The organism is uncultured Methylovirgula sp. (assembly GCF_947646745.1).
In the GTDB taxonomy this organism is placed as follows: Bacteria; Pseudomonadota; Alphaproteobacteria; order Rhizobiales; family Beijerinckiaceae; genus Methylovirgula.
On record NZ_CANSHK010000027.1, the window covers coordinates 1 to 46,816 of the forward strand.

Consider the following 46,816-nt stretch of genomic DNA (forward strand, 5'->3'; position numbering starts at 1 on the left):
TGACGACGAACGTATAAGGCCGCTGCAGCGCGATCCTGACAATGCCGATCATGCGACAGAATATTCCTACTTTGTCTTCCGCCGACTGAGCGGAGACATCTGAATGATAAGAGCTTTGACTGAGTCCGCGCTCTGGCTGGACCGGCTGGCGTATAACGCGCGAGAATATACGAGGTAATTAAAAAAAAATTCGAACGTGACACGAAAACGAGAGGTAGGCGCGAGTGACTATTTTCCTCACGCGCATCATGACTGTTGCGCGATCTTTGAGACGCCAATTGATAGTTTTTAATTAGGGGATTCGCATCGACGAATTTCGTAAAGAAATCGATCCAAAACCAAGCTCATAAATCATCTGCCGTGTGAAACAGAGATTATATTGCGCTTTTTAATTTGGAGATTCGAAATAGAGAGTAAGCTTTCGCTGCGCCTCACCCCCACCCATTTTGTGAGGCGCGTCAGTAGACGGCCCTTCTCCCGCAGAAGGGCCGTTTTGCCGTACTGGTATTTTTTCCGCTCTCGCGGCCGGTGCCGGACGATCACGTTTCCGTGTAAAGCAGTGGTCCGTAAAAACTAGAAAATCGTTCGGTGCAACGTGCCTCTATGTGGGAGGCTTTCGTTTCTCGAAGAATGTAGGAATGCGGCCATCGAACGCGATACGCTGGGCGCACCACGGTTGGTTTCAGGCCCTTTGCTCGTTTCCGTCTCGCAAGAGAATGTAAATCGCCGGAATAACCAAAACCGTCAGAAGCGTCGACGAGGCAAGCCCAAACAAGAGCGAAATGGCGAGCCCTTGAAAGATCGGGTCGAGCAAGATCGTCGCCGCGCCGATCATAGCCGAGATCGCGGTGAGGAGGATGGGCTTGAAGCGCACCGCGCCGGCATGGAGCAAAATCTCACGCAAAGTCCTGCCCTCCCCTGCGCCATGGCGAATGAAATCGACAAGCAGAATTGAATTGCGGACGATGATTCCCGCGAGTGCGATGAAGCCGATCATCGACGTTGCGGTAAACGGTGCATGAAATAGCCAGTGGCCGAGCACGATGCCGATCAACGTCAAGGGAATCGGCGTCAGGATCACGAGCGGAAGTTTGAAACTGCCGAATTGTGCGACGACCAGAAAGTAAATGCCGAGGATCGCGACGCCGAAAGCCGCACCCATGTCGCGGAAGGTCACATAGGTGATCTCCCACTCGCCATCCCAGAGCAGCGTCGGCTTGCTTTCATCTTTGGGCTGGCCATGCAGGGCGATCGCCGGCCGCGGCAGCTTGCCCCAATCGTGATGCGCGATGGCATCATCCACCGAGAGCATGCCGTAGATCGGCGCTTCGAAGGCACCGGCGAGCTCGCCCGTGACCATATCGGCGAAATGGCCGTCGCGGCGGAAGATGACCGGCGTGCCCTGCTCCATCGCGGTGTGCACGACCTCGCCCAACTCGACGATGCGATTGCTGCCCGGCAGCACGTTGGCGGGAACTGGCGTCGAAGCCAGCCGTTCGGTCCAGGCAAGATCGCTCTTGGGCAGGCCGATGACGATGCCGATCGGCGTGCGCTCGGCGCCGCGGTAGGAATAGCCGACCGAGACGCCGCCAAGCAGCATGCGGATCGTGTCATAGACATCGCTTTGCTCGACGCCGAAGAATTCGAGCCGGTCTTGGTCGATCGAAATGCGCAGGCGCGGGCGCGGATGTCCGTAGGAATCGTCGACATCGACGATGTAGGGAATGGACTTGAAGATCTTTTTGACTTCTTCCGCTTCGGCGCGTCGCGTCGCCGCATCGGGGCCGTAAATCTCCGCCAGCAATGTCGCAAGGACAGGCGGCCCGGGCGGCACTTCGACGACTTTCATCACCGATCCCGTCGGCAAAGAGAGCCCCGCAAGCTTGTGGCGCAGATCAAGCGCGATGGCGTGGCTCGTGCGGGCGCGCTCCGCTTTGGGTGAAAGGTTGATCTGCAGCTCGCCGAGTTCCGGCGATTCGCGCCCGTAGTAGTGGCGGACGAGGCCGTTGAAGTTGAAGGGCGCCGCGGTGCCGGCATAGGCCTGCATCGAAATGACCTCGGGCATGGATTGCGCGATTCCCGCCGCGGCGAAGAGCTTGCGCTCGGTGTCTTCGAGGCTCGCGCCCTCCGGCAAGTTGAGCACGACATCGAGTTCGGATTTGTTGTCGAACGGCAGCAGCTTGACGGTTACGGTCTTCGTCGCAAAGAGCAGGCAAACGAGAACCGTGGCCACCCCGACCGCACCGAGGAAGATGGCGGCAGCGCGGCGCGAACGCACGATCGGCTGCGCCATGCGCCGATAGAGCGCGCCTAATTTTCCGCCGTCTCCGCTTTCATGCTCGTGGCTTGCGGCCGCGGGGCGCGCGGGCGTCAGCCTCAGCATCAGCCAGGGCGCGACAACGACCGCCACAAAAAACGAAAACAGCATTGCGGCCGAGGCATTCGCCGGGATCGGCGCCATATAGGGGCCCATCAGACCGGAGACGAACAGCATGGGCAGCAATGCCGCGATGACGGTCAGCGTCGCGACGACGGTCGGGTTGCCGACCTCAGCGACGGCTTCGATGGCCGCCTGCGTCCGGTCGCGACCATCGTGCATCGCCCAATGGCGGGCGATGTTCTCGACGATGACGATCGCGTCGTCGACCAAGATACCGATCGAAAAAATAAGCGCGAAAAGGCTGACGCGATTGATCGTATAGCCCATCAATTCGGCAGCGAAGAGCGTCAGCAGGATGGTCGTCGGGATCACCACCAAAGTCACGAGCGCTTCGCGGCGCCCGATGGCGAAAGCGATCAGCACGACGATGGAGACGGTGGCAAGCGCCAGATGAAACAAGAGCTCGTTGGCTTTTTCGTTGGCCGTCGCGCCATAGTCGCGTGTCACCTCGACATTGATGTCGTTTGGGATCAGGCTCCCCTTCAAGCTGTCGACGCGGGCGATGATGTCGCGCGCGACGACGACCGCATTGGCGCCGGCGCGCTTGGCGAAGGCGACCGTGACGGCGGGCGCACGGGTCCATGGCCCCGCCCCGCCTGGCCTGTAGGTCCACACGCGATGCTCGACAGGCGCGCCGCCGACGACAACCTTTGCCACGTCGCGGACATAGACCGGACGTCCGTCGCGTGTCGTGATGAGCAAAAGGCCGATATCCGGCACGCCGGAAAGCGTCTGTCCTGCCGCGACGTTCGGCTCGGTGCCGGCATCGCGCACCGTTCCGGCAAGAAAAGAACGGTTCGCGCCTTGCACTTTGCCGACGAGCTGCTCGAGCGTGACGCCGAAGAGCGCGAGCTTTTCCGGGTCGGGCTCGACCCTGATCTGCTCGGCGGTGCCGCCGGCAATATAGCTCAAGCCGATATTGTCCACCTTGATAAGCTCGGTGCGCAGCCGGTCGGCGAGCTCGTAGAGATCCTTGTCGGTCCAGCGCGCCGCCGCGTCTGGCTTCGGCGACAGGGTCAGCGTTGCGATCGCCACGTCATTAATGCCGCGGCCGACGATCAATGGCTCCGGAATGCCGGTCGGGATACGGTCGTAATTGGCGCGAATTTTCGCCTGAACGCGCAGGATTGCATCATCTTCGCTGGTACCGACGAAGAAACGCGCCGTCACCATGACGCGATCGTCCTGCGTCTGACTATAGACATGCTCGACGCCGTTGATGCCTTTGACGATCGCTTCGAGCGGCTTGGTCACGAGTTCGACGGCGTCGGGGGCCTTCAGCCCGTCCGCATTGACCACGATGTCGACCATCGGCACGCTGATCTGCGGTTCTTCCTCGCGCGGGATGGTCGTCACCGCGATCAAGCCGGCAATCACGGCTGCCATCAGAAACAGGGGCGTGAGCGGCGAGCGGATTGTGGCTTGCGTGAGCCTGCCGGAAATGCCGAGCTTCATGGCTGCACCAGGACGTCGCCTGCCTGCAATCCGGAGAGGATTTCGAGCGCATCCGGCATGTCCGGGCGCGGCTGCTCGCGCCCGCGCTGGATCGGCACCTCGATCGTCGTGCCATTCGCTTGACGAAGACGGGCATAATCAAGCCCGAAGCGGGTCACGATGAAATGCGCCGGCACGATGAAAGCGCGGCGCTCGCCGCCGGAAATCCAGACCTCGATCCGCTCTCCCAAAAAATAATCGCCGAGACCCGCCACTTGCGCGTCGGCGACGACCCGGCCGTTTTCGATCTGCGGATAGACCAGCGCGATCTTACCGAACGTCACGCCTTGCTTGCCGATGTCGCGGCCGTCGATGCGAACCTCGTCGCCGGCCTTCAGAAAACGCGCGTGACGCTCGGGTACGCGCAGCCGCAGCACAAAATCGGCGCGCGCGATGTCCGCAATCGTCTCGCCGCTCATGACGACGGTGTCGGCGGTCACCGGAACTTTGAGGACCCGCCCCGCCGTGGGCGCAAGCACCTGGCCTTCGGTCAGTTGCTGTTCGAGTACCGAGCGCTCGGCAATGCGCGCCTTCAGCGCGTTGGCCGCCACATCGGCTGCGGTTGTCGCCGCATCGAATTGCGCCTTGCTCACGATGCCGCGCGCGACCAATGCCGCGGCGCGCGCGAGATCCGTCTGCGCCTGCTCGAGCTGCGCCTTGAGCCCCGCGATTTGCGCGTCGAGCGCCGATTTTTGCAGCGTCAGCTTCTCATCGCCGATGGTGGCGACGATCTGCCCCGCTTGGACCCAATCGCCTTCCCGCACCGAAAGGCTCGCAATGGTGCCGCCGGTGCGCACCCGCGCCGGCACGACTTCGCGGCTTTCGACAGTGGCGAAGACCGCCTTTTCGTCGGCTATCGTGGCCGGCTCGACGGTGAATGTCTGTGCGGCCCTCGCCGGAACAGCCGGAAGGGCGAGCGACATCGCGAGGAAAATAAATGCCGTACGCATCGCGCTTACTTTCGCCGGTTTGGCTAGCGTCGGCCAAATAGGCCGGACACGAACGAAGACGAGGGCGGTATCGTCGGCAGTCGCGCCGCTTTCCAGGCATCGATCCCGCCGGCAAGATGCGTGGTGTGAGCAACGCCTCTCGCTAAGCATTTTTCGACGGCTTTTGCCGAACGTGAGCCGGCCTTGCAGTGGAAAACGACGTCGCGAACGTCGGGCGAGGGTAGCACCGATGGATCAAATGTCGAGAGCGGCATGAGCACAGCCCCCGGGATGCGCTGCGCCGCATATTCGTTCGGTTCACGCACATCGACGAGAAGGATACGATTGGCCTCAAGCGCCTCATGAACGGCGGCCGGCGTGAGCTCTTGCAGACGGTTGCGGGCGGTCATTGCTCTTAGTCCCTTTTTTCTTCCGGGGCGCCGATTTGGGTTCGGCCGCGTCCGGCTCGCACATCGGTTGCGGGCCGCAATAGATGCGGTAAAGCGTTTTGAGGACCTCTTGCGCCGGGCCGCTCGCGATCGAATACCAGATCGTCTGTCCCTCGCGCCGCGCCATCACGATCCCATCCTTGCGCAGCAAGGCTAGATGCTGCGAGACGGTCGAATCGCGAATGCCAAGAAAATCGGCCATCTCACCGACCGAGCGCTCGCCATCGATGAGCTGGCAGACGATGAGAAGGCGGTGCCGGTTGGCAAGCGATTTCAAGAGCTCGCTCGCTTGTCCTGCCGCCGCGTCCATTGCTAGGGGAGATACCTTCATAGATACGAAAATACGTCGATGTTGCGGGGTGTCAAGGTTCTGCGCGCCGCGAGATCATATTTTTTTGTACATAGTTGCGTATATTCGAGACAGCGTATATTTAAGGGATGAACAATACGACGCGAGGAGACAGCGATGGCTGAGATCGTGGTAATCGGTGCGGGCTTGAGTGGAACCTTGATGGCTTATGAGCTTGTGCCGCAGTTGCGCAAAGGCGACCATTTGACCCTCATCGGCGAGGATCCGAGCTTCCATTTCGTCCCGTCGAACCCGTGGGTTGCGATTGGCTGGCGCAAGCCGGCCGATATCAAGATCGACCTAACGCAGATCGTCCAGCGCAAGAAGATCAGTTTCATCACCAGCGGCGCGAAGCGCATTCATCCCAGTGAGAAGCGCATCGAGATCGAGGGCGGTGGCGAGCTCCACTATGATTATCTGGTGATCGCGACCGGGCCTGAACTCGCCTTCGACGAAATTCCGGGCTTCGGTCCCGGCCATTTTACGCAGTCGGTCTGCCATGTCGATCATGCCACAAAAGCCTACGATGCTTTCGAGAAATTTTGTGCCGCGCCCGGCCCTATCGTCGTCGGCGCCGTCCAGGGCGCTTCATGCTTCGGGCCGGCTTATGAATTTGCCCTGATCCTCGATACCGAGTTGAAACGTCGTGGCCTGCGCGACCGCGTTCCTATGACGTTTGTGACGCCAGAACCTTATATCGGTCATCTCGGACTCGATGGCGTGGGCGACACGAAGACCGTCCTCGAAAGCGAATTGCGCGAGCGGCATATCAAATGGATCACCAACGCGCGGGTGAAGGCAGTCACGGACGGCGCCGTTGAAATCGAGGAGATCGCCGAGGCTGGCACGGTCGCGAAGACCCACCAGCTTCCCTTCGCCTATGCGATGATGATTCCGGGCTTCCGCGGCGTCGGCGCCGTGCGCGGCATCGACAAGCTCACCAATCCGCGCGGCTTCATCGTCGTCGATCAATACCAGCGTAATCCGGCCTATCCGGAGATTTTCGCAGTCGGTGTCTGCGTCGCCATCGCGCCGGTCGGAGCGACCCCGGTACCGGTCGGCGTACCGAAGACCGGCTTCATGATCGAATCGATGGTCACCGCCACCGCGGAAAATATCGGTGCTGTACTCAGGGGCAAGAATGTTTCGCACCAGCCGACATGGAATGCCGTCTGTCTTGCCGATTTCGGCGACGGCGGCGTTGCCTTCGTCGCGCAGCCGCAAATCCCGCCGCGCAACGTCAATTGGTCTGCCAAAGGTGCATGGGTGCATCTGGCGAAAGTGGCTTTCGAGAAATATTTTCTGCGCAAGGTCCGGCGCGGCGAAAGCGAACCTTTCTACGAGCGCTTTCTGATGAACAAGCTTAACATCAAGAAGCTCAAGCAGTCGGCTTGAGGCATCGGCGCATGCACGGAGAAAAGATGAACGAAAACGGAGATGTGACATGAACCTCGATCGGGCGGTGATTTCATTCGCTGGCGTCATGGTCCTGGTCAGCCTCGCCCTGACTTATTTTCTCAGCCCTTATTGGCTACTTTTGACGCTCTTCATCGGCGTGAACCTTTTACAAGCCGGATTCACGGGCTTCTGCCCTGCCGCTTGGGCGTTCAAGAAGATCGGTATCCGCGCCGGCCATGCGTTCCGCTAATTGCCGGCTATTGCGAAGACGGAGGAGACCATAATGCACATGGATTGGCCGCGGCTTGCTGCCGAGTTTTCCCAACCGCTGAAAGAATTGCGGGCCGGAACTCCGGAGACCATGCGCGCCTTTTCGAGCCTCGCCCGTGCGGCATTGGAGGCCAAGGCGCTCGATACCAAGACCAAGGAACTCATCGCGCTCGGCATCGCCGTCGCGGTCCGTTGCGACGCCTGCATCGCCTTCCATGCCGAGGCGGCGGTCAAGCAGGGCGCAAGCCGCGATGAGCTGATGGAAACGATGGGTATGGCGATTTATATGGGCGCTGGCCCAAGCGTCATGTACGCGGCGCAGGCTGTGGAAGCTTTTGACCAGTTTGCGGCACCCACAAGGGCCGCAGAAGCGGTGGTCAAATAGCGTCCGCCGCCACGTCCCGCCCACTATAGACCAAATGGATAAGTCTCCGGCTCGCCATGCGGACGCCCACTTGCCAGCGGCGTGACCGCTCGCGTCTCGGCGAACCAGACGAAGGCGTCGAACTGGTCGGCGAGAATGGCCTGGAAATAATGACTCAGAAACTCCGTCTCCGGCCGGTAGATGACGCCGATCGCGCGTTCGAGCCGCGGTTTCGACAGCACGGCCCTTAGTTCTGCTCGGTCGCTCCGCCGCCAATCTGTCAGGCCGCGTGCGATGCCAGTCTGCAGAAACAGATGTTCATGACTGTCGCGCCGCGCCGGTAACACCTTTTTCACTTCCATCGGTCCGTCCCATTCGCTGGCCGCGGCGACAGTTCCGCGGTCCGTTCCGAAGCCGATGAGGACCGCCTCGTCGCCGAAGGCTGCACGGCAAGACTCGCCGATATTGAATTCGCCCTGCCAGCCCATCGCGGTCGCGGCAGCATTACCGATATGCGAATTGTGCGCCCAAACGACGGCCTTGGCGGCTTTTCCGCGCGCCGCGAGCAGTCGCGCGAGCGTGTCGAACATGTGACGGTCGCGCAGGTTCCAGGACTCGCGCGAGCTGCGATACATCAGCCGATAATAATGCTCGGCCGCTTGCACGACGCGCGCGTTCTGCGCTGCATCGAAAAAGGCCTCGCCATCATGGCGAATATAATCGAGCCGCTTGTCGAGCAAACTGCGCAATTCCGCAACGACGACGTCCTCGCAGGGCGATTCACGCAGATGCAGCGCGGCCTCGCCGTAGCCGGCAGGATCATCCTGCCACGGGGTCAGACAAGCATAACGCCGGCGGGCTGCTTTGGCACCGTCGGGATCGACGCGGTCGAGATAAGCAAGAACAGCGGCGATCGACCGGCCTAGGCTGTAGATGTCGAGTCCCCGAAACTCGACACGCGCATCAGGCGCTGCCCTCTCATTATGCGCGCGCAGCCAGGTCACGAAATCGTGCATTTCGACATTGCGCCACATCCAAGTCGGAAACCGGCCGAAGGCCGCTTCCGCCGACGGCTGGTGGGCATGAAAGCGCACATAGCGGTCAATCCACGCCGCGTCCGGCCAGTCTGCCTCTACAGCGACAATGTTAAACCCATGGACCTCGATCAGCCGACGCGTGATGGCAGCCCGCGCGCGATAAAATTCCGATGTGCCATGGCTGCCCTCCCCGAGAAGGACGACAGTGGCGTCTCCGAAGCTATCGAAGAACGGTCCGAACTCATCCCACCGTTCCGGCGGCGGCAACGGCGCACAAAAGCGGCGCAGGATCGAAACATCTTTCTCGTTCTCCTCGATCGGAAAACGATCCGTAGTAAGGATATTGGCCATCATCCCGTCTCCGCGCCCGTCATGCCGCCAGAGATACGGTGGTGGCCTGGGGGCCTTTGTTGCCGTCTTCTTCGACGAAACGAACCTCAGCTCCGACCTTCAACCGGTCGAAGGCGCCATCAAGGACGCTATTGCGGTGAAAATAGATTTCGCGCCCGTCTCCGGTCTCGATGAAACCATAGTCCTCGCCGGCAATGAGTCTCGCTACGCGGCCGCGTTCGGGCGCGATATCCTGTTTGACGTCACCGCGCATCTCCCGAACAGAATCTTCGATCTGGCGTCGCGCCGCCGCGAAGGCATCCTTGATCGCGACGGAAATATGCTCGTGCTGATGGATATCGCCATGCGTCTTATTGACGATGACATCCTTATGCTGCGGCAGCGCGATGCGAATGTCGATCTTGAACAGCGCACCCTTGCGATGATGCAACAAACTCGGTGCCGTCACGACCACGGTGCAAGCGGTGATCCTGTCAAAGAATTTTTCAAGCCGCCTCGCCTCCCTCTCTATTTCGGCGCGAATTTGCTCGGAAGGCTCGCAATTGCGGAAGCTGATCTCTAAGGGTACTTGCATCGGAGCACCTGTTTTTGGATTAACGGCCTACGGCGCTCGTCGAATCCGCCGGCTGAAGCGCGGCGAGAATTTCGCGGACTTCCGTATCGGAAACTTGGCGGAAATCGGAATAATAAAATCCCACCGCTCCGAATTCTTCGTAGGACTCGAGGCATACGATGGTGTCGGCTTCACCCTGAAGCTGCCGCAGCGTCTCGCTTGGCGCGACGGGCACCGCCAAAATCAGCATTTCAGGCCCTTGCTTTCGCACGGAGCGCAGAGCCGCGCGGGTTGACGCCCCCGTGGCTATGCCGTCGTCGATCAGAATAGCGACCCGGCCTTTTAATTGGGGATGCGGCCGTTCGCCGACATAAAGCCGCCGGCGCCGTTGGATTTCGGCCAGTTCGCGCGTGCAGACGGATGCGAAGTCCGCCTCAGAAATGCGTGCCGCCTCGATAACGTCCTCGTTGCGCACGATCAAAGGCGCGGCGCCATCGACAACTGCACCCATCGCCAATTCTGGATGAAACGGAACGCCGATTTTGCGGACGAGCACAAGGTCAAGCGGTGCATCGAGCGCATGTGCCACTTCGGCCGCGACCGGAACGCCGCCGCGCGGCAATGCGAGAACGATAGGCGCCTTATTCTTATAAGAGAGCAGCGCCTTGGCGAGGCGTCGCCCCGCATCTGCACGATCGTGAAAAGGCATGTCGTTTCCCTTAATGCATCGCAGCCGCGGTCCCGGATCGAGATGTCAGATTGAGAATAAACCACTCCTCGGCGTATTCGCTGACCTTTTCCAGCGCGCCGGCTTCTTCGAATAGATGCGTTGCGCCCGGTATGATGCGTAAAGCCTTGCGCGCCCGTAACTGCGCTAAAGCGCGTTCGTTCATTTCGACGACAGGTTCATCGTTGCCGCCAACGATAAGCAAGGTCGGTGCGCTGACCGAAGCAAGCGCCGGCCCGGCAAGATCCGGCCGGCCGCCGCGTGAGACAATTGCGCCGACGCGATCGCGCAGTCGGGCTGCCGCCACGAGCGCGGCACCCGCGCCGGTGCTTGCGCCAAAGAATCCGAGCGGCAGGTAAGAGAGTTCAGGCTGCCGGTCGATCCATTCCACCGCGAAAGCGAGGCGATCAGCCAGCAGCGGAATATCAAACACGTTGCGTCTGTCTGCTTCCTCCGACGGCGTCAAAAGATCGAGCAAGAGGGTGGCGAAATGCGCCTGGTTGAGCTTGCCAGCTACGGCTGAATTTCGCGGGCTGAAGCGGCTTGAGCCGCTGCCATGCGCAAAGACGATGATGCCGCGCGGCGATGCAGGCAGACGCAAAGTGGCGCCGAGCCCCAAGCCCGGCAATTGAAGATCACGTGCCTTAACTGCGACTTGCTCTGCCGTCATCGCTGAGCACCCCTGCGCACCTCGCGACCAATGGCAATAACTTCCGCGGATCGACACGCCTGGCATTGACAAAAATCAAATGAATGCCGCGCCGTGCTTCGGTTTGCTCAGCAACTTGACGCGCGACGCGCGGAGACCGGCGGCGTCGATCAGATGACGGGCGCCACACCGCCGCAGGCTAATCGATCGCCCAGCGTGCCAGGAGTTGGGTTTTGATCTGGTCGAGGGCAAAGGCGAACACAACGGTTGCGCCGGACAGAGCCAAAATGACCGCGGGCGGCAATTTCTGCATCAGAACGCCAGCCAGTGCGAATCCGGTTACGACGGCAATGTCGGCCAGCGTGCAGAAAAGCATGGTCCGCGTTGGCCGCGAGCACCAGAAATGACCGCGTTCGCGCAGGACATAGACGACCGCCTGCCCGGCGAAGACGAGCATGACAAAGGTCAGGGTCTGCATTTGGCCGATGCTCAAATGATATCGAAACCATGCGATGGCGAGAATGCCGATGCAAAAGGCGAATTTGAACAAAGCGAGCGGAACGGCAGCGAACATGAGATTGCCGACGCGCCAAGCGTTCGGCTTCGGCGATGGCGTCGCTCGGTCCGCCGTCCGCGCCATGCTGACGAAGTCATTGGTCAGCATGGACAGCGCCTGCAGGAGAGGCGTAAGCACGAGATGGCCGGTCAGCACCAGGCCGGCGCCGAGCACGACCAGCGCCACGCATTTGTTGACGAGGATGCTCAACGTATAGGTCAACACGCGACGGAAGACGATGCGCCCCTCGCGGATTGCCGCGACAATCCCGCCAAGACCCGGATCGGTCAATACGATGCCGGCGGCGGCCTTGGCGACGTCGGTGGCGGTCGAAACGGCTATGCCCATCTGCGCTTGCCGCAAAGCCGGGGCGTCGTTGGCGCCGTCGCCGCACATGCCGACAGCATGGCCGCCGTTTTGCAGGGCTTTGACGAGGCGAAATTTTTGCTCTGGGAACACACCGGCATAGACGGCGAAATCGTCAGGATTCGCGCGGTCTGGAATTTGTCCGGGCGGGCAGATGCGGCCGTCGAGTCCGATTTCGTGGGCGACTGTTGCCGCGGTCGCGGCGGCATCGCCCGTGACCATGACAGGCTGCACGCCCAGGGCACGAAGCTCTTGCAGCAGAGCGGCTGAGTCGGCACGCGGCGGATCGCTCAGCGCGATCAGCCCGACCAACGCTATCGCACCCTGCGGCCCTGCCGCGACCGCAAGGGTGCGGTATCCGACGCGCGAGAGACGCTGCAATGCGGCCTCGGCCTCGGCGTCGAGCGGTGCGACGTCGGACGGTGCACCCTTGCAGATGTAAACGGTTCGTCCGTCCGCATCGCGTGCGAGGGTTTCGGCTTTTTTGCGCGCCGGGTCGAAGGGGATGAAGCGTTCCGCAGTTGGCACGGGTCGCGTCGCGGTCTGTGCCCGTGCCGCCTTGCGGATCGCCGCATCGACCGGATCCTGACCCTCGGCCGAACTGGCAAGGGCGGCGAAGGCAAGGACGTCGCCAGCCGTCCACCCGTCCGCAAGCGGCCGCACCTCAGCGACCTCGAGCCGGTTGTTGGTCAGCGTCCCGGTCTTGTCGGCGCAAAGGACGTCGATCGTCGCCGCCTCGTGGAGTGCGCTGAGCCGGGTGAGCAAGACGCCCTTGAGAGTGAGCGATTGTGCACCCAAAGCCGCGCCCAAGGTGAAAGTCGCCGGCAACGCAACCGGCACGGCGGAGAGAAGCGCGGTCAGGACGAGCTGTAAGATTTGATCGCTGGGCAGTGACAGCGCGTGCCCATAAGCGACGAGACCGATGGTGATCGCAATATTGACGATCGTCAGATTGCGAACGAGGCCGAGCACGGCTTTTTCTTCGGCGCTCGTGACGTGAGCGATGCGCACCAGTTCGGCAGTGCGACCGAAGTAGGTGCGCCCGCCCGTCGCGGTGACGCGTGCAATGGCCTCGCCGCGCCGCACCAAGGCGCCGGCGTAAGCTTGCGACCCAACGCCGGCTTCGACCGGCAGGGATTCGCCGGTCAGCGTCGATTGATCGAGCAAGACGGAGCCCTCGAGGATCAGCGTGTCGGCGGGCACCACCACGCCGAGCGAGAGCTGAACGACATCGTCCGGCACAAGGTCGGCCGCCGGCAACGCGAGCCACGCGCCGTCGCGTTTCACTCTCGCTTTGAGCGCCAGCTTTTGTTTCAGCAGCGCCAAGGCCGCATCGGCGCGATTTTCCTGAATGAGGCCGATCGCGACATTGAGGATCAAAAGCCCTGCGATCATCGTCGCTTCGACGCGCTCACCCACCGCGAGTTGGAGGATGACAGTCGCCTCGAGCATCCAGGGTACCGGAGCCCAAAAATGCCGCAAGAACCGTTCTGTGCCGCTTGAGCGCGGTTCGGCCGTCTCATTAGGCCCGACCTTAGCGCGGCGCTCTGCCGCTTCGCTCGAGGTCAAGCCGGTATCGTTCGTCGCGCGAGACGGACCGGCGGCTGCGTCTTGCATAGGCACGACACCGGAAGGTGAATCGCGCGTAGCCGAGGAAGAATGCAACGAAACGCCCGGAGCCAATGCACCATATCCCGTGGATGAGATTAAGAAATAAGGTGGGATGACGTTGGCGCCTTGCGGCATATCAATCCCCCGGCCATCCTGTGCGCTACTGTCGAGCGTCGTGGTGGAAGGTCTATGCCAGTTGATCTCGCGCAAGGATACGTCCCGGCGTGGCAGCTATGAAACTGTAACCCGCGTTGTGAAACGAGGCCGCGAGCCGCATTGGGAGATATTCATGCGCAGATTTTCTTTGCTGGCCGCCGTCGCTGCGATTTTGGCGATGGCGGTGGTGTTGCCGGCGGAGGCCGGCTGTTACCGGGTCGGCGAGACCGGTTACCACTGGTACCGCTATTGCGTCGGCCCTCACTTCTTATACCCGCACCATCGCGTCTGCCGACACGGGCACTGTTGGTACCATTAGAAGCATCAGGTGCCGTGCTTCTTTCGAGTGGCCGCCGCCTTCTGCGCTGAACGATGACGATCCTCCGCGCTCCGGCCGGTCGAGGGCGTTTTTCCCAATTCGTGCCAATCGGTCTCGGTCATGTCGACGCCGTAGTGGCCTGCCGCTTTCTTGATATTGGCGAAGGCCAACTCTCGGTCGTGGTCAGATACGCCAACGACCTGATCGAAACGCGCGATGGCGTTGCGGACATGTTTGGCATCTGTCAGCGGTTCTTTCCGCTGGTTGGGAAAGGCGTATACGCTGCCCGGCAGGTCACTCTGTTTGGTCAGCTCGCCATGTTTTTCGTGGGGTGTCCAGGTCGCCTTCATCGTCGCCTCCGCGATCAGGCTTATTCAGCATCGCCTTGCGGCAACGCCAGCCGCATCTCAAAGTTGCAAAGACTGCCGCGCCCCGCGCGGCCATAACGTGATCACGGCTTTAGGCGTGGCCGCGGGCCAGAAAGATCTGCAGCAGCATGACCAAAGTCTCGAGGAGTATGAGCGCGACGATAATCACTTCGAGCCGGGCTGAGCGATCGACGTCCAAAATATCGGTGAGTGCCTCGCCGGTCTCGACGATCACATTCAGTTTTTGCGTTACGGCCTTGGCGCGTTCGTTCAGCTCATATTCGTCCTCGAGTCGTGCATAGAGCCGCTCGAGGCTCGGATGGTCCCAAAGAATGTCGGGCTTTTCCTCGACCGCGATGCGACCGGAAATGCGGTGCTGCGCGATGAGGGCTTGACCGATGAGCTTGAGCATCGAGCGGCGATTGCCGGGCGGTCGGCCGGTCCGTGCCAGCTCCCCGGCAAAGGGCTCGATCGCGTCGAAAACGCCGCCGAGCTTATTCTCTGCCCGCGCCAGCGACACGGATTTCGCGAGAACGTCGGCAACGACGAGAAAGCGCGCCGGCGAAAGATCGGGAATTTCGACGGGCCCGCCGGGTTTGACACGATCATCGTAATCGGACCGGATCTCAAGCGCCGCCGTTTCCTCGTTTCTGCCGTCCGGCCGGCCGGAAATTCGCCCTGCGATCTTTTCGAGATAAGCGGTCTCCTCGGCCGGGCTCAAGCCCGCGAAAACGACGACCCCGAAGCGGTAGAGGGCGATGAACTTGGTCGGCGTCAGCCGCGTCGCGAGCGGCACGGTCGCGATCATGTCGCCGCGCTCGAACCCGGAGGCGTCGATCCGATCGCCGACGTGGATGGCATGCGCGAGGACGCTCGTGGTGGGCTGGGCAATGCCCGGAGCGACCGGTGGCGGGCCAACATGATCAATCGCGGCGTTCTGCCCACTATCCGGCATTTCGCGGATATCCCAATTTCGCTGGGCGTCGGTGGCCCGGTTGCCTAATCCCGAACCATCTTACGACGTTTTCCGCGAAATCGGACAGATTCAGCGCGCGCCGAGCGGGCGTGGCGCTCCGGGAGCGGCGGGATCCTGGGACGGGTCGAAGGCGTCATGAACGTGCTCCGCATGCCTGCGGGCCAATTGCCTCCGCGCCGCCAAAGCGGCGGCATGCGACGCCGACATTTGCTGCTCGATGCTGGCGAGCCGTTGGTTGACTTGGGAAAGACTCGTCGTCAGGTCGGTCTCCAGCTTGTCGATCCGGCCGGCGAGATCGGCCGCCGCGGCGCCCGTGGCATGCTGCGCCGGGTCCGGCGCGTTCTTCTTGAGGCTCGCCAAGTCCGCGTCTTGTGCCGCGTCGTGGCCATCGACACTGGTCTTAAGCGCGCGAATTTCGTCCGCCATTTGCTGCATCGCGCTGGCGACCTCGTCGTGCACCGGGCTCTGCTGCACCTGCGCAGTCTGACTGGCTCTCGTGAGATCGACCGACGAATGGCCGCGGGAATAATACGCGCCCATGGCCCAGGCCAAGGCACAGAGAAAAGCGACGACCGCCGTGCGCGCGGCAAATCGCAGGAAACGCACGAACAGCGGAACGATCCTCGGCGTCGATGTCTTCTCTGTCTCTTCGGGAGGGATAGACCCCAAATCCTTCGGAGGCAGAGAGCCGAAGATGGCATCGGCCGGCTCCACCTTTATCTCAAGGGGAGCTGCGTCTGATGGCGGCGGAGCCGTATCGGCGCTGAGGAGCGGAACGGCGCTGTGAACGGGTTTGTCGAGAGCGTCAAGCATATGCGTGCTCAAGCGAGAGGAGTCGAAGTAAGGACTTCCGCAGGCGTTGGAGCCAACGCCTTAAGCCACACCCTGCAATCCCCAAGTGGCAATGTTGCAGCCAAAATGTGGCATCAGAAACGCCCAGCCAAAGCTTGGATCGCGGCGGCGCACAATGGTTCCTGGGCCGGCCGTGCGAGAGCGGCTTACGGTTTGGTTGATCCGATCGCCGATGCGACAGCAAACGTTCGCCGCTATGCCGGTCGCCTTAAGCCTCATTGTGATAGCTGTGCCACGCGCGGTCAAAAACGTCACAACTTGTTGCGGATTCACTATTCTTTGCTGGTCAGCTGAGCTGTTTCCGACGAAGATTTTTGAGTGCATGGATTGCAACGACGCGGGGAAAGCCGTGCCGCATCTATATTGCAAAACCAAGGCAAGCACCGTCGAACGATGTTATTTTGACGGAGATCGCGTTTTTTCTTTTCTAAATGTGTTGATTGCGGCGATTGCTGCTTTGGCTATTTCATCGAGTTTTGCGCGCGCTGACGAAACCGGCGTCAGCCTTTGGCTTCCAGGCTTCTTCGGCAGTCTCGCCGCGGTGCCGCAATCGCCGGGCTTTGCCTATGCCAATATCTTCTACGTACCCTCCGTCGGCGCCGGTGGCAGCGTCGCCTTCGCGCGTCAGGTCACGCGCGGCGACCTGACGGTCAATTTCAACGGAAATCTCAATGCCCGTTTAGACGGCCGCGCCGACCTCTATCTTGGGCTGCCAAGTTATACATTTGCATCGCCAGTTTTCGGCGGTCAGGCGACCGTCGCAATGATCATTCCCTACGGTGGGGCTGAGGCCGGCGTCAACGCCACGTTGAACGGGTCGGTCGGGCCGCAAGGCTTTACCGTCTCGAGGGGAACCAGCGGCGACGTCCTCGGCTTCGGCGATCTCGCGCCCGTCGCGACCTTGCGCTGGAACGCCGGGGTCAGCAATTTTATGACTTACGCGCTGACCGACATTCCGATCGGCGTCTACCATCCCAATAATCTCGTCAACCTCGGAATTGGCCACGGCGGCGCAGATGTCGGCGGCGGCTACACCTATTTCAATCCGGAGACGGGCAATGAGATTTCAGGTGTGCTTGGTTTCACCTACAATTTCGAAAATCCGTATACGCGATACCAAAATGGCATCGATATGCACTTCGACTGGGGCGCGTCGCGTTTTTTCACGAAGCAATTACAGCTCGGCGCTGTCGGCTATGCCTACGAGCAACTGACCTGCGACAGCGGCGCGGGCGATAGAGTCGGCTGCTTCGAATCACGCGTGATCAGTCTCGGCGCTCAAGTCGGCTACATCATCCCTATGGGGAAATTGCAGGGTTATGTGAATGTGAAGGCCTATAAGGAGTTTGCAGCGGAAAATCGCCCCTATGGCTGGAATGCGTGGCTGACCTTCGCGGTATCGCAAGCGCCAGCGCCGCCCGACAAACACTAGGAGGCGCGGACGAAGCTGGCTGGAAAGGATATTGCGGCAAGCCTCATCTTGGGGCTTCTTCCCTGCTTTTCGCTCAGCACATCCGCCGGCGCGCAATCATTCTCGCTCGATTCCGCAATGGCGACGCAGAGCGGGTCCGCGCTCGACTCAAGTTATAACAATGGCGATTTCACGCGCCCTGAGACGAGCGCGACTTTACGCCTCGAGTTTAGAAAGTCGTCCTCGCCGACGAGCGCCACCGAGCGCGAGATCGAAATCCTACAATATAATTCGAAGCTCGATCTCGGCGAAAACTGGAAGGTTGGGACGCAGATCCAGGCACCGTTTGTCGAGAAGACCACGACGACGTTCGATCCGCCCGGCGCCCAAAATGCGGCCGGCCTCGGTGACGCTATTTTTCAGGCCGCTCTTATCCATTCGGCCGGCGAGCGCTGGGCCTACGGCTTTGGCGCACGGCTCGTGGCGCCGACGGCGACGGATTCCGTCAGCTTGGACCGCTGGCAGATCATGCCCGCGGCCGGCGTCCGCTATTCGTTTCTGGAAGCCGGATCCGATACTTACTTCGTCCCAGTGGTGCGCTACGCCATCAGCTTTGGAGGCAATCCCGCGGCGCGGGTCATTCGTGAGCCTCAGATCGCACCAACGCTGAATATCGGTCTGCCGAACGATTGGTTCGTGACGCTCTATCCGAGCAACGATATCCGCATCAATTTCGGCACGCCCGTTCCCGGCCAGACCGGACGCCTCTTTCTTCCGCTCGATGCCGCGATCGGAAAAAAATTCATGAGCAGTCTGATCGTATCGATCGAAGTCAGCGTGCCGATTGTCAGGGACTATCCGGTTTATGATTTTAAGAGCGAGCTGAAGCTGACTTGGCAGTTCTGACGATCGTCTGCCGAGCCTCAATCGGAGGCAATATAGGGCTTGACCATCTGGGCCGGGTCGACGATGCGATCAAATTCCTCGGCGCTGACGAAGCCGAGTTGCAGGGCGGCCTCTCGCAGCGTGAGATCGTGGTCGAGCGCGTGATGGGCAATCTGCGCGGCTTTGTCGTAGCCGATCACCGGCGCGAGCGCGGTAACGAGCATAAGAGAATTGCTAACGTCCTGCGCGATCTTCTTGCGGTTCGGCTGCGTGCCCTCGACGAGATACATACGGAAATTGGTGCAGCCGCCGCTCAGGATCCCGATCGACTGCATAATATTATGAATCATTAGCGGCTTATAGACATTCATCTCAAGTTCGCCGCCGGCGCCGCCGAAACCGACGGCGACATCGTTCGCCATGACCTGCACGGCGATCATCGTCAGGGCCTCGGCCTGGGTCGGGTTGACCTTGCCCGGCATGATCGACGATCCGGGCTCGTTTTGCGGGATCAATAATTCGGCGAAGCCGGCGCGTGGCCCGCACGACATCAGCCTGATGTCGTTGCCTATTTTATAAAGCGAGACCGCGAGCGTCCGGAAAGCGCCGGAAAGATGCACCAGCGCATCGTGAGCGCCCTGCACCGCAAATTTGTTCGGCGCACTGATAAACGGCAAGCCCGTGAGCTTGGCGATCTCGGCGGCAACGGCTTCAGCGAAATCGGGTGCCGCATTGATGCCGGTCCCGACCGCAGTGCCGCCAAGCGCCAACCGATAGACGCCTTTCAACGCATCTTCGATGCGCGCGATATTGTCGCTGAGCATGGCGCCATAGCCCGACCATTCCTGGCCGAGGGTGAGCGGCGTCGCGTCCTGCATATGGGTGCGGCCTATCTTGACGATATCGTCCCATTCGGCAGCCTTGGCGGCAATCGCATCGCGTAGCGCCTTGAGCGCCGGAACCAGGCGCTGCACGACGCCGAGCGCGGCGGCGATGTTCATCGCCGATGGAAAGGAATCGTTCGACGATTGCGACAAGTTCACGTGATCGTTCGGATGAACCGGCGTCTTGCTGCCGAGATCCGTGCCGGCGAGCTGGCAGCATCGATTGGCGATCACCTCGTTGACGTTCATGTTGAACTGCGTGCCGCTGCCGGTCATCCAGACATGCAGCGGAAACATTTGCCGGTGCTGCCCAGCCAGAATCTCGTTGCAGACCGTGGTGATCAATTCATGCTGCAATTGGCCGAGCCGATGCCCGGCGCGATTGGCGTCGGCCGCCGCATGCTTGAGGATCGCATAAGCCGCGATCATCTCGCGCGGCATCAGATCGCTGCCGATGCTGAAATATTTCAGCGAACGCTGGGTTTGTGCGCCCCAAAGCTTGTCGGCGGGAACATCGACCTCGCCGAGGCTGTCGGTCTCAATGCGAAATTCGGTCATGCTCAACTCCGAAGTAATCGTCCCTCGGCGCTAGCGTCCCTTTTTCTCATAGGGATTTTCGCTCGTGCGGGTCGAGAGCCGGATCGGCACGCCTTTCAGGTCGAATGTCTCGCGGATTCCGTTCGTGAGAAAGCGCTTATAGCTTTCGGGCAGATGTTCGAGCTGATTGCCGAAGATGACAAAATAGGGCGGCCGCGCCCGCAGCTGGGTGATATAGCGGATTTTGATGCGGCGGCCGGCAACGGCCGGCGGCGGATTGGCCGCCAGCGCCGCGGCCAGCCAGCGGTTGAGCCGCCCCGTTGCAATGCGCCGGTTCCAGGTTTCGTGCACGGCGAAAACCGCCGCCATCAGCGCGTCGATTCCTTCGCCCGTCGCGCTTGAGACGGGCACCACCGGCATGCCCTTCACTTGCGGCAGCAGCCGTGCGGCTTCCTCGCGCAGCTCTTTGAGTTTGGCGCCGCGATCCTGCACGAGATCCCATTTGCTGACGCCGATGACGAGCGCCCTGCCCTCGCGGGCGATGAGATCGGCGAGCGTCAGATCCTGCTTTTCGAACGGCGCTGTTGCGTCAACGAGCAGGACCACCACTTCGGCGAATTTCGCCGCCCGCAAGGCGTCGGCGCCGGCAAGCTTTTCGAGCTTTTCATCGACGCGGGCACGCTTGCGCAAGCCCGCGGTGTCGAACATTTTGAGCTGGCGATCGCGCCATACGAGATCGACGCCGATGGCATCGCGGGTAATGCCCGCTTCCGGGCCCGTCAGCAGCCGGTCTTCGCCCAAAATGCGATTGAGCAGGGTGGATTTGCCGGCATTCGGCCGGCCGATAATGGCGACGCGCAGCGGCTTTGTCGGATCGAGTTCGGAGCCGTCTTCCTCATCGCCGAGCGGTTCGGCTGCGGCGGCTTCTTCGATCTCGTCCTCGCCCGGCTCCGTTGCTTCCGGCAGGGCTTCGCGCAAGGCATCATAAAGCGCGCCGAGACCTTCGCCATGTTCGGCGGAGAGCGCGATCGGCTCGCCGAAGCCGAGATCAAAGGCCTCTTGCGCCCCCGCCGCGCCGGCGCGCCCCTCGGCTTTGTTCGCGGCGAGGATCAGCGGCTTATCGGCCCGGCGCAGCAGCGCGGCAAAGGCGCGGTCGTCGGGCATGACGCCGGCGCGCGCGTCGATCATGAAGAGGATCGCATCCGCATCGGCAACGGCGGCTTCGGTCTGCGCCCGCATTCGCCCGGCGAGCGTCGCCGGGGCGCCGGTCTCAAGCCCTGCCGTATCGATGATCGTGAAGGTCAGGTCGCCGAGATGCGCGGTGCCTTCGCGCCGGTCGCGCGTCACGCCCGGAAGATCATCGACGAGGGCGAGCTTCTTGCCGACGAGGCGATTGAACAGGGTCGATTTGCCGACGTTCGGACGCCCGACGATGGCGAGCTTGAACATGGCTATTTAGTCGGCACGGCGCCGGCCTGAACAATCGTCAGAAAGGCGTCGGCGCGGGCCCGCAAAGCCGGCGGCGAAGTGGGATCGGCGGCGGCAAGCTCGAGCCAATGCGCCGCGCCGGTGAAATCGCCGCGCTTGGCGTCGGCGAGCGCCAGAAGCTCGCGATAAGCGTTACGATAAGGTGAATCGGGGCTCGCATAGCCGGCGTAGCGCTGCTCGAAGGCCTTCGGGTCGTCGAAGTCGACGCGCAGATAGGCGCCGCGCAGCCGCGCGACCTGCTGGTAGGCCGGATCAATCGCGGCATTGGCGGCGATCGCGTCATAGGCGGCGGCCGCGGTTTTCGGGTCCTTGGCGGCAATCGCATTGGCATTGGCGAGCTGTGCCAGCGTCGCATAGCCCTTGGCGCCGTCTTTGGCGATGGCGTCGAATGCGGCGGCCGCTTCTGCGGCCTTGCCATCGCTCGCCAATTGCTGCGCAGCCGCATAGCGCGCGCCGGCGGCTTCGACGTTCTTCAACCGGTAATAATCGTAAACCCGCCAGCCTGCCGTGCCGAGCACGATCAGCAACGCCGCGCCGATGATCCAGTTCTGATATTGCTTCCAAATATTGATGAGCTGGTCGCGGCGGACGTCTTCATCTACTTCACGGAAAAAATCGGCCATTTACGTCTCTTAGGGGCTTTTCTGCCCCGTGAGCTAGCACGGCTACGCCGGAAAGGCGACCCTTACCCGCGCGGCACGGCGCTGGCCCGAGCCAGGCCGAACCGCGGTCATGCACGCGTCTCGGCTCGGCTGGCAGTTGCCGGCCGTTGCGTGATCAAGACCTTGCCCTATCTTGAAGACGCGTCGCCGCGGCATTTGCGGACGCAAGGAGGCGGCATGCCGGCGAAATCCCACATCTTCATTGGCGTCGGCGGCTGGACCTATGAGCCCTGGCGCGGCAGCTTCTACCCAGCCGACCTGCCGCAGAAGCGCGAACTCGAATATATGAGCCGCGCCCTGACCTCGATCGAAATCAACGGCACCTATTACGGATCGCAGAAGCCCGAGAGCTTCATTAAATGGCGCGAAGAGACGCCGGATGGTTTCGTCTTCTCGGTCAAGGGCCCGCGCTTTGCCACCAACCGCCGCGTGCTGGCGGACTCGGCGGAGTCCGTCGAGCGCTTCTTTTCCAGCGGCGTGCTGGAGCTGAAAGAAAAGCTCGGGCCGGTCAATTGGCAATTCATGGCGACGAAAAAATTCGATGTCGAAGATTTTGCCAAGTTTCTCGCCCTGCTCCCGAAAGAAAGCGGCGGGCGGAAAATCCGCCATGCGGTCGAAGTCCGGCATGCGAGCTTTGCGACCGCCGAATTCGTCGCCTTGGCGCGCGAGCACGGCGTCGCCATCATTACCGCCGGGGATTCGGAATTCCCGCAGATCGCCGATGTCACCGCCGACTTCGTCTATGTGCGGATCATGGGGACGCAGGAAAAGCCGAAGGCAGGCTATGCCGGCAAGGCACTCGATCAATGGGCGGACCGCGCCGGGACTTGGGCCGAAGGCGGAGTCCCGGCCGATCTCAGAAGCCTCGCGGCGCCCGTGGCGAAAGCGCCGCGCGACGTCTTTCTCTACGTGATCAGCGGCTTCAAGGAGAACAATCCCCGCGCCGCCGAAGCGCTGATCGAACGCGTCGGCAAAATGCTTTGAAAGCAAGAACCGGAGTGTGCAGCATCCGCGCGCAGGCTATTGATCCCGACATGGATGCAACCAACCAGACTTTAGCGCAGGAAGAGAGCCGCTGGGCGGCGATCGACAGGCGTGACCGTACCGCCGACGGCACCTTCGTTTTTGCGGTGAGGACGACGGGCATCTATTGCCGGCCGAGCTGCCCGGCGCGGCATGCGCTGCGGCGCAATGTGGTCTTTTTTTCGAGCTGCGAGGCAGCCGAACGTGCCGGTTTCCGCGCCTGTCTGCGGTGCCGGCCGAAAGAGGCCACCGATGACAAACGCTTGGCCGACATGATCGCCGCCGCCTGCCGCGCACTCGAAAGTGACGAACCGCCGGCCTTGGAGGGTCTCGCGGCCGGGGCGGGGTTCAGCCGCTTCCACTTCCACCGCCTCTTCAAAGCGGCGACCGGCGTCACGCCCAAGGCCTATGCCAAGGCGCATCGGGCTGGACGGGTGCGCGATGCGCTCGCTGCCAACGCGTCAAGCGTGACGGAAGCGATCTATGCCGCCGGCTACAATTCCAATTCCCGGTTTTATGAAAGTGCCCCGACGATGCTCGGCATGAGGCCAAAATCCTTCCGCGACCAGGGCCGCGGCGCCGAGATCGTCTATGGCATCGGCCGCTGTTCGCTCGGCAAAATCCTCGTCGCGCGAAGCGGCAAAGGCATCTGCGCCTTGATGCTGGGCGACGACGCGGCTGCGCTCGAAGCGGAAATCAAGGGGCGCTTCGCCAAAGCCAAGTCGATCGAGGGCGATGCAGAATTTTCTGACTTGCTCGCGCAGGTGATCGCCTTCGTCGATCAGCCGGCAAAAAACTTCGACCTGCCGCTCGATATCCGCGGCACGCTGTTCCAGCAAAAAGTCTGGGCGGCGCTGCGCGCCATTCCGCCGGGCGAGACGGCGAGCTATGCCGAGATCGCCAAGCGCATCGGCACACCAGCGGCGACGCGCGCCGTGGCGCAGGCATGCGCCGCCAACAAGATCGCCGTTGTCATCCCCTGCCATCGCGTCGTGCGCAGCGACGGCGCTCTGTCCGGCTATCGCTGGGGCCCGGAGCGCAAGCGCGCGCTGCTCGACAAGGAGCAGCGGCGCAAAGGCTGATTACATCGGGTTCGCCGCCAGCGCGCCGACAACGAAGTCGAGAAAGGCGCGCACTTTGGCCGGCGGCAAATGCCGCGACAGATAATACGCATAAAGCGGATAGCGCTCCTCGGCCCAGTCGGGCAGCACCTGCACAAGCTCGCCGCGCGCGACAAAATCCTCCAAGCCGAATTCGACCGCCTGGGTAATCCCAAGACCGGCGATACAGGCGACGAGCTTGGTCGGCAGATCGTTGAAGACCAGCCGGCCCTCGGTCTTCACTTCGACGATCTCGCGGCCTTTATGAAATTCCCAATCGAACGGCCTTCCCGTCGCCGGATCGCGGAACATCAGACATTCGTGATTTTCGAGATCGCGCGGATGACGCGGCGTGCCGCGGCGCGCAAGATAGGCCGGCGCCGCGCAGGCAACGATCCGCGTTTCGAGGAGCTTGCGCGCGATGAGGCGCGACGGCTCCGGCTCGCCGAAGCGCACGGCGACATCGAACCCCTCGGCCACGAGATCGCCGAGCCGGTCGCGGACAATGATTTCGAGCGACAGCGCCGGATATCGGGCGAGAAAGTCCGGCAAACGCGGCGCCAAAATCAGGCGCGCGAACGACGGGTCGGCATTGAGCCTCAACCGGCCGCGCACCGCGGCCGTGGTGCCGGCGGCTTCCGCCGCGGCCTCGTCGAGACCGGCGAGGAGCGGCGTGACTTGCGTATAGAAGCGGCGGCCTTCGTCGGTCAGGGTCACGGCGCGTGGCGTCCGGTCGAAAAGCCGGACGCCGATCTGCGTTTCGAGGCGCGCAATGGCACGGCTGACGCCCGAGGGCGTCAGGCCGAGCATGTCGCCGGCGCGCGCGAAATTGCCGGCCTCGACGACTGCCGTAAACGTCCCGACGCCGCTCAGCAATCTGCCATCGAATCCCATGATGACCTCCGCTCATCATCAAAACGACAAAGATGCGCTGGCGGCAAGCCTTCTGGCGCTGCAAATGTCTGGCGTCACCAAAAAGGAGATCCCCATGTCGTTCGAAGGAAAGAAGATTGTGGTGCTTGGCGGCAGCTCGGGCATCGGGCTTGCAATCGCGAAGGCAGCGGGACGCGAAGGCGCCAAACTCGTGGTCGCGTCCAGCAATCAGGCCCGCGTCAACGAGGCGCTCAAGCGCCTGCCGCCCGGGGCGGAAGGCCAGGCCGTCGATCTCGGCAATGAAGCGGCGATCGCGGCGCTCTTCGCCCAGATCGGACCGTTTGATCACCTTGCCTATACCGCGGCCGACAAGTTGCAGCTCAACCGCCTCGCCGATACGGACCTCGCAACGGCGCGGAAATTCTACGAGCTGCGCTATTGGGGCGCCCTGGCGGCGGTGAAATATGCAAGCCCCAACATTCGGCCTGGCGGGTCGATTGTGCTGACCTCAGGCCTCGCGGGCCTACGGCCGCATGCCGGTTGGGCGCTCGGCGCCAGTGTCTGCGGTGCGGTCGAAGGCCTGACCCGGGCACTGGCGGTCGAGCTCGCGCCGATCCGCGTGAATGCGGTTGCACCGGGTGTGGTGGTCAGCCCGTTGTGGGACGACATGACCGAGGTCGACCGCACGACGCTTTACCGCCAGACGGCGGAGCGCCTGCTCGTCCGCCATGTCGGCGAGACGGAGGAAGTTGCCGAGGCCTATCTCTATCTGATGCGCCAGACCTACAGCACCGGCACGGTGCTGCGCGTCGACGGTGGCGGCGCGCTCGTCTGAGCGCGCCTAGTCTTCCCTGTAACCAAGCGCCTGATTGTTGCCGGTCGCGCCATAATATTTGTAGGGCAGGAACTTGCCCGACATGGTGAGCTTGACGCGGTCGCCTTTCGGGTCCGGCAGCCGCGCGATCTCGAGATCGAAATCGATCGCCGACATGATGCCGTCGCCGAATTCCTCCTCGATCAGAGCCTTCCAAGCCGGCCCGTTGATCATCACGAGCTCATAGAAGCGATAGATCAAAGGATCCGTCGGCGGCATCGGCGTGCCGCGCATCGGCACTTCATTGAGCAGCCGCTTTTCGCTTTCGCTGAGGTCGAAGAGCGCTGCGGCCTTCTCGCATTGCGGCTTCGTCAGTTTCATCTGGCCGAGCAGCGCGCCGACGATGAGCACATCGGACATGCCGCCGATCTCGCCGGCAATGAGTTTCCAGCTCCAGCCCTTCTCGCGTTTGATGTCGAGAATCTTTTCGGTGAGATCGCTGCGTTTCATGGCGCGCCTTTCTTTAATTGCCGGGCCTTGCCGCGCTCGGGCAAGGCGAGGTCCCGCGCGAGCCGTGCGAGGGCTCGTGTGAACACGGCTTCGTCATTCAAAGCGCGCGCCAGAACGAGCGCGCCTTGAATGCCGAGCACAATGGTTTCGGCTTGCGTCCGCGCCGTCGCCGCCGCGAGGCCGCTGCGGCGCAAAGCACCCGCGAGCGCATCGATCCAGCGGGCGAAATAGATGCGGATCGCGGCGGCGAACTTGTCGCGCGTCGCGTCGAGCGCAAAGGCCCCGACGAGACAGATGCGCCGACCAGCGCGGAAATAGGCGGCGACTTCGTCCCACATTGTGGCAATCGCCGCGCGCGGCTCGCCGCTCTCCAGCGGCAGGAAAATATTCTGCGCAAACCAGGCGTCGACATCGGCGAGCACGGCCGCCGCCATTTCCTCTTTGCCGCCAGGAAAGAAATGATAGAGGCTGCCCTTGCCGAGGCCGGTGCGGTCGGTGATGCGGCTCAGCGTGGCGCCTTCGTAGCCGAGCTCGCGAAAAACTTCGGCAAGCAGCGGCACGACATCCGCCTTCTCATAAAGGGTCCGAGTCACGGGCAGAGCGCCGATCTGTACCGATTGGCCCTTTATGTACCAGTCGGCGCCTGTCACGGCAATCGCTGCCCTGCCCGCGAATATGCAAAAGGCCCGCTTCGCGCGGGCCCCTCTCAAAGATCAGCGCAAACCGCCGGAAGCCGCGATCCGCTCGCCGGTAATCCAGGCTGATTGATCGGAAGCCAGAAACACCGCGACCTTGGCGATGTCTTCCGGCTGGGCGACGCGGCCGAGCGGGGTTTGCGCCAAGGCGTAGCTTTCGAAATTTTTCGCCAGCTCGCCCAACGCCTCATAGCCTTCGGTCACGGTGACACCCGGCGCGATGGCATTGACGCGGATTTTCTTCGGGCCCAGCTCGGCGGCCAGCACCCGCGTCAGCGAATCGATCGCGGCCTTTGTGGCCGAGTAAACGACGGAACCTGGGATGGCGCTGGTTCCGGCAACCGAGGTCAGATTGATGACGCTGCCGCCTTCCGCACCGAAATGTTTGACCGCTTCTTGCGTGGCGAGGATCATGCCGAGGACATTGATGTCGAATTCGCGGTGGAACTCGGCCTCGGTGACCGCCTCCAGCGGATCAAACCGGTAAACGCCGGCATTGTTGACCAGAATATCGAGGCGCCCGAAGCGCGCCAACGTCGTCTCGAAAATCGACTTGATGTCGGCCTTTTTCGCCACGTCGCCGTGAACCGCGATGGCCTTGCCGCCCTTCGCCGTAATTTCGGCGACCACTTTGTCCGCACCTTCGCGGCTCGAGGCATAATTGACTGCGACGGCGGCGCCCGCGGCCGCCAAATATTTTGCGATCCCTGCCCCGATGCCTTTCGATGCGCCGGTCACGACCGCGACTTTGCCTGCCAATTCACCCATCTGATCCTCCTCGTTGGCGTCCGGCTCAAGGTGGTTATTCGCCGGCGCCGGGGTAGCGCGCCGCGCCAACTAGGATATATTTGAAATCCAAATGAGTGATCGGCTTTTTGCTTTGCGGCTTTTCACCCGGGTCGCACGGACCGGCAGCTTTTCCCAGGCGGGGCGCGAGTTCCGGCTGTCGCAGCCGTCGGCCTCGCGCATCGTCGCGGCGCTTGAGCGCGACATCGGCACCACGCTTTTCACCCGCACGACGCGGGCCGTCTCGCTTACCGAGGCGGGCGCCGAATATCTGGCGCGGATCGAGCCGCTGCTTGTGGCGCTCGAAGAAGCCGATCATGCCGCGCGCGGCACCGGCGAAATCCGCGGCCTTCTGCGCGTCGGCCTGTCGTCGAGTTTCGCCGTGCGCGAGGTGATCCCGCGGCTGCCGCCGTTCATCGCCTCCCATCGCGCCCTGCGCATCGACCTTTTGATGAACGACCAACGTCAGGATTTACTCGGCGAAGGCGTCGATGTGGCGCTGCGCTTCGGCCTGCTGCCCGATACCAGCGCGACGGCGCGGCGGATCGGTACGGTCCAGCGCATGCTGGTCGCTGCGCCCGCCTATCTCGAAAAGGCCGGCACGCCAACGACGCCGGCTGATCTTGCCGATCACGCCATCATTCTCGGGCCCACGGGCCTCGACGCTGGCGCCTGGACCCTGCGCCGCGACAATCAGGTCGTCATCGCCCGCATCGAAAGCCGGCTGACGATCTCGGCCAATGAGGGCGCAATCGCCGCCGCGGTTGCTGGCCTCGGCATCGTCTCGACCGGCCGTTGGGGCTGTCTCGCGGAAATCAAGAGCGGGGCTTTGGTACAGGTTTTGCCGGATTGGCAGATGGAGAGCGCCGAGGTTCACGCGGTTTTTCCGGCCGGGCGCGCGACGAAGCCCGCGGCGCGCGCCTTCGCCGACTACCTTGCGCGCGCGCTCAGCCAGCGTTGAGCTAGGGCGCAGAGCCCTTATGTGCCGCGGCGACACGAGAGTGTCGGACGTCTTTCCCATCGGCATCGGATTGGACCGAAAGCTGCTTCGCACTTATCGGTCCGATGCTCTAGCCCTTTGCGATCACCGCCGCTTCGTAAAGCGCCGGCTGAAATCCGACGAGCACTTTGCCGCCACCGAATTCGAGCACGGGGCGCTTGATCGCCGACGGATGTTCGAGCATCAGCGCGATCGCTTTGTCGCGATCGAGATCGGCCTTGTCGGCGTCCGGCAATTTGCGGAAGGTCGTCCCCGCCCGGTTGAGCATCGTTTCCCATCCCGCGACTTTGGTCCATTTTTCGAGATGGGCGCGATCGATGCCGGCGGTCTTGTAATCGTGGAAGGCATAATCGACGCCGTGGCCGTCGAGCCAGGCGCGCGCCTTCTTCATGGTGTCGCAGTTTTTGATGCCGTAGATCGTGATCGCCATCTCGCTTCCTCGCGCCTCTTAAAACGGATTCTTTCGGCAAAGTCCAAAGGCGCCGCCTTGACGCCGCGGGGTGCGACCAACACCTCTAGGCGGACGCGTCAGCTCAAAAGCGGAGGTGCAATGCCATGAGCGAAGCCGCAAAGCCGATCAAAACCCCCGGCCCCGACCATCCAATCGCCGTGACGCGCAACCCAAACCACGTGGTCGTGACCTTCGCCGGCCATGTCGTCGCCGATACGCGCGCGGCGCTGACGCTGAAGGAGGCGAGCTATCCGGCCGTCCTTTATATTCCGCGCAAGGACGCCGACATGGCGCTGCTGCGGCGGACGGAACACGCCACTTATTGCCCCTATAAGGGCGATGCCAGCTATTTCACCTTGGCGGCGGACGGCCGCGAGGCCGCCAATGCGGTCTGGACCTACGAACATCCACACCCGGCGATGGCCGCGATCAAAGATTATCTCGCTTTCTATCCCGATCGCGTCGATGCGATCGAGGAACGGTCCGCGGCCGAAGCACGATAGGAGGTACAAGCGGAACCCGGTCACCCTTGCGGGCGCCCTGCCTCCACTTTCATCACCGGCGCCTTGCCGCTGTCGTCGGTTGGCCCTGAGCGCGTCGTCGTCACGATGATCGTATTGCCGGCGATCCGCGCCGTGCCGTACCAACGGTCGCCGAGCGAGATATCGCGCAGCGCCGTCACATTGATGCGCTCGTAGACCTGGCCCTCGGGCGTGAAGGCTTTGGCGCCGGCGAGATCGAGGATATGCAAGGTGACGAAGGTGCAGGAGCCGCCTTTATTGGCGCTGGCGAGGACGACAAGCAGGCCGTTCGCCGTCGCGCCGACGTAATGATAGGCATATTCGTCAGTGCCGTTAAGGCTCGCTTTGTCGGCCGGACGCTGCGCTATCCAGCCGGGGCCGGCCGGCGTGATCTCATCGCCATAGAGATTGCTGCCGACGGCGGCTTTGACGTCGATCGTGACGCGGATCGGCAGGCTATCGGCAAGGTTGCCGTCGCCTATGTCGCGGAAAATCTCCGGCGGAATCGGTTTTCCGTCGAGCGTGAAGGAATGGCGGACCTCGTCAAGCAGTTCTCGCGTCGCATCGTCGGCGCGCGCCGGATGCGACACGAGGACAAGGCTCAAGAGGCCGAGCGCGGCCGATCGCTGAACAATCTGCGGCATCGGCGCTTATAGGCCGGGGATCGGCAGGATCGGCATGATCTCGACCGACTCGCCCGGAAAAATCGTGAAATGCGGATGGTGTTCGAAGAGTTTGGCCGCCGCCTCGTGCGAATCCGCGCGCACGATTGTATAGGCCCCCATCGCATTGCTGGCATCCTCGATGCCCTGCGCGGAGACCCTCTTCGTCTTGCCGAGCGGACCGCCCATGCCGACGATCGCGGCTTGATGCGTCTCTACCCACGCCTTCCAAGCCGCGATCCCTTCTTGCGCCTTGGCATATCGCTCGGCCTCGGGAAGCGCGTTCCAAGCCTGCATCCGCGGACTTGTCTTGCTGCCGAGAAAGATGGCGAGATAGCTATTGTCCGTGCTCATGCGCTCCTCCCTGGTTTGACCATAGAACAGAAACGCAATGTGACCGCATGATGATTGCGGGGGCGGTGTGCCGTCAGCTGGCGCGCGGCTTGACCAGACCGAGCCGCAGCAGCGCCTCGCTGGTCGCCGCAATGATCTCCTCATTGGGCCGCGGCGACCAGCCAAGCATCGCCCGCGCCTTGGCATTGGAGGCGCGACGCAGAATGCCGAGCTGCGGCACGGCATGGCGCAGGATGGGAATAAACCGGGCGAGCAACCGCACGAGCCAATCCGGCATTTCACGCGTCGGCGTGGACGCGGCCGCGGGCCCAAGCTGTTGGCGCAGAACGCGGGCGACATCGATCATCCACATCGGTTCGCCCGCGACGGCGATAAAACGCTCGCCCCGGGCCTTCGGATCGAGCATCGCCCGAAGATGCAGATCGGCGACATCACGGACGTCGACGAGGCCGAAACCCAGGCGCGGCGCGGCGCGGACCCTGCCGTCGAGCATCCGCTGGATGATCTGCACCGAACCGGCCGCCTGCTTTCCCAGGAGCGGCCCGAAAATGGCGACCGGATTGATCACAGCGAGTTCCAAGGCGCCGCCTTCGCTTTTGATGAACTCCCAGGCGCCGCGCTCGGCCAGCGCCTTGGACTTGGGATAAGCGCTGACCTCCGGGCTCTTGATATTCGCCCAGTCGGCCTCGGTGAACGGCTCGGCGCGATTGCCGTAGCCATAGCCGACGGCGGCAAACGACGAGGTGAGGACGACCCGCTTGACGCCCGCCTCGCGCGCCGCCCTGAGCACGCGCAACGTGCCCTCGCGCGCCGGACGGATCAGTTCGTCTTCGTCTTTGGGTAAGGCAACCGGCAGCGGCGAGGCGACGTGTTGGACATAATCGCAGCCCGCAACCGCGGCATCCCACCCCGTATCGCGTGTGAGATCGGCCGCAACGAAGCTGAGGCCGTGTTCGGGATCGGCGCCGCCCGCGCGCACATTGGCTTTCACCTCTTCGGTGCGGCCAAGATCGCGCAAAGTCGCGCGCACCTCATGGCTGTTGCGCAGAAGCGCGACGATCACATGGCCGGCGAGAAAACCCGAACCACCGGTCACCAAAACTCTGCTCATTCTGCGCGCTCCACTTGCCACATCCGGTCGAATGGAGGCATCCTAAACCTTCAACCTAAATTGAAGGTCAACATGAGGATCGGTGAAGTCGCGCAGCGGGCCGGAGTGAGCACGTCGCGGCTGCGTTTCTACGAAGCCAAGGGCCTGCTGCCGCCTGCGAGCCGCGGCGCCAATGGCTACCGCGACTATGAAGCCCATACGGTGAAAATCGTCGGCATCATCGAGCGGGCACAGCACCTCGGCTTTTCGCTCAAGGAGATTGCCACGTTTCTGGCCATGCCGCCGGAGCGATGGAAAAATCCGGACGCCATCATTCCGCATGTCGAGGCGAAATTGCGCGAGATCGATAAGCATCTGCGCGAGGCGCAGAAGCGCCGGCGGGACTTGAGGGCGCTGTTGGCGGAACTTCGTGTCAAGAATAAAGGCCCGGACAATGGCTGAAGCGCAGGATCGGTGACTTAAAAGAGTCAGCCGGCTGTGCCACGATCGCCGGCGCTGGCCTGGCGGCTCGCTTACAGAAGCTGAGGATTTTGATGACCACGTTCGACCAGACGCCAGATGATCCGGATTCGTTTGGATATAAGGTCTCCTGGTTCGCGGTGAAGACCTTCGATTCAGCTGCCGTCCTCGATGCGATTGGAGCCGAAGGGGCGACGCCGGCCAATTGGGAATCCGGCCTCGGGGCCGTCCATTACCATAGCGCGCCGCGCGATCCCGACCGCTGGATATTCGTTTCGCCGTCCGTCGGCGGTTGGGTCTTGGCCGTCAGCACGTACCTGCCTCATCCTGATACCGTCGAAACCAAATACGAGACCGGGCGAAGATTCGATCAGTTGTTTTCCCGCTTGATGAAACGCTTCGACGATGTCCAGTATTTCGGCAGCCATCGGGTCAGCGATTTCGCTGCATGGGCGCGCGCCGTGAACGGCCAGCCGGTGCGCATCTTCTCTTATGCCGGTTCCGAGGGTCAGGTTTTTGCGAACTTCGGGGCCCAAACGCAGGAGGAAGCGAAACTGAGATTGCCTGATCTCACCGGGCTTTCGCCCCTCGACGCGACAGAGAGAATGTTCGCCATCGCCGAGGAAGGAGAGCAAGAAGAGAGCCGGCTCGTTGCCGGCGGCCTCTCTCCGGATGAGGCGCGGGAACACGTCGCGGAGTGCAGTATCAAGCCGTTTCCAAGCGAAACCGACGTGACCGACCTTGCCGGGCTTTGGAGTATCGACCCGACCGATTTGCCAGAGCAAGACGATCCGTCCGGTGTAGGATGGGCCGCACACTTGCCGGAGAATTTGACTGAGTGACGCCGCAGAAGTCCGCGCGTTGGCAGATAGCGAGACATCACTTAGAGTCCAGGCATGGCTGATTACGAACTCTACTATTGGTCCGTGCCGTTTCGCGGCCAGTTCGTCCGCGCCGTCCTGGCCTATGCCGGAAAGACCTGGACCGAAGCCGGCGACGAAGCGATTTCAAGGCTTATGGAGGGGCCCGTGAGCCGCATGCCGGTGCCGTTCATGGGGCCGCCCCTCCTGATCGACAAGAAGGCGGATTTCGCCATCGCCCAGATGCCGGCCATCGTACTTTATCTGGGCGAGACGCTGGAGCTGATGCCGGCAACCCCTGCCCTGCGCGCGCTGACCCTGAAGATCGTCAACGATGCCAACGATGTGATCGACGAGATCACGCTCGACGGCGGGCGCGAGATGTGGACGGACAAGCGCTGGCGGGACTTCACCCCGCGCTTGGAAAAATGGATGTCTCTCTGGGAGGAGACCGGCCGCCGGCATGGCCTGAAGGCCGCCTCCGGCTTCCTGCTCGGCGGCGCCGAGCCGGGCATCGCCGATGTCGTGACCGCCGTGCTCTGGTCGACCATGACCGACCGCTTCCCAAAGATCGAGACGATCCTTAAGGAAGCCGCGCCGAAGACGGCCGCCCTGACGCGGCGCGTCGCCGGTCTGCCGCCGCTGGCGGCACTGGCCGCGAAAGCACAAAGCGATTATGGCAATGCCTATTGCGGCGGGCAGATCGAGGCTTCGCTGCGCAAGGTACTTGGCGCTTGAACGCTAAAGGGAGGTTTAATGTTTAACTGCGGCCGGCTCACGACAGCCTTCATTGCGGCCATGGCCGCCCTTCTTTTGCCGGCCTGCGCCGCCGAGGCTGCCCAGTGCGGCACGGGCGCCGGCGGCTTCGAGGCCTGGAAGAGCGCCTTCGCCGAAGAGGCCAAAGCCAAGGGCATCGGCGGCGCCGGCATCGAGGCCCTCATGGCGACGCATTACAATTATCCGACCATCGCGGCCGACCGCGGCCTCAAAAGCTTCCGTCTGTCGCTGCCCGCCTTCATGGCCAAGCGCGGCGCCTCGGTCATTGCGGCGCGCGGCCGCAAGCTCAAGCTGTCGCATGCGGATCTCTTCGCCTCGATCGAGCAGCGCTATGGCGTCCCAGCCGGCCCGCTGATCGCCATCTGGGGCATGGAATCGGGCTTCGGCAGCCAGCACGGCAATCAGCAATCGCTCTCCGCCATCGCGACCCTCGCCTATGATTGCCGTCGGCCGGACTTTTTCACCGATCAGCTCATGGCGGCGCTGAAACTCGTCGATGAAGGGCGCCTTTCGGCCGAAACGCGCGGCTCCATGCACGGCGAAATCGGCCAGACGCAATTCCTGCCGAAAACCGTGCTGGAATATGGCGTCGGCGATCTCGACACGCCTGCCGGAGCGCTCGCCTCGACGGCGAACTACCTGAAAGCGCATGGCTGGCAGCGCGGCGCCGGCTACCAGCCGGGCGAGCCCAATTTCGCGGCGATCCAGGCCTGGAACGCGGCGACCGTTTACGAACAGACGATCGCCATCGTCGGCAAAGAGATCGACGGCGGCGATGATTGAGAGTGTCCACGATCGATGACACCGCTCAGGTCGCGCGGGCGATCCGGCAACGGCGCGACGAGCTGGGGCTGACGATCCGCGGCCTCGCCGCCAAAAGCGGCGTTTCGTCGTCCATGATTTCCGACATTGAGCGGGCGGCGAAATCGCCGACCGTCGCGACGCTCTCGGCCTTGGCCGCGGCTTTGGGCGTGCCGACCGCGGCGCTCGTCAACGGCGACGTGCCGCAGAGCCCGCGCATCCAGGTCGTCCGTGCCGCCGATCACCTGCTGGTCATCGACCCGGCCTCGGGGATGACGCGGCAAAGTTATGGCTCGACCCTCGCCGGGAGCCGAATCGAATTCCTGCGCTGCGTCGTGCCGCCGTCTTCGGTGGCGGGACCGTTCGCGCCGCACCCGAAGGGGACAATCGAGCATGTCCACGTCGCGTCCGGATGGCTTCGGATGACAATCGGCCCGGACGAAGTCACCCTCGCGGCGGGGGATAGCTGTAGCTGTCTCGCCGATGCGCCGCATCGCTTCGACAACAGCGAGGGCGAGAGCGAAGCCCTGCTTTACGTCATCGTCGAGCCCGCGCCGTGAGGGCCCTGGTCTCATGTCTCAGTCGTCCACGAAGCCGCCCGCTCCAAAGACCGCGCTGGTCATCGGCGCGACAGGCAGCATCGGCGGCGAGGTCGGCCGCGCTTTGTTGGCGCGCGGCTGGCGGGTCCGGGCGCTGAACCGCAATCCCGAGATGGCCGCCACGGCCGCGCCGCGCCTCGCCGGCGCGGACTGGGTCCGGGGAGATGCGATGCTTCCAGCCTCGGTGATCCCCGCGGCCGAGGGCTGCGCGCTGATCGTCCACGCTGCCAACCCACCCCAGTATCGCAATTGGGAAGGCCTGGTCATGCCGATGCTCGACTCGACCATCGCCGCGGCCAAGGCGCATGGCGCGCGAATTTTCTTTCCCGGCACGGTCTATAATTTCGGCCCCGACGCCGGCGCTTTGGTGGACGAGCGCGCGCCGCAAAATCCCCTGACCCGGAAAGGCAAGTTGAGGGTGACGATGGAGCGGCGCCTCGAAGCCGCCGCGAGCGACGGGGTTCGCGTGATGATCGTCAGGGCCGGCGATTTCTTCGGCCCCTTCACAACACCCAATAGCTGGTTTTCGAGCGTCTTCGCGCAGCCCGGCCGGCCCGTGCGGCTGATGATGCGTCCAGGGCCGGCCAAGGTCGGCCACGCCTGGGCCTATCTGCCGGACCTGGCCGAAACCATTGTCCGACTGGCGGAGCGCGCGGACGATTTCGCCCCCTTCGAGGTCTTCCATTTTGGCGGCCACTGGACCGATGCGACGGCCGACATTCCCGAGACGATCCGCCGTGTCGTCGGCCGCAGGATTCCGATCGTTGCTTTTCCCTGGCCGCTCGTCCGCCTGCTCTCGCCCTTCAACGAGACGTTCCGCGAGATGCTGGAGATGCGCTATCTGTGGAAGCGACCGCTGCGGCTCGACAATGCCAAGCTGGTAAAAACGCTCGGTGCCGAACCGCATACGCCGCTCGAACAAGCGGTGCGCCAGGCGCTCGCAGGTGCGCCGTAGCGGCTTCCGACGCTGGTCTGCCCTCGGTCAAAAGACGTTGAAGGGTTCGCTGCGCGCCACGCGCTCGGCCTCACCGGTCCTTGAAGATCGCCTCGACCGGCTGACCGCGCGCAGCAGCATCGGTGCTGCCGTGAAGCGTGATGGCTCTCCGCCATTTCCAGCAAGACAAGCAGGCTTAGGACGTCCCGGGCAGCAGCACGATCTTTCCCGGCTTGTGCAGGCGACCGGCCAGCATCTCGTGACCGGTGCGCGCCGCGGACAACGGCAGGATCTCGCCGACACGCGCCTGCAACGTGCCGTCATCGAACAAGGCGGCAAGCCGGGTGAGAGCCGACGTGCCAACATCGACCAGGATAAATTCAGCCCGCGCGTGATGACGGGCCGCTAGAGATTGGTCTGGCATGGCGACAGCCGAGATGATGAATCCTCCCGGCCGCAGCAGCTGAAAGGATTGTCCGAGCAGCGGCTCGCCCACCGTATCGATGATGACATCGAAAGGCCCGGAAAGCCCGCTCAGCCCGCCGTTGCGGCCGTCGATCACGGCCCGCGCGCCGAGCGACCTCACGAAGGTTTCGGCGGCGGCGGAGCCGGTTGCGACGACATCGGCGCCCGCCCAAGCCGCGAGGCGCACCGCGTAAGCACCGACATTGCCGCCACCCCCAAGGACCAGCACACGCTGGTTTGGCTGCAGACCCGCATGGTCGAACAGCATCTGCCACGCCGTCGTTGCGATCACCGGCACAGAGGCCGCCTCGGCATCGGTCAGCCGAGCCGGCTTTGGCGCGATCATCCTGGCTTCGACGGTCGCGAACTCGGCATATCCCCCGGTAAAGCGCGGGTTGGTCACGCCGAATACCGATTGACCGGGCACAAACCCGGAAACCTCAAGCCCGGTCGCCTCGACGAGACCCGAGATGTCGGACCCCAGGATCAGCGGCAGGGGTTGCGGCAGCGCGCTTCGGCCTTCGCGTATCCAGGCATCCCACGGCCCGACGCCCGATGCCCGCACACGCACCAGCACCTCCCCCGGACCGGGACTTCGCACCGGCACATCGGCATAGGTCAGCACGTCGGGGCCGCCGAATTCCCGAATCGCGACCGCCTTCATGATGGGTCAATCTCCACATTTGGTTCGGCAAAGATCATGCCCCCGAGCACGGCATCCTAACGGTATGGCGCCACGACAGAGAAGTCATTTGTGTCCGATGCGGCCCAGCGGCGATCGAGAGCGAGCCGATCCTGTGGCAGCCAATCATGGCCAGCGTCGCCGGCGCCAAGTTCGTGAAAGGCTTCAATCACCTGATTGCGGCGACCCTGGCTGCCGACCCGATCGTCGAGGGCGGCCATAGGGTCGTCTTTCTGTCGAGCGACGACGAGGACGCGATCGCGCCCGTAGCAGCCTTGGCCAAAAAGCTCGGCTTCGCACCCGTTAAGCTCGGAAAGCTCGACGAGGGCGGCGCGCTGGTGCATGCGCGCGGCCGCATCTGGGGCCCGCTCATCTTCCAGGATTTGTTCAAGAAGGAGCAGTAACCGATCGACGATCGCGTGATTTTGGCCCGAGACGTAAAAAAAGGCGGCTATCGACTGCTATCGATAGCCGAGGATTCGCCCGAGTGTCCTCTGCCTTGGAAAATCTCGGACGATTGCGGCTGCTCGGCCTCTGTGGCAAACGCAATCTTGCGTTTCGCGCATTCGCTCGCGGCCACCAGGCGTTGAAGCGGTTCGTCGCGCGCGCACCGCTCAGGCGAACGTGTCTTTGCTGTCCCGGCGCTTGAGAGCGAGCCCATCGATCCGAGGCTTTGAGGGCTTGCGTGCGAGACTCAAGTTGGCAACGTTTCAGGTTCGTGCCTTTGGGCGCACTCCACGCGCACGCTTCAGCATCCGGTTCCAAGTGCCGAACGGCCGTAAGACTCGCATCGCGCCTCCTGTCGTCACCTCAATCCCTTGCAGGCGATAGCAATCAACTTTGTCGCCTTCGTCGTGCCAGTCCCTTAGCGAACAAACAAGCAATTCTGTTTTCGCAAGTTCCTGCAAAGATACCCGTTCAGATCCGAACGAAATGACGGGAAGCGATTTCCTGCCATGGAAGGGATTACGTGTCACCAAACCCACTACTACACCGCGCGCAAGGTCGTCGGAAGCATATGCTTTCCTACTGATAATCGTTCCGCAAACATCTAACTTTATCGGGCTTTTAAGCCTAATACGCGAGGTTAAGCGCTCCGCAATATGCTCGAAGCTTGCAAAATCGTTCCCGACATATCGACACAATTTTAGGTACGGCGCAGCGTCGACGGGTATCCCTGGTAATTGGATCACAAGGTAAGAATTATGTATGAGACCTTGCGGACGTTCCCCTAGGCCGACCCTCTGTTGCAGCGACAGCTCAATCCAGCCGTCGCGGAACTTATCGAAATAGATAAGCTGCTCCGAATGGTGGAAGCGTTGGGAGCGAGCTTGCTCGTACCGCCGACGCCAATCTATCGTCGCGTGAAGAAAACTATCGATGCCTATTCCATACCAACTATTTTCAGATTGATGAATCGAGAACCAGCCGTTGCTCGATAAACCGAAGTTCCTATGAATGTAGCCGACTAAGTTTTGCAGATCGTCTAGCGAGTGCAATGCTGGCCGCATTGATAATCTTGCGCCTTCTCCACCAAACAAACCCCACCCGGAGTCCGGTACGTCCAAGGAATAGAACGCCTCGGTGAGACCCGATCCGGATTCAAAGTACGTGGAATTTTTCCCCCTAAGTTGGAATTCGCTGTGGTGGGTCGGCAGCTCGACATCAGAAAACTCCAGTTCCGCAACTTTGGAAAACCACGCTTTGCCGTGAACTCGAATCTCCGTTCGCTTGCGCTCTAATAAAGTCAGTAAGTTTTTGTTTCCTCGCCGAAGGTCTTCAATTTCATCTTTTGCAAATGCCAGCACCTCACGCGTCCGGTCCTCTTCGATCGCTTTAATCGCACCGTCCGTTAGCCCTGAGGTGCTAAAAATAACGCCGATGATGTCCGCCGCGGTACGGTTGAGGCGAGCGCGTATCGCGTCTACATCGCCTACGTCCACCTTCTTTTTTCTGTTCTTTGCCTCGACAAGAAGTTGAAAGCTATCCGAACGCGCAAATAGATCAGTCTGCCGTGGTCGCGCGACTCCCGCATCTACGGTTACTTGAAATCCCGCTTCACGAAGTAGCTTCGCTACTTCAGTCTCAAAATCGCGTCCGCGCGCGCCGGCAAATACTACTCCCACTCGATCGTCCCCGGTGGCTTAATCGTCAAATCACACAACCCGGTTGATGCCGCGCACTTCGTTGATGATCCGCGGCCACGAAATTCATGTCGAAGATGACGCGTTTGCACCCTCTCGAACGAGAACACTATTGAAAACGGCGAGCGATGTCCGGAATTGATTGAATCGGAACCTTTACGGTAGACGATCCATGCCGGTCATAACAGTGGTCTCCAAGGAACGACAATTTTGACTGGCCGGGGACGACTATTCGAAGCACATCTAATCCGCGGTATATGAAACAATCCAATTTAGAGAGAACATCATTGCGTAGATGATCAGACAACGCTGAAGCGCCAATTTTATTTTTGATCTTCATAATATATGCGTCGAGGTCCATTCTAAGAAAGCGAGCCTCGCGCCCGATACCAACGATACCGCGTCCTTCAAATTCTATAGGGTCAATTTTATCCAATTCAAAAATACGCTCGGCATCCGCTGGTTTGTCGCATACGCCGACGTAAACATAGGAGTCGCGTCCCGGCTCGATATTTGCCATCCCGCATATCGTTTGCAAAATATCATCAACAACGTGCTCTTTAAAACTGCGAGGGTCGCTCAGCGAAAGGAAGCCCTGTTTAAACTCATAGTGAGGAAGCTCAACTCGCGACCTGCGTAGAGAATTCTCAAATGTGTATACAAGCGGCTTACCGAGCGGGATATCGCGAACGTCGTCTTCGACGAAAGCATCCGTTATCGATCCTTTTATCGAATTTATATTCGCTCGCCGTTTAATCGGTTCAATCGCCTTGCGTTGTGTCGTAACCTGAAGATCCCCTAGGGCGGTAACGAGTTTGCCATAATCGTGGACATCCATTCCACGTTCTATAATGAGTTCGTAGAAAGCCAAAAAAATTGCCGCGAAGATCGTGGATATTTCATTGTGGTGCTCGCCTCTCGCGACGAGCGATTGAAGAGTTCCATCTTGGATGTGATCGCACATAATTTGGATTCGATCAAAGACGGTGAGGAAATCTCTTTCAAGATCGTCCTCGCCATAACTTGAAAGCAGCGACTCAAAGCGAGTGTATTCTTTGCTGCCAATTGTATAAATTCGATCGAGCGCGAGTCTGGAGCGCTGAATTGGTTCACGATTTAGTATGCAAGCGACAATGTCTGCAATCATCTGCTCATCGAGACTATCGCGAAGGCTGCTGAAATGAAGCACGCCCTGCTTTGACCAAAAAGTGTTTTCAGCGCTTATTCCGTACCCATGAATAGTTTTGACGCCTTGCACGCTTATCTCGGGCATAACTGACAAAGGAACATTTTCCTCCGATACGTCGCCTCGGATTTCGCAGCTCAATTTCCGCACAAACTGTGAAAATCGGGACGCTAGGCCGGCTTGCCGTTGCTCCTGCTCGCTCAGACGGCGTCCGTAGGAATTGATGCGCTCAAAGATTCGGATTATCGCTTCCGCATCTGCGCGCTCCACAACAGTCACGGGGAGAACGTAGTCGGAATATGCTGCGCACTCTGAAGGGCTGAGCAGTTGGCTGGCGACTTCGACGATCTCGCGGCCGTCATCCTTCGCGGCCTGTGCCGCTCTCGGTAATTGCCGCACGTCGAAGAAGCGCCCGTCGGCAGTTCGGAAGGCGTTTTCAACGAATGAAAAAAGAGTATGCAGCCTCTGGAGACCATCGATTATATCATACGATTGAATTTCTTGCGGGCGCTTCGCTAGCAAAACTAATGGGATCGGAAACTCGTTTAGCACACTGTCGATCAGCTTTTGTTTTTCCTCTAATGTCCAAACTAACTTTCGTTGATATCGTCGATCGACGTAAAAGTTCCCATCGCGAAACATGCGATATAATGTTTGAATCGATAAAGTCGTCGAACTGAGCTCGATTTGTGACACGGGCGACCTCATAGACTACCGTTTGTAGCATTGAAACTGGCTCAAAGAAGTTATTGTTTCACTCCCACTCGATCGTCCCGGGCGGCTTGCTCGTCACATCGTACACCACCCGGTTGATGCCGCGCACTTCGTTGATGATGCGTGTTGCGGCGCGGCCCAGAAAATTCATGTCGAAGGGGAAAAAGTCCGCCGTCATGCCGTCGGTCGAGGTGACGGCGCGGAGCGCGCAGACGAAATCATAAGTGCGCCCGTCGCCCATGACGCCGACGCTCTTCACCGGCAGCAGCACGGCGAAGGCCTGCCAGATCGTGTCGTAGAGCCCGGCCTTGCGGATTTCGTCGAGGTAGATCGCATCGGCCTTGCGCAGGATCGCGAGCTTCTCCGCCGTCACGCCGCCCGGCAGGCGGATCGCGAGCCCCGGCCCCGGGAACGGATGGCGGCCGACGAAAATCTCCGGCAGGCCCAATTCGCGGCCGAGCGCGCGCACCTCGTCCTTGAACAGCTCGCGCAACGGCTCGACGAGCTTCATCTTCATCCGCGCCGGCAGGCCGCCGACATTGTGATGCGATTTGATGGTGACGCTCGGGCCGCCCTGGAACGAGACGCTTTCGATCACGTCGGGATAAAGCGTGCCTTGCGCCAAAAAATCCGGCGCGCCGCGGCCATCGCTGGCGATCTTCTTCGCCTCGGCATCGAAGACATCGATGAAGAGCTTGCCGATGATCTTGCGCTTCTCTTCCGGCTCCTGAACGCCGTCGAGCGCCTCGAGGAACGTGTCGCTCGCATCGACATGGACGAGCGGGATGTTGTAGTGGCCGCGAAACAGCGAGACGACCTGTTCCGCCTCGCCCTGGCGCAGCAGGCCGTGATCGACGAAGACGCAGGTGAGCCTGTCGCCGATCGCCTCGTGGATCAGGAGCGCCGCGACGGCGGAATCGACGCCGCCCGAGAGCCCGCACAACACTCGCCCCTGCCCGACTTGCGCGCGGATCGCCTTCACCGCCTCGCCGCGGAAGGCGCGCATGGTCCAGTCGCTTTTGAGGCCGGCGATCTTGTGGACGAAGTTGGCGATGAGCTGCGGCCCCTCGGGCGTGTGATGCACTTCCGGATGGAATTGCAGGCCGTAGAAGCGCCGCGCCTCGTCGGCGATGACGCAGACCGGCGCATTGGGGGAATGGCCGATGCTCTGAAAGCCCGGCGGCAGTTTCGTCACCCGGTCGCCGTGGCTCATCCAGACGGTGTGGCGGCCCTGTTCCCAGACGCCGTCGAGAAGCGGCGATTCGGCGATCGCCTCGACCTCGGCGCGGCCATATTCGCCATGGTGGCCGCTTTGCACTTCGCCGCCGAGCTGCGCCGCCATGAGCTGTTCGCCATAGCAGATGCCGAGGATCGGCACGCCCGCCTCGAAGATCGCCTGCGGCGCGCGCGGCGAGCCCTCGTCCAGCACCGAAGCCGGGCCGCCGGACAGGATCACCGCCTTGGGTTTCAGCGCCGCAAAGGCGGCTTCGGCCTTCTGGTAGGGGGCGATCTCGCAATAGACGCCGGCCTCGCGCACCCGGCGGGCGATCAATTGGGTGACCTGCGAGCCGAAATCGACGATCAGAACCTTGTCGTGATGGGTGACGATTTCGTGGTGGAGGGGGTCTTCGGCCATAAGCTCCTGCCGGCAAAAATTGGACTTAAGAGATTGCGCCGAGCCGCGCAAGAAGAGGGAGAATCTTGCCTCAAGGCTTTCCAGAGCATTTGAGCGATCGGATTGAACGCGGAGCAAGACCTCTGCGCTAGCCTGCCTCGGTTCAATGCGTAAGCGTGGCTGAGGCAGAGATGGAACGTTTGGTGCCGGTTTTCGACCCGCGGCGGAAAGTGCCGCTCGCGATCCGTCTCGGCGACGTCCCGAGCCTGTTTTCCGAGGGGCCGGAGCCGGACGAATCCGTCCGCCCCGCCCGTCCGAGCCTGACCGCGGTCAAGGAGCGGCTGCGCCGGCTTTTCGTCGGGCGCCAGGACGGCCGCGCCCCGTCCGACGTCAATTAGGCGCGCCGGCGCAATCCGGCGACGAAGAACCCGTCCGTCTCGCTCGTCAGCGGCGACAGCCGCAGCCCGTCGCCCTGCACGAAGGCCGACAGCGCCGGCAAGTCCGCCGCGGCGACAAGCTCTTGCGCCGCGATGGCCTCGAAATCGGATTGGCGCGCCAGAAAGGCGGCGATCCTGTCCTCATTCTCGGCGCGCAGCAGCGAGCAGGTAACATAGACGAGCCGCCCGCCGGGCTTCACGAAACGCGCGGCGCTGTCCAGCACCTCGTCCTGCTCCTTGATCCGCTGTTCCAGCGCGCCCGGCCGGATGCGCCATTTGGCGTCGGGATTGCGCCGCCAGGTGCCGGTGCCCGTGCAGGGCGCATCGACCAGCACCAGATCGCAGCGCGCTTCGAGATCGGCGAGCACGTCCTGATTGCGGCGCGGCGTGCGGATTTGGACGTTGCGGGTGCCGGCGCGTTCGAGCCGTGCATGCAGCGGCGCGAGCCGGCGCGCCTCGCGGTCGGTCGCATAGACCTGGCCGTGATTGTCCATGGCCGCAGCGAGCGCCAAGGTCTTGCCGCCGCCGCCGGCGCAAAGATCGAGCACCTGCTCGCCGGGCTTGGCCGCGCAGAGCAGCGCCGCCAATTGCGAGCCTTCGTCCTGGATTTCAACGAGCCCTTTGACATAGGCCGGCTCGCCGGCGAGCGACGCGCTGCGGCCGTCGTCGCTTAAAGGCACGCGCAAGCCAGAGGGCGACAGCGGCGTCGGCGTTGCGCCGAGATGGGCGAGCGCCGCCAGCGCCTTTTCCCGCGTCGCCTTCAATCTGTTGACGCGCAGATCGAGCGGCGCGCGAGCGGCGAGCGCCCGGCCCTCTTCGGCCGCGCGGGCGCCGAAGGCCGCGGCAAAAGCCGGCGCCAGCCATTCGGGATAATCGCCGCGCACGGGGTCCGGCGCGCCGTCGAGCGTCGCCGTCGCAAGGCGCGTGCGCTCCTCTTCGGAAAGCGGCGGCGGCGCATGGCCTTCGCCGCTGCAGAGCATGGCGATGTCGTCGGCCGACAGATTGCGCATCTGGCGCAGGCTGCCGAGCATGATGGCGCGCGGCGTCTCGGCGCCCATGATCCACGCCGCCGAGGCGCGGCAGCGCAAAGCATCGAAGACCAGCGTCGCCAAGGCGGCGCGGTCCTTCGAGCCGGCAAAGCGATGCGCAAGGCCCCAATCCTTCAGCGCATCCGCGGCCGGACGATGCCGTGTCTCGATGTCGTCCAAAACTTCGATCGCCGCAGCGATCCGCGCACCCGGATTCATCTCACTCCAAATTCATATCTATTGCGCATTGGCCCAGATCTTCACGTCGTGATCGGAGCCCGATGCCAGCCTATGCCCGTCGGGTGCGTAAGCGACCGCTGTGACATCGCTCTTATGACCAAAAATACTGCGGATCAGTCGATAGGTTTTCGCGTCCCAAATGCGAATGGCATCGTCCGAATTGCCCGAGGCGATCAGGCTTTGGTCGGGCGCGATCGCGATCGACCAGATCGTGCCGGCCTTTTTAAACAAAGGCGCCGGCGCTTCAAGCTTCGCCAGCAACTTTCCGTCGGCGCTGGCGTAGATGCGGATGCCCGGCGCTTCATAGCCGCCGACGGCGATCCGCCCGTCGCGAAAAAATGCCAAGGTGTGGACCGCCAGAAAATCCTCGGCGTCGAAAGAGCGCAGCGCGGTGCCGTCGGGTCTATACAGGCTGACGCTGCCGCCGTCGTCGCCGGCGGCAAGCAAGCTGCCGTCGAGCGAAAAGGCAACCGCGCTCACATCGGCCTTCGAGCCGGTGCTGGTGGAAAGCGGCGCGCCATCGGCGGCGCGCCACAGCAGCGCGCCATGATTGACGGAGCCAGTCGCGATCTCTTTGCCGTCGGGCGAGAAGGCGACGGCGTAATTGCCGTCCTTTGCCTGGCCGATCAGAGACGGCGCGACTCGGCCCCAATCGGGGCTCGACCAGATGCGCAGGCCGCTGCTCGTCGCCGCGGCGAGGGATTTGCCGTCCGGCGAAAAGGCGACGGCCTGAATGTCCTGGTAATTATCAAGCGCCGGACTCTTGCCTGCGGCGCCCGTCGCGACGTTGAAAATGCCGAGGCCGCCGTAACCGTCGGCGATCGCGATCCATTGGCTGTCGGGCGTAAACGCAATGGAATTGGCATCGTCGGGGAGGGAAAATGAGCGCAACGGCGCCGGCGATGCCGTCTTCCAGGCTTCCGGCGCGAGGAGCCAGCCCACTCCCGCCGCCACCCCAAGAATGCCGAGCCGGATGCCGCGGCCGAGCGTGCTCTTCGGCCATAGCAGCGAACCGATTTCGCCGCGCCCTTCCTTGGTGAAGGGGGCAACGACGACCAGGCCGAGCCCGATCAAGGCTTGCAGGGCGCCAAGGACGACGGCACCCCAGGCGACGTAAAAGGTCCCGCCCTTTTCGGCGACGGCTTCATAAGAGCCGATGCTGAGCGCAAGCCCGATGGCGGCGATGGCAAGTCCGATGAGAATATTGAGAAGCCCGACCTTCATCGCGAATTCTCCCCGTGGACGGGGCGGATTAACGCGACATCACGGCTTAAGCGGGGCAGTATTCACACGCCGGTCGGATAATTCGGGCTTTCGCGGGTAATGGTCACGTCATGCACGTGGCTCTCGCGCAAGCCGGCGGCGGAGACCTTGACGAAGGTCGCGCGCTTCTGGAAGTCCGCGATCGTCGCCGCGCCGACATAGCCCATGGCGGCGCGCAGGCCGCCCGCCAATTGATGCAGAATGGCGCCGGCGGGGCCGCGATAGGGCACCTGCCCTTCGATGCCTTCCGGCACGAGCTTCAAGCTGTCCTTGATATCCTGCTGGAAATAGCGGTCGGCCGAGCCGCGCGCCATCGCCCCCACCGAGCCCATGCCGCGGTAGGATTTGAACGAGCGACCCTGCAGCAGATAGACCTCGCCGGGGCTTTCGTCGGTGCCGGCGAGCAGCGAGCCGATCATGGCGCATTCGGCGCCGGCGGCGATCGCCTTGGCGAGGTCACCGGAATATTTGATCCCGCCATCGGCGATGACCGGGATGTTGCGGGCTCGCGCGGCTTCGACGGAATCGAGGATCGCGGTGAGCTGCGGCACGCCGACGCCGGCGACGATCCGCGTCGTGCAGATCGAGCCCGGACCGATGCCGACCTTCACCGCGTCGGCGCCGGCGTCGA

Annotated in this window: 46 protein-coding genes and 2 pseudogenes; 18 read left to right on the forward strand and 30 right to left on the reverse strand. The window is 62.2% G+C overall.

The annotated features are described in order from the left end of the window. Positions 1-682 precede the first annotated feature (682 nt). From Q0025_RS09335 to Q0025_RS09350, 4 genes and pseudogenes are all read right to left on the reverse strand, one after another. Entirely contained in the window at positions 683-3,895 is a 3,213-nt protein-coding gene (locus Q0025_RS09335) for an efflux RND transporter permease subunit (RefSeq protein WP_297298285.1), read from the reverse strand. Continuing rightward, entirely contained in the window at positions 3,892-4,884 is a 993-nt protein-coding gene (locus Q0025_RS09340) for an efflux RND transporter periplasmic adaptor subunit (RefSeq protein WP_297298287.1), read from the reverse strand. The genes Q0025_RS09335 and Q0025_RS09340 overlap by 4 nt, the downstream gene beginning before the upstream one ends. Before the next feature lie 23 nt (positions 4,885-4,907). Then, a complete protein-coding gene (locus tag Q0025_RS09345) occupies positions 4,908-5,273 on the reverse strand; it encodes a rhodanese-like domain-containing protein (protein ID WP_297298288.1) in 366 nt (121 codons plus the stop codon). A 76-nt stretch (positions 5,274-5,349) separates the two neighbouring features. Continuing rightward, a pseudogene (locus Q0025_RS09350) lies at positions 5,350-5,622 on the reverse strand (metalloregulator ArsR/SmtB family transcription factor); the annotation flags it as partial. 156 nt (positions 5,623-5,778) lie between these two features. On the opposite strand from Q0025_RS09350, the gene Q0025_RS09355 reads away from it, so the two are divergent. The 3 genes from Q0025_RS09355 to Q0025_RS09365 are packed head-to-tail and all read left to right on the forward strand — an operon-like array spanning position 5,779 to position 7,714. Continuing rightward, the gene (locus Q0025_RS09355) at positions 5,779-7,056 is read left to right on the forward strand and encodes an FAD-dependent oxidoreductase (protein ID WP_297298291.1); all 1,278 of its coding nucleotides are present in this window, start codon (positions 5,779-5,781) and stop codon (positions 7,054-7,056) included. Positions 7,057-7,105: 49 nt separating this feature from the next. Beyond that, a complete protein-coding gene (locus Q0025_RS09360) occupies positions 7,106-7,309 on the forward strand; it encodes a DUF2892 domain-containing protein (protein WP_297298293.1) in 204 nt (67 codons plus the stop codon). Positions 7,310-7,342: 33 nt separating this feature from the next. After that, positions 7,343-7,714 carry a carboxymuconolactone decarboxylase family protein gene (locus Q0025_RS09365; protein WP_297298295.1) on the forward strand — a complete coding sequence of 124 codons (372 nt, stop codon included), beginning with the start codon at positions 7,343-7,345 and terminating at the stop codon, positions 7,712-7,714. Positions 7,715-7,737: 23 nt separating this feature from the next. Here Q0025_RS09365 and Q0025_RS09370 read toward each other — a convergent pair whose 3' ends face one another. The 8 genes from Q0025_RS09370 to Q0025_RS09405 form a co-directional block, all read right to left on the reverse strand. Continuing rightward, positions 7,738-9,084 carry an erythromycin esterase family protein gene (locus Q0025_RS09370; protein ID WP_366939432.1) on the reverse strand — a complete coding sequence of 449 codons (1,347 nt, stop codon included), beginning with the start codon at positions 9,082-9,084 and terminating at the stop codon, positions 7,738-7,740. Positions 9,085-9,100: 16 nt separating this feature from the next. After that, complete coding sequence (locus Q0025_RS09375) at positions 9,101-9,655, reverse strand: HPF/RaiA family ribosome-associated protein (RefSeq protein WP_297298297.1); 555 nt, start codon at positions 9,653-9,655, stop codon at positions 9,101-9,103. 19 nt (positions 9,656-9,674) lie between these two features. After that, positions 9,675-10,343, reverse strand: coding sequence for a phosphoribosyltransferase (locus Q0025_RS09380; RefSeq protein ID WP_297298300.1), 669 nt, complete (start codon positions 10,341-10,343; stop codon positions 9,675-9,677). A 10-nt stretch (positions 10,344-10,353) separates the two neighbouring features. Then, entirely contained in the window at positions 10,354-11,097 is a 744-nt protein-coding gene (locus tag Q0025_RS09385; protein ID WP_366939433.1) for a dienelactone hydrolase family protein, read from the reverse strand. Positions 11,098-11,209: 112 nt separating this feature from the next. Further along, entirely contained in the window at positions 11,210-13,678 is a 2,469-nt protein-coding gene (locus Q0025_RS09390; RefSeq protein ID WP_366939436.1) for an HAD-IC family P-type ATPase, read from the reverse strand. A 345-nt stretch (positions 13,679-14,023) separates the two neighbouring features. Then, the gene (locus tag Q0025_RS09395; protein WP_297298307.1) at positions 14,024-14,368 is read right to left on the reverse strand and encodes a DUF6582 domain-containing protein; all 345 of its coding nucleotides are present in this window, start codon (positions 14,366-14,368) and stop codon (positions 14,024-14,026) included. Between the two features lie 109 nt (positions 14,369-14,477). Then, on the reverse strand, positions 14,478-15,341 hold the full coding sequence (locus Q0025_RS09400; RefSeq protein ID WP_297298309.1) for an RMD1 family protein: 864 nt from the start codon (positions 15,339-15,341) through the stop codon (positions 14,478-14,480). A 90-nt stretch (positions 15,342-15,431) separates the two neighbouring features. After that, positions 15,432-15,968 carry a hypothetical protein gene (locus Q0025_RS09405; protein ID WP_297298311.1) on the reverse strand — a complete coding sequence of 179 codons (537 nt, stop codon included), beginning with the start codon at positions 15,966-15,968 and terminating at the stop codon, positions 15,432-15,434. Between the two features lie 298 nt (positions 15,969-16,266). Here Q0025_RS09405 and Q0025_RS09410 point away from each other — a divergent pair, with 298 nt between their 5' ends. Both Q0025_RS09410 and Q0025_RS09415 read left to right on the forward strand, forming a co-directional pair. After that, positions 16,267-17,646, forward strand: a complete 1,380-nt coding sequence (locus Q0025_RS09410; protein ID WP_297298313.1) for a transporter — start codon at positions 16,267-16,269, stop codon at positions 17,644-17,646. Between the two features lie 117 nt (positions 17,647-17,763). Further along, positions 17,764-18,531: a transporter gene (locus tag Q0025_RS09415; RefSeq protein WP_297298315.1), complete on the forward strand. Its 768-nt coding sequence runs from the start codon at positions 17,764-17,766 to the stop codon at positions 18,529-18,531. A 17-nt stretch (positions 18,532-18,548) separates the two neighbouring features. Here Q0025_RS09415 and fumC read toward each other — a convergent pair whose 3' ends face one another. From fumC to Q0025_RS09430, 3 genes are read right to left on the reverse strand one after another with little or no spacing between them, the layout of a single operon-like run. After that, positions 18,549-19,952 (reverse strand): class II fumarate hydratase, encoded by a 1,404-nt coding sequence (gene fumC / locus Q0025_RS09420; protein ID WP_297298317.1) that lies wholly within the window; start codon positions 19,950-19,952, stop codon positions 18,549-18,551. Positions 19,953-19,982: 30 nt separating this feature from the next. Continuing rightward, on the reverse strand, positions 19,983-21,380 hold the full coding sequence (gene der / locus Q0025_RS09425; RefSeq protein ID WP_297298319.1) for a ribosome biogenesis GTPase Der: 1,398 nt from the start codon (positions 21,378-21,380) through the stop codon (positions 19,983-19,985). Positions 21,381-21,382: 2 nt separating this feature from the next. After that, entirely contained in the window at positions 21,383-22,042 is a 660-nt protein-coding gene (locus Q0025_RS09430) for a tetratricopeptide repeat protein (RefSeq protein ID WP_297298321.1), read from the reverse strand. Between the two features lie 216 nt (positions 22,043-22,258). Between Q0025_RS09430 and Q0025_RS09435 the strand changes: the two genes are divergently transcribed. Both Q0025_RS09435 and ada read left to right on the forward strand, forming a co-directional pair. Then, positions 22,259-23,065, forward strand: a complete 807-nt coding sequence (locus Q0025_RS09435; protein ID WP_297298323.1) for a DUF72 domain-containing protein — start codon at positions 22,259-22,261, stop codon at positions 23,063-23,065. A 50-nt stretch (positions 23,066-23,115) separates the two neighbouring features. Then, positions 23,116-24,186: a bifunctional DNA-binding transcriptional regulator/O6-methylguanine-DNA methyltransferase Ada gene (ada, locus tag Q0025_RS09440; protein ID WP_297298325.1), complete on the forward strand. Its 1,071-nt coding sequence runs from the start codon at positions 23,116-23,118 to the stop codon at positions 24,184-24,186. On the opposite strand, the gene Q0025_RS09445 is transcribed toward ada, so the two are convergent. After that, on the reverse strand, positions 24,187-25,098 hold the full coding sequence (locus Q0025_RS09445) for a LysR family transcriptional regulator (protein WP_297298327.1): 912 nt from the start codon (positions 25,096-25,098) through the stop codon (positions 24,187-24,189). Between Q0025_RS09445 and Q0025_RS09450 the strand changes: the two genes are divergently transcribed. Beyond that, a complete protein-coding gene (locus Q0025_RS09450) occupies positions 25,097-25,912 on the forward strand; it encodes an SDR family oxidoreductase (RefSeq protein WP_297298329.1) in 816 nt (271 codons plus the stop codon). The genes Q0025_RS09445 and Q0025_RS09450 overlap by 2 nt on opposite strands. Before the next feature lie 6 nt (positions 25,913-25,918). Here the strand turns inward: Q0025_RS09450 and cynS are convergent, their stop codons facing one another. From cynS to Q0025_RS09465, 3 genes are all read right to left on the reverse strand, one after another. Next, entirely contained in the window at positions 25,919-26,401 is a 483-nt protein-coding gene (gene cynS, locus Q0025_RS09455; protein WP_297298331.1) for a cyanase, read from the reverse strand. Further along, on the reverse strand, positions 26,398-26,994 hold the full coding sequence (locus Q0025_RS09460; RefSeq protein ID WP_297298373.1) for a TetR/AcrR family transcriptional regulator: 597 nt from the start codon (positions 26,992-26,994) through the stop codon (positions 26,398-26,400). Before Q0025_RS09460 ends, cynS begins: the two co-directional genes overlap by 4 nt. A gap of 120 nt (positions 26,995-27,114) precedes the next feature. Next, positions 27,115-27,864, reverse strand: coding sequence for a glucose 1-dehydrogenase (locus tag Q0025_RS09465; RefSeq protein WP_297298333.1), 750 nt, complete (start codon positions 27,862-27,864; stop codon positions 27,115-27,117). 91 nt (positions 27,865-27,955) lie between these two features. On the opposite strand from Q0025_RS09465, the gene Q0025_RS09470 reads away from it, so the two are divergent. Continuing rightward, a complete protein-coding gene (locus Q0025_RS09470; RefSeq protein WP_297298336.1) occupies positions 27,956-28,843 on the forward strand; it encodes a LysR family transcriptional regulator in 888 nt (295 codons plus the stop codon). A 109-nt stretch (positions 28,844-28,952) separates the two neighbouring features. Here the strand turns inward: Q0025_RS09470 and Q0025_RS09475 are convergent, their stop codons facing one another. Further along, positions 28,953-29,312, reverse strand: coding sequence for an ArsC family reductase (locus tag Q0025_RS09475; RefSeq protein ID WP_297298337.1), 360 nt, complete (start codon positions 29,310-29,312; stop codon positions 28,953-28,955). A gap of 125 nt (positions 29,313-29,437) precedes the next feature. On the opposite strand from Q0025_RS09475, the gene Q0025_RS09480 reads away from it, so the two are divergent. Further along, positions 29,438-29,836: a DUF427 domain-containing protein gene (locus Q0025_RS09480; protein WP_297298339.1), complete on the forward strand. Its 399-nt coding sequence runs from the start codon at positions 29,438-29,440 to the stop codon at positions 29,834-29,836. A 20-nt stretch (positions 29,837-29,856) separates the two neighbouring features. On the opposite strand, the gene Q0025_RS09485 is transcribed toward Q0025_RS09480, so the two are convergent. The 3 genes from Q0025_RS09485 to Q0025_RS09495 form a co-directional block, all read right to left on the reverse strand. After that, positions 29,857-30,498: a hypothetical protein gene (locus tag Q0025_RS09485; RefSeq protein WP_297298340.1), complete on the reverse strand. Its 642-nt coding sequence runs from the start codon at positions 30,496-30,498 to the stop codon at positions 29,857-29,859. Between the two features lie 6 nt (positions 30,499-30,504). Then, complete coding sequence (locus Q0025_RS09490; protein ID WP_297298342.1) at positions 30,505-30,870, reverse strand: hypothetical protein; 366 nt, start codon at positions 30,868-30,870, stop codon at positions 30,505-30,507. 73 nt (positions 30,871-30,943) lie between these two features. Continuing rightward, positions 30,944-31,981: an aldehyde reductase gene (locus Q0025_RS09495; protein WP_297298345.1), complete on the reverse strand. Its 1,038-nt coding sequence runs from the start codon at positions 31,979-31,981 to the stop codon at positions 30,944-30,946. A 72-nt stretch (positions 31,982-32,053) separates the two neighbouring features. On the opposite strand from Q0025_RS09495, the gene Q0025_RS09500 reads away from it, so the two are divergent. From Q0025_RS09500 to Q0025_RS09525, 6 genes are all read left to right on the forward strand, one after another. Further along, the gene (locus Q0025_RS09500) at positions 32,054-32,422 is read left to right on the forward strand and encodes a MerR family transcriptional regulator (protein WP_297298347.1); all 369 of its coding nucleotides are present in this window, start codon (positions 32,054-32,056) and stop codon (positions 32,420-32,422) included. 317 nt (positions 32,423-32,739) lie between these two features. Beyond that, positions 32,740-33,282 (forward strand): hypothetical protein, encoded by a 543-nt coding sequence (locus Q0025_RS09505; protein WP_297298349.1) that lies wholly within the window; start codon positions 32,740-32,742, stop codon positions 33,280-33,282. Positions 33,283-33,336: 54 nt separating this feature from the next. Further along, positions 33,337-34,038, forward strand: a complete 702-nt coding sequence (locus Q0025_RS09510) for a glutathione S-transferase (protein ID WP_297298351.1) — start codon at positions 33,337-33,339, stop codon at positions 34,036-34,038. A gap of 60 nt (positions 34,039-34,098) precedes the next feature. Continuing rightward, the gene (locus tag Q0025_RS09515) at positions 34,099-34,860 is read left to right on the forward strand and encodes a lytic transglycosylase domain-containing protein (protein WP_297298375.1); all 762 of its coding nucleotides are present in this window, start codon (positions 34,099-34,101) and stop codon (positions 34,858-34,860) included. A gap of 2 nt (positions 34,861-34,862) precedes the next feature. Continuing rightward, a complete protein-coding gene (locus Q0025_RS09520; protein WP_297298353.1) occupies positions 34,863-35,438 on the forward strand; it encodes a helix-turn-helix domain-containing protein in 576 nt (191 codons plus the stop codon). A gap of 13 nt (positions 35,439-35,451) precedes the next feature. Continuing rightward, positions 35,452-36,432, forward strand: a complete 981-nt coding sequence (locus tag Q0025_RS09525) for an NAD-dependent epimerase/dehydratase family protein (RefSeq protein WP_297298355.1) — start codon at positions 35,452-35,454, stop codon at positions 36,430-36,432. A gap of 175 nt (positions 36,433-36,607) precedes the next feature. On the opposite strand, the gene Q0025_RS09530 is transcribed toward Q0025_RS09525, so the two are convergent. Continuing rightward, entirely contained in the window at positions 36,608-37,540 is a 933-nt protein-coding gene (locus Q0025_RS09530) for an NADP-dependent oxidoreductase (protein WP_297298357.1), read from the reverse strand. Between the two features lie 161 nt (positions 37,541-37,701). Here Q0025_RS09530 and Q0025_RS09535 point away from each other — a divergent pair. Next, positions 37,702-37,962: pseudogene (locus Q0025_RS09535) on the forward strand (NADP oxidoreductase coenzyme); the annotation flags it as partial. A 306-nt stretch (positions 37,963-38,268) separates the two neighbouring features. Here the strand turns inward: Q0025_RS09535 and Q0025_RS09540 are convergent. The 3 genes from Q0025_RS09540 to guaA form a co-directional block, all read right to left on the reverse strand. Beyond that, the gene (locus tag Q0025_RS09540) at positions 38,269-39,684 is read right to left on the reverse strand and encodes a restriction endonuclease (RefSeq protein ID WP_297298359.1); all 1,416 of its coding nucleotides are present in this window, start codon (positions 39,682-39,684) and stop codon (positions 38,269-38,271) included. Between the two features lie 127 nt (positions 39,685-39,811). Continuing rightward, positions 39,812-41,584, reverse strand: a complete 1,773-nt coding sequence (locus Q0025_RS09545; protein WP_297298361.1) for a DUF262 domain-containing protein — start codon at positions 41,582-41,584, stop codon at positions 39,812-39,814. A 58-nt stretch (positions 41,585-41,642) separates the two neighbouring features. After that, complete coding sequence (gene guaA, locus Q0025_RS09550) at positions 41,643-43,238, reverse strand: glutamine-hydrolyzing GMP synthase (RefSeq protein WP_297298362.1); 1,596 nt, start codon at positions 43,236-43,238, stop codon at positions 41,643-41,645. A 170-nt stretch (positions 43,239-43,408) separates the two neighbouring features. On the opposite strand from guaA, the gene Q0025_RS09555 reads away from it, so the two are divergent. Then, positions 43,409-43,615 (forward strand): hypothetical protein, encoded by a 207-nt coding sequence (locus Q0025_RS09555; protein WP_297298364.1) that lies wholly within the window; start codon positions 43,409-43,411, stop codon positions 43,613-43,615. On the opposite strand, the gene Q0025_RS09560 is transcribed toward Q0025_RS09555, so the two are convergent. The 3 genes from Q0025_RS09560 to Q0025_RS09570 all read right to left on the reverse strand — a co-directional run. Then, positions 43,612-44,901 (reverse strand): RsmB/NOP family class I SAM-dependent RNA methyltransferase, encoded by a 1,290-nt coding sequence (locus tag Q0025_RS09560; protein WP_297298366.1) that lies wholly within the window; start codon positions 44,899-44,901, stop codon positions 43,612-43,614. The genes Q0025_RS09555 and Q0025_RS09560 overlap by 4 nt on opposite strands. Positions 44,902-44,919: 18 nt before the next feature. Next, positions 44,920-46,146 (reverse strand): WD40 repeat domain-containing protein, encoded by a 1,227-nt coding sequence (locus tag Q0025_RS09565; protein ID WP_297298368.1) that lies wholly within the window; start codon positions 46,144-46,146, stop codon positions 44,920-44,922. Positions 46,147-46,208: 62 nt separating this feature from the next. Further along, a partial coding sequence (locus Q0025_RS09570) for an IMP dehydrogenase (protein WP_297298370.1) occupies positions 46,209-46,816 on the reverse strand: 608 nt, incomplete at its 5' end.

Bases quoted from the DNA above. Each gene is read 5' to 3' on its own strand.
- Q0025_RS09430 (WP_297298321.1), bottom strand. From the start codon at position 22,042: ATGGCCGATTTTTTCCGTGAAGTAGATGAAGACGTCCGCCGCGACCAG.
- Q0025_RS09465 (WP_297298333.1), bottom strand. From the start codon at position 27,864: ATGGGTGAATTGGCAGGCAAAGTCGCGGTCGTGACCGGCGCATCGAAA.
- guaA (WP_297298362.1), bottom strand. From the start codon at position 43,238: ATGGCCGAAGACCCCCTCCACCACGAAATCGTCACCCATCACGACAAG.
- Q0025_RS09380 (WP_297298300.1), bottom strand. From the start codon at position 10,343: ATGCCTTTTCACGATCGTGCAGATGCGGGGCGACGCCTCGCCAAGGCG.
- Q0025_RS09530 (WP_297298357.1), bottom strand. From the start codon at position 37,540: ATGAAGGCGGTCGCGATTCGGGAATTCGGCGGCCCCGACGTGCTGACC.
- Q0025_RS09475 (WP_297298337.1), bottom strand. From the start codon at position 29,312: ATGGCGATCACGATCTACGGCATCAAAAACTGCGACACCATGAAGAAG.
- Q0025_RS09335 (WP_297298285.1), bottom strand. From the start codon at position 3,895: ATGAAGCTCGGCATTTCCGGCAGGCTCACGCAAGCCACAATCCGCTCG.
- Q0025_RS09490 (WP_297298342.1), bottom strand. From the start codon at position 30,870: ATGAGCACGGACAATAGCTATCTCGCCATCTTTCTCGGCAGCAAGACA.
- Q0025_RS09515 (WP_297298375.1), top strand. From the start codon at position 34,099: ATGGCCGCCCTTCTTTTGCCGGCCTGCGCCGCCGAGGCTGCCCAGTGC.
- Q0025_RS09370 (WP_366939432.1), bottom strand. From the start codon at position 9,084: ATGATGGCCAATATCCTTACTACGGATCGTTTTCCGATCGAGGAGAAC.
- Q0025_RS09500 (WP_297298347.1), top strand. From the start codon at position 32,054: ATGAGGATCGGTGAAGTCGCGCAGCGGGCCGGAGTGAGCACGTCGCGG.
- Q0025_RS09355 (WP_297298291.1), top strand. From the start codon at position 5,779: ATGGCTGAGATCGTGGTAATCGGTGCGGGCTTGAGTGGAACCTTGATG.
- Q0025_RS09510 (WP_297298351.1), top strand. From the start codon at position 33,337: ATGGCTGATTACGAACTCTACTATTGGTCCGTGCCGTTTCGCGGCCAG.
- Q0025_RS09345 (WP_297298288.1), bottom strand. From the start codon at position 5,273: ATGACCGCCCGCAACCGTCTGCAAGAGCTCACGCCGGCCGCCGTTCAT.
- der (WP_297298319.1), bottom strand. From the start codon at position 21,380: ATGTTCAAGCTCGCCATCGTCGGGCGTCCGAACGTCGGCAAATCGACC.
- Q0025_RS09495 (WP_297298345.1), bottom strand. From the start codon at position 31,981: ATGAGCAGAGTTTTGGTGACCGGTGGTTCGGGTTTTCTCGCCGGCCAT.
- Q0025_RS09385 (WP_366939433.1), bottom strand. From the start codon at position 11,097: ATGCCAGGCGTGTCGATCCGCGGAAGTTATTGCCATTGGTCGCGAGGT.
- Q0025_RS09450 (WP_297298329.1), top strand. From the start codon at position 25,097: ATGATGACCTCCGCTCATCATCAAAACGACAAAGATGCGCTGGCGGCA.
- Q0025_RS09565 (WP_297298368.1), bottom strand. From the start codon at position 46,146: ATGAAGGTCGGGCTTCTCAATATTCTCATCGGACTTGCCATCGCCGCC.
- Q0025_RS09360 (WP_297298293.1), top strand. From the start codon at position 7,106: ATGAACCTCGATCGGGCGGTGATTTCATTCGCTGGCGTCATGGTCCTG.
- Q0025_RS09365 (WP_297298295.1), top strand. From the start codon at position 7,343: ATGCACATGGATTGGCCGCGGCTTGCTGCCGAGTTTTCCCAACCGCTG.
- Q0025_RS09560 (WP_297298366.1), bottom strand. From the start codon at position 44,901: ATGAATCCGGGTGCGCGGATCGCTGCGGCGATCGAAGTTTTGGACGAC.
- Q0025_RS09555 (WP_297298364.1), top strand. From the start codon at position 43,409: ATGGAACGTTTGGTGCCGGTTTTCGACCCGCGGCGGAAAGTGCCGCTC.
- Q0025_RS09375 (WP_297298297.1), bottom strand. From the start codon at position 9,655: ATGCAAGTACCCTTAGAGATCAGCTTCCGCAATTGCGAGCCTTCCGAG.
- cynS (WP_297298331.1), bottom strand. From the start codon at position 26,401: ATGAAACGCAGCGATCTCACCGAAAAGATTCTCGACATCAAACGCGAG.
- fumC (WP_297298317.1), bottom strand. From the start codon at position 19,952: ATGACCGAATTTCGCATTGAGACCGACAGCCTCGGCGAGGTCGATGTT.
- ada (WP_297298325.1), top strand. From the start codon at position 23,116: ATGGATGCAACCAACCAGACTTTAGCGCAGGAAGAGAGCCGCTGGGCG.
- Q0025_RS09410 (WP_297298313.1), top strand. From the start codon at position 16,267: ATGTTGCAGCCAAAATGTGGCATCAGAAACGCCCAGCCAAAGCTTGGA.
- Q0025_RS09525 (WP_297298355.1), top strand. From the start codon at position 35,452: ATGTCTCAGTCGTCCACGAAGCCGCCCGCTCCAAAGACCGCGCTGGTC.
- Q0025_RS09390 (WP_366939436.1), bottom strand. From the start codon at position 13,678: ATGCCGCAAGGCGCCAACGTCATCCCACCTTATTTCTTAATCTCATCC.
- Q0025_RS09485 (WP_297298340.1), bottom strand. From the start codon at position 30,498: ATGCCGCAGATTGTTCAGCGATCGGCCGCGCTCGGCCTCTTGAGCCTT.
- Q0025_RS09395 (WP_297298307.1), bottom strand. From the start codon at position 14,368: ATGAAGGCGACCTGGACACCCCACGAAAAACATGGCGAGCTGACCAAA.
- Q0025_RS09445 (WP_297298327.1), bottom strand. From the start codon at position 25,098: ATGGGATTCGATGGCAGATTGCTGAGCGGCGTCGGGACGTTTACGGCA.
- Q0025_RS09415 (WP_297298315.1), top strand. From the start codon at position 17,764: ATGGCGACGCAGAGCGGGTCCGCGCTCGACTCAAGTTATAACAATGGC.
- Q0025_RS09470 (WP_297298336.1), top strand. From the start codon at position 27,956: ATGAGTGATCGGCTTTTTGCTTTGCGGCTTTTCACCCGGGTCGCACGG.
- Q0025_RS09340 (WP_297298287.1), bottom strand. From the start codon at position 4,884: ATGCGTACGGCATTTATTTTCCTCGCGATGTCGCTCGCCCTTCCGGCT.
- Q0025_RS09400 (WP_297298309.1), bottom strand. From the start codon at position 15,341: ATGCCGGATAGTGGGCAGAACGCCGCGATTGATCATGTTGGCCCGCCA.
- Q0025_RS09435 (WP_297298323.1), top strand. From the start codon at position 22,259: ATGCCGGCGAAATCCCACATCTTCATTGGCGTCGGCGGCTGGACCTAT.
- Q0025_RS09480 (WP_297298339.1), top strand. From the start codon at position 29,438: ATGAGCGAAGCCGCAAAGCCGATCAAAACCCCCGGCCCCGACCATCCA.